The organism is Mesorhizobium sp. LjNodule214 (assembly GCF_964252735.1).
Taxonomy (GTDB): Bacteria; Pseudomonadota; Alphaproteobacteria; order Rhizobiales; family Rhizobiaceae; genus Mesorhizobium.
The window spans coordinates 57,240-114,779 of sequence record NZ_CAXUPE020000006.1 but is presented as its reverse complement, the minus strand read 5'-3'; the positions used below and the strand labels follow the sequence as shown (position 1 = coordinate 114,779).

The window sequence follows — 57,540 nt, the reverse complement described above, 5'->3', positions numbered from 1 at the left end:
GACCTTTCACACTGGGGTGTCCTGTTTCGCCGAGTCTTATGGGCGAAATTCGGTCGTGTTCTGGTCTCCGCTATGGTGCGCTCATGTGCTGCCCGTCACTGCAGAACAGCTGCCTGCATGGTCGGCGACATTGGCATTCGAGCTCTCGGCATTGCGATGCCGTGCAACCGTCCTGCTTGCGCCTGACAAGGGCCAGCATGTTCTTCTTCGAGATTCGGAGCAGACGCTCCAGCTCGCGGTCTCTGGCGCCGATATCTTGCACCCTGTCTGCCTCCGTACCGAAGCCATCTGTCCCCCGCCCCTCACGAAGCATCGCATGAGGGGGCTCGAGTGCCTCAATGCTCTAAATCTGGGTCAACACCTGCCTGCCCGCTTGTGTCCGCCAGAAAAACGCGGCCCCCGTTTGACTTTCGTTCTGCGTGCACTCGATGGGTCACTTGCTGGGGCGTCACATCGCGAGCTCGCCGAAGCTCTGATCGGTCAATGGCGCGTCCATGCCGACTGGAGGGATCCTCGCGATCATCTACGCGACCGCATTCGCCGTGCCGTCTCTCGTGGCCGCGCGCTAATGAATGGAGCATACAGAGATTTCCTTCTTTAAGAGTGATAGTCCGCCTTCGCATCAGCCGGCGAACAGTTCGGAGCTAAACCCGGTCACCGCCAGTTCGCCCGGTCGGCATGGCAGCGAATGGCCCTGCGGGTGCCCTCTGGTTCAGGTGTCGGTCGATATCGAAAGGCAAGTTCGGCATTATCCAATAGCCGACAATGTCGAGTACGCAGCGTAGAGGGAGGTGACTCTCGGGTGTTTTTGACGCTTTGGCCTTGGCACGGTTCATGCACGCTATTCGGCAAAAAACACCAGTGGTCCCACCGCCACGAGAGTCGCTGACTTACGCCACCTCCCAAGGCGTACCCGGCCCGGCAGCGAGCTCAGTCTCCTGCCGGGCATACCCTTTCAGACGTACTTGCGTTCAGAACTTCAAATCCGTCGGCGCAATGTCCCGCTGAAGAGGATCGGGCCGATGGACCATCCGAGAGACTTAGCAGGCACCGGGCGAGCGCGATCTCAGGGGCAGCCTTTTCGATCAGGCGACCGGTTTTGTCGAGCGCGGGCCTCTTCGGTATTACAAACCGCATCGCAGGCCGGATAGCGGCCTAGACTATAGCTACGACGTCAGCCGCGTCATTCTTCTGATGTTTGGCGAACGGCTTCACATGAACGGTTAGCACCACGAGGGAACTTCACGCCGCACTTCGTGATCTCGCGTCCCCATCAATGGCGCCGTCGCGCACGCCTCGACGCAACGTGCACCTCGGCAGTTCCCCCGCGCGACCGCAGAGCAGGATGTTCCCACCTCTCACCAGATATTGCGGTCTTGTGCGCAGACGGCGTGAAAACGCCGATTTCCTGCGACGATAGTGCGGTTATTGCGGAACCCGGTCCAGCTGGGACTACTATATGTCGTCGTACGGGCATTGAGCCGATCTCCATGCAAGGCATCAATGATTATACATCATGCGAAGACGGATATCGCAACAAGGATACTGGGGGCGACTGTCCCAGATAACTCAAAAGAAGAACTGCTGATGACTGCGCGGTGTGGCCGAGACAGAGCATGCTGCCTTTGGTGAACGATGTCTCAGGCGAAACAATGGACAGACGTAAACATGGATGGATCGAATGCTCGTGCGCTGCATTTGCACACCATTGACTCGTTAGTTGCCGATCTAATCGCAGGCGAGCCAGTACTCATTGAGGGCGCGCGCACCTTTTCCCTGCCTGATGCTGCAACGCGTAGCGCGTTGGGATGGTATCAAAATCGTGGCCCGGCGGCTTGGATTGCTGATGTCCGGTCTCTGCATGCGGAAGAACTCGTAGACGCGATTTCCCAACCGCCGCCCGCTGTGAAGGCCTTGCCATCGCGGCCCGCGAACGCGAACAACAGGCGACTTCGGCTGAAGAGGCTGGAGGCCCACCGGTTCGCCGGCCTGCATAAGTTTGGCACACCGGATGCGGCCCCGGAGAAATATGTCCATGAGTTTTCGTGCCCAATCACGCTCTTTGAAGGGCGGAACGGATCCGGCAAAACGTCGCTGCTCAATGCCGTCATCTGGACGCTCACAGGTCAGATGCTTCGGCCCCAGCGCGAACCTGAAAGCCCGGAGGACTTCAATTGCTGGATAGGCAATGACGAGGACGAGCTGACAACGCACAAAATGTCGTCGCTGACACCCATGCCACTCCTGGATCAGTACCGACCCGACAAAGACTGGGTTCCAGCTGATACATGGGTTGAACTGACCTTCGTTGAAGATGGCGGAATGCAGCTTCCCCCCATCCGCCGCAGCATGACGCGCTCGCCTCAGGGCAAGCTGAAGGAGTTGCCGCCCGATCTAACGCCGCTTGGGGTCGATCCCATCGCACTTCGCATCGGCACCGTCATGCCGGGCTTACTCCCACTCATTCAGTTGGGATCTGAGTCGGAACTGGGACGCGCAGTGTCCGAGCTTACAGGGCTGTCAGCGCTCGTGGACCTTGCTGCACATTCGCGTCGCGCGAAAACCAAGATCGACAAAGATCTCGTCAAGGCCAAGCGCGGCGAACGCGATAAGGCGGACGCCGACTACAACATTGCTAAAGACGACCTCGAAAAGATCTTGCGGACGCATGCTATGCTAGAGCCGCCGACGCCGGTGCCAGTCCCGTCGGACGACAAGACCATTGAGGAAAAGCTTAAGACCATCAAGGCGCACTTCGAGGACGCGAAGGCATGCGCGTTTGAGTCCGCGAAAGAGATCCTTGGCGGGCGTTTTGACCCCGCCGATGCAAAACTGCGATCGGACCTGGAAGAGAATATCGGTCGGGCGCTCGAGCGTATCAGTCAGCCTCAAACGTTGGAGTCGATCGCACGGCTCGCCGAGCTCCGCAAACTGACGCCGGACGAGCTTACCGACGCCGAAAATAGGCTAACTGTCATTCTGTCGGAAGCACGCACCCTGCAGGAGCTGGCGCAAAATCCGTCGAGCGCAGCGCGCACGCGCTTGTATGCACGGATCAAGGCCTGGATGGCCAATCATCCGGACCCTGCACGCGACCAAAACCGGTGCGTCGTCTGTGGTGGCGATCATTCCCATGCCGTTGACCCTGTTACGGGCCAACCGGTCAAACAGCACCTAGCCGGGTCTGCTTCCGATGCTGACCTCTTGTCGCAAACCCTTGCCCATTGGGCGGCAAATGCCCATGGCGATCTGTTGCGCTCGTTACCCGAGGCCATTCGCACTGAGTTGGTCGCCGACTTGCCGTCGCATCCGTGCGACCTTCTGCGAAAAGCGCTCGTTGACGAGGCTTTTTCGTTCGCACCGTTCGCAGGCATTCTTGGCGAATTGAAATCCTCAACGGCCCTAAGCATCGATGCCATATTCCAGAACCGCGCGGAGTTGGATGATCCCCTTGCCATCGCGTTGCCAGCAGGGTGTGGCGACCTTCAACTAGCCTTGGAGCGCCTTGACCGAGCGATCCGCTTTGCCCACTGGCGCCAGAATAACGATGCCTTAGCAAAGGATGTCCTTACCCGCGTGCTCGGGCGCAAGCCCAAGGAAGGGGAGCATACAGAGAAACTGACCCTCACGGGGAAGCTGTTAGAACTCCAAAACATCGTGAAAGCGGCCGAGCCGATCTCAGACGCGTTGACCCAGTGTGCGCGGCTTTCACAGCACTTGGCGACGCGCCGGGCGGCCGAAGCCCGGCTCGGCAACTACGCGACGGCAAGCACGGCGCTCGGTCGACTCGCTGATTTGGGGACGCTGGCTGACCAGCAAGTCGACCAGCTTCGCAAAATTCTTCGAACGGATGCCGCCGCTTGGCGTGATCTGATCTATCTCGGCGCATTTCCCGATACGGCTCACCGACTCATCGATACCGGTATGGGCCGCAAAGGGGAATTGGACCTCGTTGTCCAAACAGGAGGCGTGGCAGCCCCAGCCCAACATGTCACAAACGCGTCGGCCCTGCGCGCGAGTTTGGTCGCGTTCTTTTTCGCCTTCTGGCAGCACGTGCTGAAGGAGCGCGGTGGCTTGACTACCCTCGTGCTTGACGATCCCCAGGAACTACTTGACGACGAAAACCGGGAGCGGCTGGCGGCCGCGCTTGGAAAATTGGCGAGTGGGGGCGCGCAGGTGCTAGTTACGTCCTATGATCCTCGCTTCAGCGGCCGGGTTGCCAAAATCCAGCTTCCGGGTGGAGTTGAGCACCTTGCAGTGCACCCCGCGACGCGGTTGCAGCCCCGTGTCAGGACGATCGTGCCCCATTCCGTCCTGCTTGAGCGCAAGAAGCGCTTCGACGCCGACCCAAATGAAGAAGAGCCCGCACGCGATTTCGCCGATGGATGTCGGGTGTTCCTCGAGGCGCAGCTTGGTGACATGTTCGACGATCCGGCCCATTCATCCTGGGCCAAGGCAACACCGAATCCCACGCTCGCCGATTTCGTGCAGCGCATACGCCCCTTGGTGCGGGCCGGGTCGGCCGGGATGTTTGGTGCAGAAATTTTCAGGCGGTTCGCCGAACACCCTGCGCTGGGTGACAACTCCCCGGTGGTGACCTTGATGAACAAGGCCCACCACGGGCGTCGCCAAGACATCACGGCTGGTGAGGTCGCTCAATGCGCTGGCCCATTGGTTGATCTGATCAAGCTTGCGGAGGACATTCGTGAAGAATGCTATCGCTGGCGCCGGCGGGACTTACCAACAGCGAGGCAGAAGCTTGAGGCGCCGGCCGCGATCGACTTTACCTCGCTCGCTGCACCCCGGGTCATCATCTGTCCCGATTTGGCGGCCTTTACTAGGCACCGGGTGGCTGCGGAAACCCAGGACGAGCCGGAAATTCTCGACCCCCGCGTTCTTGAGAGCTGCGTTGCATACTATCTCAGGCGAGCCAACTTCGGGTTCGCCGCACCCGCTGGCAGCCTTGCGATCGTCAAGTCCATCCCCACGGCTTCCGCGGACCGGCGGCTGGTGATCGCTCGGCACGGTAAGGACGTTTACGCGCGCCGGTTAGTTCGCAACGTGAATGGTGGCGGATTGATCGGCCTCACCGCCGAAGCGCCGGACCCGCGCATCCGCAACCCCAAAAGCGTTTTTCTTGCCGAGGAAGAAACGGCAATCCACCAAGTTATCGGGATCATTTTCGACCACAGGGTGACTGTCGATCACGGCCCTGAAGAGGCCGTGGCAGTCGACGCCAATAGGGAGTTGCAGCGGATCGCAATCGCCTTCCGCGTGGTCGACGAAAGTGCCGTGCCGCTAGCGCTTGATAAGCAAGTTGTCCTCGGCGGAGACCACGTCCAACTCGATACCCTCGGGCATCACCAGGATGCACTCGTCGCTCTTGCCCTTAGTGACGGGTCCAGCATTTTTAAGCGGGTGGGGACGGCGCTTCCCGGCGACCTTTCCCATTTCAGGCTGTTCGAGAGCGTGGGCGGGATGGGATCGTCACAGGTCCTTTCCGTGGGAGGGGATGCAAATGGGATTCCGTCGGTCATTGGTGCCCGGAAAATCGTCGGCGTGCTTTACAATGTCTAGCCGCAATCGATATCTGATCACAATTAATGACGCAGTTAGCGTCCGCCGCTGAGCTTGATGGTGGCCATCAACCCTCTCACGCCGGGGCAGGTCGCGGCGCCGCGCCTCAGCTCCTCATCGAGGAGCGATCGTTACAATTTATACTTACGAAGATCGCTCGCTGGGTTACCCGTCTGTGAAGCGCGCATGCCGAAGCTTCGGATGCCGCCCATACATAGATGCCTGACTGCTTAATCCGCCCAAAGGGGCAGCTTCCGAAGAAATACGCCCCGTGTTGCTGCCAACCATGCCATATTCCAATGCCTCGACCACTCGCCAGACACACTTCAGGTAGCATAGAAATAGGCGGTGAGGCCGTAGATCCCGGAGCGAAGCCATCGCTACAAGTGCCGCACTTTCTTCACGAATTTTTCGACGAACTCTCGTGAACGCTCGATTGGACGTAAAGGCGGTTCGCTGAAACACGAGTCTGGCCGGCGTTGCGGAGATTCGCCTGAATCGCGCCGTCAACCGCAGCGTCGATTTCGGCGTCGTCGAAGACGATGAAGGCGCATTGCCGCCGAGCTCGAGGCTGACCTTTTTGATCTGGTCCGAGTTCTTGCGCATGAGCAGCCGCCCAACTTCGGTCGAGCCTGTGAAGCTGATTTTTCAGACCGTGGGATTGGAGCAGAGTTCGCGGCCAACGCCATCACCTTCGGACGCGTAGACCAGGTTCATGACGCCGTCGGGAAAGCCGGCTCGGTGCGCGAGGGCGAACATTGCGCCTGCCACGAGCGGCGTCTGTTCAGCAGGTTTGAGCCGCCCGCGGCCAGGGCCGGCGAGATCTTGCGCGCCAACCCTCGACGCTGGGCAATTCCACGGCGTAATCGTGCCGACCACACCGTTCGGCTGCTAAACACCAGCATGCGACGGTCTGTCGACGGTGAGGGGATCGTCTCGCCATTGATGCGATTGGCTTCTTCGGCGTACGCATTCGCCGTGCTGTCCGGCGCGGTCACATGCTTATGGATCGTGGTATCAGGATTTCCCAGCCTGAATTTGGTGCGACCTGGCTGACCAGGATAAAGCGCTATTTGGAAATGGCGCCGACGCGCCGCGGACATTTCGAAACGCATCCGTCGTGTAGATGTATGCTGCGCACACTCGGATAGACGAAGAACGGCGCGACGCGCTGCCAGTCGCAGCCAGCTCTGAATAATCGCTGGGTACCACCGGCCCAGTCGCCGGCCTCGAAGTCCTCCAGAGCCTTCATTACGCGGAGCGTCGGCACGACGGCTTTGCGATCCTCCCGTGACACGAAATCAAATAAATGGCGGATCAGGTGCACCATGAAAATTAGCACTGCCCCTTGGGGAAAGGTGATGCCGATCGCCTCACTCTTGAGCAGTTCCAGCTTGCCGTCTTACCAGCATCTCGCCGATCTCGTTGCGTTCTTGTTTAGGTGTTGCAACAGATCCTTCAAAGAAATTTACGCAAACTTTGCGGACACAACTCGCCGTCAGTGGTACGATCACCACAGTTTCAAGTTCAGTGGCGGCAGAAACCTGGTGTCGTTTAATGTTCCGCCGCCGGACAGCATCTGCGGAGAGCGCGAAATGACAAAGTCAGCAGGACGAGGGTTCGGTTCTTCTATTTGGCGTCGTGCCGACCAATGAAGATACTTGTCGATCGCCTGATGACAGCAGCGCATCCTGATCGCCTTCGGATCCTGGGCCTTTGCGCACATGCCGACCTCGCTGTCCGCGAACTGGCGGAGATTCTCGATCTTCGTCGGGAGCGCGTTGCGCGACACGTCCAGATGCTGGCCAGAGCTGACTTTCTTTGCCGCAATCGACAAGGTCCTTGGTGCTCATATCATCTCAATGCAGGAGGCAAGGACGGAGGGTTGGTTCAATTCCTGGTCGATCTCCTGCCCCACGACGATGGGTATCATAAGCGCGACCTGGAGCGGCTCGAGGCGGCACAAGACGCGTGGTCGAAGGGGACTGCTGCTTGATCGTGGAATAGATTAAGCCAATGGAGCGCGACTACCATGGACAACTCCGCTGACGCAGCCATCGCAGAGCCCGGCACATACGGACGGTCTTCCTTGATCCACGTCGATTGCCGCGTTCACGAACTGCTTCTAAGACAGGAGCGGCAGGAGCGGACAACGCTCAAACTCATCGCATCCGAGAACTTTGCCTCTTCGGCCGTACTGGAAGCGACCGGCTCTATATTCACGAACAAGTATGCCGAAGGGTACCCGGGTGCGCGCTACTACGCGGGAAACGAGATCGTCGATGAGCTTGAGACCCTCGCGATCGAGCGCCTAAAAGCGCTCTTTGGCAGTGAGCACGCCAACGTCCAGCCTTATTCGGGCTCGCCAGCCAACCAGGCTGTCTATCGTGCGCTTTTGAGCCCCGGTGACAAAGTCATGGGCTTGCCTTTACCTGAAGGCGGCCATCTGACTCATGGTTGGTCCGTCAACTTTTCCGGCAATGATTATCAACGCGTCCCATATGGGCTGCACGAACAGACGCAGCAAATTGACTATGACCGATTGCGCGAGACAGCCAGGCGGGAACGGCCGAAACTGATTTGGGTCGGCGGAACTGCCTATCCGCGCGCCTTTGATTACGCGGCAATGGCAGAAATCGCTCTGGAGGCGAACTCTTATCTCGTGGCCGACATCGCCCACATCAGCGGCCTGATTGTCGCTGGAGCGCATCCGAATCCCGTGATTCATTGCGACGTCGTCACCAGCACATCTCACAAGTCGATCCGCGGCCCCCGTGGAGGCTTTATTTTGTCGAAGAATGAAGATCGTTATCAGGCGCTCTATCATCCCACGAGCAAACACAATCTCGCCAAACGGATTGATCGCGCGGTGTTTCCTCAACTGCAAGGTGGGCCGCACATGAATATCATCGCCGCGCTCGCTGTTGCTTTGCAGGAAGCCGCGACCCCCTCTTTCCGCACCTACGGTCACCAGATCGTCAAGAATGCCAAGGCGCTGGCCGAGGCGCTTCTGGGTCGTGGTTATGATCTGGTCACCGGCGGGACTGACAATCACATGCTGATCCTTGATCTTCGGGACCAGCCGCTATCAGGCAAAGCCTATGCCGAGCGCCTGGCAAGGGCAGGCATCATTACGAACTTTAATATGGTGCCGGGCGACCCGCGCGACCCGACGGTCACAAGCGGAATCCGCTTGGGGTCGCCGGCAGTGACGTCCATGGGCATGCGTGAAGGGGAAATGGTGCAGATCGCCGCTTTTATTGATTTGGTCTGCCGCCAGCCCGACGACCCAGAAGTTCATGCGAGCGTACGAAGAGACGTTGCTAACTTCTGCACTGCGTTCGACGTCCCCGGCATCCCCGACCGGTGAGCCACCTCAATCCAGAAACTCCCCACCTTCCAACACTTGCAGCGAGGACGTTCCATGACCAGGCAGTTCGTGTTCTCTTCCGAATCCGTCGGCGCGGGACACCCCGATAAGATGGCAGACAACATCTCCGATGCCATCCTCGATGCGATCCTCCGCACCGACCCGAAGGCGCGCGTCGCCTGTGAAACGTTGGTGAAGACAGGGATGGTCGTTCTGGCTGGCGAGATCACCAGCCACGCGGAGATCGATTACAGCCAAGTTGCCCGCGATACGATCCTCGATATTGGCTACGACGACGATGCCATCGGCTTTGATGGTCGACGTTGCGCCGTCGTTCTCGCTCTCTCCGAGCAGTCCCCCGACATAAGCCAGGGCGTTGATGAAGGACGAGGGCAGGATCTCGAGCAGGGGGCGGGGGATCAGGGGCTAATGTTTGGATTCGCATGCAACGAGACGGATACATTGATGCCCTTGCCGATCCAACTCGCTCACCACTTGACGAAAAGACAGGCAGAGGTCCGGAAAACGGGACAGCTTGGCTGGCTGCGCCCGGACGTGAAATCTCAAGTGTCCGTACGCTACGAGGGTCTCCGCCCGGTGGCGCTGGACACTATAGTCCTATCAACGCAGCATGACGAGGCGGTCTCCCAAGATACAGTCCGCGAAGGCGTCATTGAGGAGATCATAAAACCGGTCCTGCCAACCCATCTGGATACTTCGGAGATCAGATTTCTGGTCAACCCAACAGGGCGGTTCGTCGTCGGTGGGCCTGCCGGCGACTGCGGCCTCACTGGACGCAAGATCATTGTCGATTCTTACGGTGGAACGGGGCGTCACGGCGGCGGCGCCTTTTCGGGCAAGGACCCATCCAAGGTTGACCGCTCGGCGGCCTATGCCGCCCGGTATGTCGCGAAGAATATCGTTGCCAGCGGACTTGCGGAGGTCTGCGAGGTTCAGCTTGCCTACGCGATCGGCGTGGCCAGTCCGGTTTCTGTGATGGTCAACACCTTCGGAACCGCAAGAATCGAGGAAAAAAGGATCGAGTGCCTTGTTCTTGAGCTTTTCGATCTCCGACCGAAAGGCATCATCAAGATGCTTGATCTCTTACGCCCGATATACCGCAAGACGGCGACATACGGACACTTCGGCCGTGAAGAGCCTGAGTTCACCTGGGAGAAGACGGACAGAGCCGACGACTTGCTGCGTGAAGCAGGACCGGCAGCTGCGTGAGGGCCGCTGGATCAAGCGCATGCGCCAACGCTTTTCAACTCGCTAGACCCACGCTCGGCCGGCACAGCAGCAAGCCGTTGGTTTTTGGCGGAGACATTGATGCCGGACTATGACGTGCTTTGCATCGGCAATGCCATTGTCGACATCATCGCCCAGTGCGACGAGGAATTCCTCGAGACCAACGGCATCATCAAGGGCGCGATGAACCTCATCGACACCCATCGAGCCGAACTTCTCTACAGCCGCATGGGTCCGGCGATCGAGGCGTCCGGCGGCAGCGCCGGCAACACGGCGGCCGGCGTCGCCAGCTTCGGCGGCCGTGCCGCCTTTTTCGGCAAGGTTTCGAACGATGCGCTCGGCGAGATCTACGCGCACGACATCCATGCGCAGGGCGTCGCCTTCGACACCAAGCCGCTCAAGGGCGAGCCGCCGACGGCACGCTCGATGATCTTCGTCACGCCGGATGGCGAGCGCTCGATGAACACCTATCTCGGCGCCTGCGTCGAGCTTGGCCCTGAGGATGTCGAAGCCGACAAGGCCGCCGCGGCCAAGGTCACCTATTTCGAAGGCTATCTGTGGGACCCGCCGCGCGCCAAGGAGGCGATCCGGCAAACCGCGCAGCTGGCGCATGCCGCCGGCCGCGAAGTGTCAATGACATTGTCGGATTCGTTCTGCGTCGACCGCTATCGCGACGAGTTCCTCGAGCTGATGCGATCGGGCACGGTCGACATCGTCTTTGCCAACAGCCATGAGATCAAGTCGCTCTACCAGACATCGGCCTTCGAAGATGCGCTGGAGGCTATCCGCAAGGACTGCAAGATCGCCGCCGTCACCCGCTCCGAAAAAGGCTCTGTGATCGTGCGCGGCGACGAGACCGTGGTCATCCAGGCGGCCGCCATCAAGGAACTGATCGACACGACCGGCGCCGGCGACCTCTACGCCGCCGGCTTCCTCTATGGCTACACGGCGGGACGCAGGCTCAAGGATTGCGGCGACCTCGGCTCGCTGGCGGCAGGGCTGGTCATCCAGCAGATCGGCCCAAGGCCACGGCAGAATTTGCGCCGCGAGGCCGAGCAGGCGGGGTTGATCTAGCCGGGCGATTCAACGACGAGCGTCTCTCCCCTCCTGCGGACTGTGCGGGGAAGGGCGCATAAATCGAAATGTCGGATGCGCATCCGCGTGAGGCGGCAGCCCGCGGCGTGTCACGATCGAAACGGTTGGCGGTGCCGCCCTTCAGCGCGACCCTTTTGCCGTGCGATATAGGGAACGCGTTCGGATCAGCTGCTCGACCTGCGGCATATATTGCTCACCGCCATCATCGACCTCGTGTGGCAACAGGTCGGCCGGGATCGTGATGCGATCGAGCGGGTAAGCGGCCTACTGGTGAATTGACATCAATGCATCGCCTGATTGAGATTACCTGCCGGGAGCGCAGTGCGTTGTTCAAGCCAGTCGGACGATCATGGGCAAATATAAGGACCATCGTGAGCCACGCCGGCATCGTCATGACGATGACGCGGTTTCTTTTTCCGAACGATCTTCCGAGCCAAGCTACTTTCAGCGTTCGTCGATCGTAACCGCAGACCCTGTCGACGCCGAAGTGGTGTGGTTCAACACCAGCAAGGGTTTTGGCTTTGTCAAACTGCCGGAGGGCACCCAGGCCTATCTGCACATCCGGGTGCTGGAGGCGACCGGGAGCCGCGGTGTTTCCGAGGGAACGCGTCTCAAGGTCACAACGGAAGAAAGTCCAAGAGGTCATCAGGTCACGCAAGTGCTGGAGGTCGGCGATCAGACCGCGAAACCTCAAGTCCATACGCGTTGCGCTGGAGATCCCGCCGCCGGGACGAGTGCCCAGTTGGAGTGCGAGGGCACGGTCAAGTGGTACAATCCCCAAAAGGGCTTCGGCTTCATTGCTCCTGAAAACGGTGAGAAGGACATCTTTGTTCATGCCACCGCGCTGACCCGCTCAGGACTGAGCATGCTGATGGAGGGTCAGAAGGTGTTTGTCCAATGCGGACAGGGCAAGAAAGGCCCGGAAGTTCGGAGCATTCGCCTCGCTTAGAGCCAATGCGTCGGCCCTACCGAAATCGCGCCTCAGACAAAGAAAAAGCCCGCTACCGGGAGGAGGTGGCAGCGGGCTCGATTTAGAATGAGACGCGGGAGGAGGTGCGCCCCATTCAGCGTCGGCACCACATCTGGGAGGAGTAGATGGCCGACACCATGATCATACCGATCGCCGCGGATATTGCAACGCACAAATTTTATCTCGCGACTGCGAAATGATGCCTGATCCGCTTAGCCCATCCTGAAAAACTGCGGTCAGGCTGCCGCTTTCTTGCGGGCACGCTTGGCAGGTGCCGGCGTTTCCGGTTCCTTCGGCTTGCGGCCCAGACCCATGGTCTTGGCCAATGCCGAGCGCGCCGCAGCGTAGTTCGGCGCCACCATGGGATAGTCCGCCGGCAGCTCCCATTTTGCGCGATATTCGTCGGGCGTAAGGCCATAGTGGGTAGCCAGGTGACGCTTGAGCGACTTGAACTTCTTACCGTCCTCAAGGCTGACAATATAATCGGGTGTAACCGATTTTCTGATCGGTACGGCAGGCTTGAGAGCTTCCGACTTTTCTGGTGCGGCACCACCAGCCGTGCCTTTCAATGCGATATGGATCTGGCCGATAAGCTCAGGCAGTTCACCGACGGGAACCGGATTGTTCGAAACATAGGCTGAGACGACATGGGCGGTGAGTTCGATGAGGTTGTCGGCTTTGCTCTCGGTTTCTTCGGTCATGAAAACGCTCCTGCGGGCTTAGGCTAGGCGGTGAAGAATCACTTCATAGCTTAATAGTGACGACCGCCTTTGATGGCAACCAAGCCATTGCATGATGTGTTGGCGGATCGATACACACCCGGCCGCAGGCGCGGATCTTCCTCTTGAACCGTCATCGCCCTGACAACACAATGTGTCAGGGTCACCGTGCCGATGCGGCGCCTCTTCACCGCAGATTGGCTATTTAGAAAGTTGGGAGAAACCAATGAACGCTGAGGCTTTCAGCAGCCCGCTTTTTGTGAAGCGCGCAACCCACATCATCCAGGAGATTGCCGGCCTTGCGGATGCAATCGATTTTCTCAATGAATGGCCGGAAGATCGCAGAGACCTGATTCACGAAGCCGCCCTGAGGGCATGCTACGATGCATACGATAGGCGCAAGCCGGTAAGCACGGCGCGCAATGCGTTTTTCGGCTTTGCGAAGCGCGTCGCCATATTGGAAGATCCAACCTCCGCCATGCAGTGGATCGCCGCCTGCAGATCGGGCAGTGGAAAAGTGCAGGTGTAGACTTCGACGACGAGTTTGAGACTGGCGAGGCGCGTCAAACAGTGCACTATGTCCAGGTTTCACAGCTAGACCACGCGAATGAGAAGCAGTTCCTCACCACCGACTGCAAATCCGCAGATCGCAAGCAAGCTGACCATGGCCAGACGCAGCTCATGGCGATCGCTTGCTCGCCAATGGCCAGGCTCAGTGGCGCAGATGCAGCGGTCGCGTTCGGCTGAATAAAAAAATGCGATCCGGGCTGTTTGCCGCATAGTGGCTGTGGGGGAGGGGGATGACCGGGTTGACCAGATTTGAGAGACCAGTCGTTGTTCAGCTTAGCCGCCGCGGCTCGGAGCGTATCGTGTTCGACGTCAACGACGCGGCCGCTATCTTGCTCCGGGATCTGCATCATGAGACCGATAAACGCAGAATAGCGATGGACGCCTGTCTGCAGGTTTTACGCGGTAAGACCCATCCACCAACCGCTCGACGAGCTTTCGTCGCAGCCGCACTCGAAGCACGCATTCTGCGCAGTGATTGAGATTTGGGACGCCGCTCGTGAATTTCGGCCGTCTGCACATCGCTATTGAACGCGGTCCGAACACCCCTGCCGGCATCGGCCAGGAGCGAGCCAACCCCGCAATTTCCGCGACGGCTTTCCTGGTCCGGCGCCGGATCTTGACCATCAAAACACAAGGGGTCCGCCTGCCAGCTGCGGCCGCTCGGCTTCGCCGTCGCGGTGATCGTGATTGAAGCCAGAGGCAGACAGAGCCATCGAGCGGCAATTGGCCCGGTGCAGATGGCGGAGCGTCGATGCCGCTTCAACAGTCTCCGGAAGTACCGTATCAACCTTCCCCCAGCTTGGCCCTGCATCCGATATCCCGGAACACGCTCCGCGGACCGGCGCCGCGTGATCGCTGATGCTTCTCCCGATGGTCGGGACCGGGGGGTTCGGCGACCAAGGTCGGGGAGACGATAGTGACACTGGATGATCCCAATACGGAATAATCCGAAACTGGCTGGCGGTGAGCCGTCTAGTTTCTGGCCGGCTCATTTGGGGCCCAAGCCTCCTTCGATCACCCGCCAACGGCGGCCTCTGGAACAGCTGACTTCGACGCGCCATGACAAGGGCCTCGGCCAGGCCAAGGTTGCCGAGGCGCTTTCGCGGGCAGCTCGATTGCCTTGGGTGCGCCGGATGGACTCACCCCAAGATCGCCCGGTGTGTGGCGTTGCCGCTCACCGCCGGCGAGGGGCACCGAGCCCTACGCGGTCTGCGCTTTTTCCCGAATTGCGCGTGCTGCAGCCACCATGTTCATCAGGGCAGGGCGGACCTCCTCCCATCTGCGCGTCTTGAGACCGCAGTCGGGATTCACCCACAGTTGGCCATCCAGCAATCGCTCGCGCGCAAGCATGATGAGGTTGGAAATCTCCCCCACTTCCGGGACCCGCGGCGAGTGAATGTCATAGACACCAGGACCGATCCCGTTCGGATACTTGAAGCTTCGGAGCGTATCGAGCAGTTCCATCTGCGAGCGCGAGGTTTCAATGGAGATCACATCGGCATCCATTGCGGCAATCGCGTCCACGATATCGCCGAACTCGGAGTAGCACATATGGGTGTGGATCTGGGTCGCATCGCCGACCGCCGTTGAAGCCAGCCGGAAGCATTCGACGGCCCAGTCGAGATAGGCCTGCCAGTCGGCCTCGCGCAGCGGCAAGCCCTCGCGCAGTGCGGCTTCGTCGATCTGGATCATCCTGGCGCCGGCCTTTTCGAGGTCGCTCACTTCATCGCGAATGGCGAGCGCGACCTGGCGGCAGACGGCTGAGCGCGGAAGGTCGTCTCGGACGAAGGACCAGTTGAGGATCGTCACCGGGCCGGTAAGCATGCCCTTCACCGGCTTCGGCGTCAGCGACTGAGCATATCGCCACCAGTGTACCGTCATCGGCTGTTGTCGCGACACATCGCCAATGATGATCGGCGGGCGCACAAAGCGCGAGCCATAGCTCTGCACCCAGCCGTGTTGCGTGAAGGCGAAGCCGCGGAGCTGCTCAGCGAAATACTGCACCATATCGTTGCGCTCGAATTCGCCGTGGACCAGCACGTCGAGTCCGATCTCTTCTTGCCAGCGAACGGCGGCTTCTATCTCTTTCTTCAGGAACGCCTCATAGTCGACGTAACTCAGTTCGCCTTTGGCATGGGCTGCCCGCGCCTTGCGAACCTCGGCTGTTTGCGGGAAGGAGCCGATCGTCGTGGTGGGAAAGGAAGGCAAGCCAAACGTGTCGGCCTGAAGCTTGGAGCGCACGGCGAATGCGCTCTTCCGGCGCGTCATGCCGACCTTGATGCTGGCGACCCGGACTTCGACGAGCGGATCATGCACCTTCGCGGATGTCGCGCGAACGGCGGCAGCCTCAGCCGACGCCTCCAGTTCGGCGGCGACCGCGTCCCGGCCTTCGGCCAGGGCACGGGCGAGCACGACCAGCTCGCCGGTCTTTTGCGCCGCGAAGGCGAGCCACGACTTCACATCCGCATCGAGTGCCGTCTCCGTGTCCAGGTCGATCGGCACATGCAGCATCGAGCAGGACGGGGCGATCTCCACGCGGTCCGACGGCCAGCCGGCGACGATCGGCTTGATGCGGTCAAGTATGGCAGGGAGGTTCGCGCGCCAGACGTTGCGGCCGTCGATCAGTCCGAGCGAGAGCACAAGGTCCTTGTGCGCGAGCCGGCCGACGGGCTCCAACTGCTCTGGAGCGCGCGCGAGATCGACGTGCAGTCCCGCCACGGGCAGAGAAATTGCGGTCTCGAGATTGTCTCCCAGCGATCCGAAATAGGTAGCGACCATGATCTTCAACTCCGGTGCTGCTTTTGACAGCCGGCAGTAGGCGAATTGGAGCGCATCCCGTTCGTTGGGAACCAGATCGACCACGAGCGCCGGCTCATCGATCTGCACCCAATCGGCTCCCGCGAGCTTCAGCCTCCGCAGGAGCTCCTCGTAGACGGGCAGCAGCCGTGGCAGGAGCGCGATAGGGTTGAAACCTTCCTCAGGTGACTTCGCCAACTTGAGAAAGGTAACCGGTCCAAGCAGGACCGGGCGCGTGTGGATGCCGAGCGCCTTGGCCTCGAGGAAATGATCGACCGGTTTCGCCGACGAGAGGGCAAAGCTCTGATCGTCCGTAAGTTCCGGCACAATGTAGTGATAGTTGGTGTCGAACCATTTGGTCATTTCCATCGCGGCAAGGCCATGCCCGTTGGCCGCATGCTCGTCACCTGCATGTCCACAATCAGCGGCCTGACCTTGGTTGCCGCGCGCCATGGCGAAATAGGTATCGAGTGGGACCTCGCCGTCAGTCCAGGTGTATCGTGCCGGCACGGCGCCGACCATGGCGATGGTGTCGAGCACATGGTCATAAAGCGAGAAATCGTTGGACGGGATTTTCGACACGCCGCGATCGTGCTGCTCCCTCCAGCTGGCGGCGCGTAGCGCCTTCGCCGTCGCGAGCAGGTCGGCAGCGGGAGATTTTCCGGACCAGTAGCTTTCAAGCGCGAATTTGAGTTCCCGCCGTCGACCGATACGCGGCACGCCGAGCGTTGCCACTGGAATTTGTTGAGAGACAGTCATGCCATACCCCGATGGTTGGGGCGTGGGGACAAGGAACGCACGAGTAGGCGGCACGAAGCCAGGCTACCGCGGCCACCGAGACACCCCGCCCGTGGACGTTGTTCGTCGTGGCAGGTCTCCTGGCTCGCGGGTCAAAGCCTCTGCCCGTCTTCCCGAGGCCGTTCGCCTCAGTGACACCAATGGGCTTGGCTCGCCGCTAACAGTTGCGGGGGCAGCGCCGGCATCGCACCGGCTTCCCTCTTAGCTCCGCTACGGCAGTGCCGCGCGGAGAACCACGACATGCGCACAGTTACAGCCGCTTCGCTCCTTGTCAATACATATAACGAGATGTTTATGTGATGATGCGAATAGTGCCCTTGCGCTGATCGGTCTCTTTCGCCCAAAGCCGCATACGATGCCGCCTCTCATCAGTGCAGGCTCGGAGAGGTCCTTGTCCCCATCGGCGACGCCGGATCAGATCGAGGTCGCCGGGCTCAAAAGCGTAAAGTGGGGCGAGGCCGTCACGGTCCGCCGGGAATCCCGGTATTTGTTCCCCGCTCGGCTTCGCTCAGCGTGTTTGCGCATTCCAGCGCGCTGATGACCATGGCCGCAAGCGGAAAGAAGAGGTGGCGCCGCAGGTGGGCGGGCTGGGGCCGGGCCGCCAGCGTCCCGAACAACTGCGCGGCGATCGCCTCGACCTGCTGCGCGAGCAGCTTCACCCTGCGGTCGCTGAAGGCCGGCGCCACGATCGTGCGTAACCGGGCATGCTCGCCCCCCTCGTGCGAGACCAGCCTCCCGGCGAACCGAGAATCACCAAATCTGGGGTGCATGCCGCACTCGCTAAGCGACGGAAGGGCGGAAGGTGACCGGCAGGCGCTGCGGGCAGCGAATGACGTAAGACGGCATGTAGACGACGTTCTCCGGGGCGATGGCCAGCGCCAGATCCTCCAGCCGCCCGAACAGCGCGGGGAAGGCGCAGCACAATTCCAGGCGCGCCAGCGGAGCGCCCAGGCAGGAATGCGGCCCCTCGCCGAACGATACGTGCGCGTTGTGCCGCCGGGTGACATCGAATCTGTCGGCGCCGGGACCGAAGGCCTTTTCGTCCCGGTTCGCCGCATAGAACGCCATCAGGACGGCGTCGCCGCGGCGGACCATGCATCCGTCGATCTCCACGTCCTGGGTGGCATAGCGGAACGGCAGATTGGCCGCTGAGCTGCCCCAGCGCAGGATCTCCTCGATCGCCTGTGACCACGGAACTTGGCCGCTGCGCACCAGGTGAAGTTGCTGCGGATGCGTCAGCAATGCCAGTACGCCATTGCCGATGACGCCGGCGGTGGTCACGAAGCCCGCAGAGAGCACCATGAACAGCATGTCGATCAGCTCGGTGTCGGAAACGAGCTCGCCATTGTCACGCGCGACGATCAGGGCCGAAGCCAGATCATCGCCGAGCTGGCCCCGCTTGAGCGCGATCAGGCGACGGAAGAACTCCGGGATGCGCTGCCGCGTCTGTCGCACCTCATCGGCTGTGGCGGAGGTGTTGGCCAGGCTGTAGGTGAGCGCGACGATCTCTTCGCGCTGTTCGTCCGGCAAACCGAACAGTTCGGCGATCACGTTGGTGGGCAGCGGAGCGGCGAACTCGCACATCAGATCTGCACTGCCGCCGCGCTGCGCCATCTCGGCCAGGAGTCGATCGACGCATTGTTCGACCCGTGGCGCCAGCAAGGCGATACGACTGGGCGCGAAGCTGCTGGACAGCAGGCCGCGCAAGCGCCGGTGATCGGCGCCGTGCGCCGTGGTCATGTTGTCCACTTTGCATATCCCGATCAGCGGATGATCCTCGGGAATCTCGCCGTCCTGCAGCGCCCGCCACTGTCGCCAGTCCTTGTTGAAACGCTGGTCGGAAAGCATACGCCTGAGCGTCTGGTGACGGCCTGCCGCCCAGGTCACAAAATCGCCTGGCAGCGACACTCGCGCCATCCCTTCCTGCTGCAGAATCGCAGAAGACAGATCATCAAGTTGCGTGGGAGCGGCCGGCACACCGATCACGTCGCAATGATCGTTTTCTGCGCGCATGCCAACAACTCCTTCAAGACCATCGCGGGTCCACTTCTCGGCACGGATGATCCGCGCGCGGACTTCGAAAAGTGCCCCCCAGTGTGCTTCGTCCTCAGAAGCGGTAGGTGAGACCTGCGCCTATCAACCAGGGATCGAGCTTGGCCTTGCCTGTGAGCTTGGCGCCGGCGACAGTGACGTCGAAGTCGGGCTTGAGGAAAAGCTTCTTCACGTCGAAGTTGACGCCCCAGTGCTCGTCCACCATGTAGTCGAATCCGACCTGCAGCGCGGCGCCGAATGTGTTCTTGACCTTGAGATCATCGGCGCTGCCGGCTTGCTGATGATAGAAGATCGTATAGTTCACGCCGGCGCCGAGATAGGGTTTAAAGGCGTCGAAATCGGTAAAATGATACTGCAATGTCACCGTTGGCGGCAGCAGCCAAACCTTGCCGACCTTGCCAAGCCCGCCGATCGCACCTTGGCCATCGATGTTGGCATAGGTGGTGCCGAGTATGAGTTCGGCGGCGATGTTGTCCGTGAAGAAGTACGAAATATCGAGTTCCGGCGTCACGGTGTTCGAATAGGAAAGACCAGAGCCGGGTACCGCATTGACGTAGCCCGAATCCTCGGTAATCACCCCCAACGCCCTCAGGCGGATCTGCCAGGGGCTTGGCGCTTCCGCGACCCGGGCTTCAGCCTGCGGGACGCTCGCGGCTTGATGAACATCTGCCGCGCTGGCCTGTCCCGCAACGATGAGGACGACAGCCGCTGTCATTGCCCGCGCCACGCCAATTCGCGCTCTCGCCATACTTTTCTCTCCTTGATCTTCAGAAGCGACGCACTGCGCCTTGATTGAATCCTGCTCGCATCAATCGAGATTGACGGAGCGCTCATGCGGGATAGCCCCCGCATATGTCGTGCCAAATGAGAAAATCATTGCAGAACAACGCGATCATTCTGATAGCGCTGTGTCTCATGTCCGACTTCGTCGAAGATCCGACAATAACTGCGGCCGTAGCCGCCGCCGGGTAGCAGTTCGTCAACATCGGCCGCCAGTTCGTTGGCATGCTCGTACTCGGCTTCGAGTTTGGCGTATTCTGCGTTCAGCGCCTTGATCGTCGCCTGCTGCTTCGCCGTCAGGCCGGGGAACGTTCCAGCCAGCTGGCGCAGTCCGTGGGCGTGTCCGTAAGGTCGTCTCGACCGCGACCGATAGGGGCGGGAAATCCGTTGACAGCATGCGCCAGCCGCCATCCGATCGGGCCATGTAGCGGATCGCGTTCAAGACCTCTCGCAGGTCCGTCACCACGCGCCGCCCGGTCTTGGCCGCGCCCGGCAGGAACGGTTGTATCCGCGACCATTCCTCATCCGTCAGATCGGAGGGGATAGCGCTTGGTCTCCTTCTCGATATCGGCCATCCGGCCACGCGTCGCTCGGGTCCACATCCCAAGCTTGAAACACGATTAATCCCGCCAGTCCGCTGGCCGCACTGCAGCAGGCCCCTCTTCGGGCGGCAATTAATCCTGCTTCGGTTTGAAATTCGCTACGAGAGCACGATATCGTTGTGATGACCGACCTGGATTGATCACTGAGTGGCCGATACCGCCATCGAATACGGCGAAAAGGCGCGTGGCCGTTCTGAACCTCCGGGCCGGCCGCCGCGCAATCGTGCGGTGATGAAGCACTCCGATGTCCTTGGTGGGCTCGATTACCTGGCGGCGGACTATCACCGGCAGGATTTCTCCAAGCATATCCACAACGAGTATCTGATCGGGCTGATCGAGCGAGGTGTCCATGATGTCTGGTGCCGAGGTGAGATTTGGCACGCCGGTAGCGGCACCGTCGCGACCTTCGCGCCCGGCGAACCGCATTTCGGGGGTGCCGGTGACGATCTTGGCTGGAGCCAGAAGATCTTTTACATGCCCGAAGGCCTTGTCCGGCAAGTCCTTGAGGACAGCGGCCAAAACGAACCCGGAACGATCGACTTCAAAAGCCCGTTCCAGGAGAATGCCCCAGTTGCACACGGCCTCAGCGCGTTTTGGCGCCTGCTTGAACATGGGCATAGCTCGGCACTGGAGATCGAGGAGTATCTGATCCGTTTCCTGCCCCACGTCTTCGCAGAGGCCGGCGGGTCACGCGTTGCTGAGCGAAAATTCGTGCCACCGAGGTTCCGCGACGTATGTGACTTCATCCATGCCCACTTTGACGAAGTTCTGCAGCTCGCCGCCCTGGCCGCCCTCGCCGGATGCTCCAAGGCGACGTTGATCGATGGCTTCAAGGCGCATTTCGGGTTGCCCCCCACGCGCTACCTGATCCAGGTCCGCATCGACGAGGCGCGACGGCTGCTGAGGCGAGGTCATCACGTCGCCGAGGTCGCCGTCGCTGTCGGGTTCGCGGACCAGAGCCACCTGACCCGACACTTCAAGGCCGTGTTGGGGGTGACGCCGGCGCGTTACCTCTCGGTTTGAATATCGTTCAATAAAGCGCGCGGCGAACCGTCTAGCTTGGACGCTCAATGGATGAAACGAGCGTCAGGACCATGAGCCACAGCAAGCAGACCCGCCCCCGCGGCTTCACCAGCGACAACATCGCCGGCGTCTCCCCCGAGGTGATCGCAGCCATCACCGCGTGCGCGTCGGGTCAGGCGCTTCCCTACGGCAACGATGAGCTGACGCATACCGTCGAGCGCCAACTCGCCGAGGTGTTCGAGCATGCGGTCGACGTGTTCCTCGTTTCGACGGGGTCGGCGGCGAACGCGCTGGCGCTCGCGGCGATTACGCCGCCATGGGGCAGCATCCTCTCGCACGCCGACGCGCACATCAACCGCGACGAGTGCGCCGCGCCGGAATTCTACACAGCCGGTGCGAAGTTGGTGCAGCTTCCAGGCGAGGCTGGCAAAATCGACATCGACGCCTTGGCGGCCAATGCAACGCGCATGGTGGGCGATATCCACTCGGTCCAGCCCTCCAGCGTCAGCATCACGCAGGCGTCCGAGATGGGATCGGTCTACACGCTCGACGAGATCAAGGCGATCAGCCATATCTGCCGGTCAGCGAACCTTCCGCTCCACATGGACGGTGCTCGCTTCGCCAACGCCCTCGTCACTCTGCGCTGCTCGCCGGCCGAGATGACGTGGAAGGCCGGCGTCGACATTGTGTCATTTGGCGCCACGAAGAACGGAACGTTTGGGGTCGATGCGGTCGTCTCGTTCCGCGGAGATCTCGCGAGCACGATAGCCTTTCGCCGCAAGCGGGCCGGCCAGTTGAGTTCCAAGATGCGCTTCATGGCGGCGCAAATGGACGGTTATCTGAGGGACGGTGTCTGGCTTCGCAACGCGGCCCATGCCAATGCGATGGCATCGGCGCTCGCGCGGGGGTTGGCCCTGGTGCCGGGCGTGAAGATCCAGCAGCGTCCCGACGCCAACATCCTGTTCTGCCGACTTCCCACGCCCCTGATCCGGGGGCTGCTCGATATGGGATTCCGCTTCTACCATGATCGCTGGCAGACCGGGATCGTGAGGTTCGTCACCTCTTTCGCGACGACCGAGGCCGACGTGTCCGACTTGATCGGCGCGGCAACCAGCCTCTGCGCACCGGTCGGCTCGGCTCGTGTTCCGGCTGGCGCCGAATGAATGTGGCGACCGTCGAGCGCTCTCGCCGCCCGTCACGGATGTCCTCTTTACTCGACTGCATTGTCCGAGCGTTCTGGCCGCACGGGTATCTCAGGCTGTATCGTTTGCCCCAGGCTCAGACCTGCAAATTCATCTTACCTCGGCAAGGGGCTTCACCGTGCAGTTGCGATGTGACCAGGTTGATTTTCTGTAAGAAGCTCCTCTATCTGCTGCAATTGACCTCAAGTCATCCGGAACACTGCATGCTTGTAATATATATTTTGCATTCTTTTATCATATTTTTGATGAAAAATGCTATTTACTCGTCCGGGTTACTTAAAAAGTGTGAGTCGGATCTGCGCGGATAGCGGCATGAATCGGGATTTTGACCACTAGCAGGAGAAAATATGCCTTCCATATCTACTCGCCGCGCCAACGCAACGGACGCAGGGACGGTCGTCCGTTTTATTCACGCGCTACTCGATGAACTCACTGGCGGGAAAGCGCCCGCGCCCGACGACGTGAGACAAAGCGCGGAGATAATGCTTGCCGACGCTGGCGTGGTAGCAGTGATCGCAAGTGCAGATGACGAGCCGGTCGGCATCATGGTGCTGAATGAATGCACGGCGATCTATGCAGGAGGTAAGTTCGGTTATATTTCGGAGCTGTATGTTCGACCCGAAAAGCGCTCCAAAGGGATTGCCCCTCATCTGCTTGAGGTCGCCTCGCGGGAAGGCCGTGCGCGTGGTTGGAAGCGACTTGAGCTTGCAGCGCCCAGGCAACCAAAATGGAAGCGCACGCTCGATTTCTATCTGCGCAACGGCTTCGAGGAACTCGGCCCCCGGCTCTGTCGGATTATCTAGACTCAGAGTTTGCTATGGGCTGCTCAAAGCAACCTGCACGATCTCAGCGGGTTGAGGTCCGGCGTGGTCGCTGCCTGACGCTGCAATCGTACCAGCATCGTCATCGCAAATGTGTGCCTCGGATAATGCAGGGTTCCCGTCACGCCGGCTGCCCGGACGCATCGGCAAAAACCGCCGTCAATCGGGTCACGCCAACGACGTTTCCTTGAGGGTTGAGGAACAGAGCCGAGGGCGGCAATTTTGCCAACCTACAGGGGCGCTGCATAGACGACCGCACCTGACTTGCACCCGGTTACGCTGCGTATAGCCGAATGGCGGATCATTCCTATGAGGGTAGTCCTATGAAATTGTACGCGAAAGTCTTTGGTGGAGCGGCAGCGTTGCTCGCTGCCTGGCCGGCGATGGCCAGCAACGCGGTGGCGAGCGAACCGGCGCCCTACAATCCCAATTTCTCTTTCGTTGGCGGCGTCGGCGTCATCGACATCGAGGCCAACGAGCTGGTCTATCAGGCTCCCGGCAGCGGCTCGAAGCTGAGCCACCTTATCTGGGAAAGCACCTCTCCGGTCATTTCAGCCGAGATGACGGCGCGCAGCGAGGCCGGCTGGACCGCCAAGCTTTCCGGCCAGATCGCCTTCAGCGGCGACAGCTACATGGAAGACTATGACTGGAACCCGTCATTCTCGACCAATGATGGCTGGAACGACTGGAGCAACCGTTCGCGCCATTCCGACACCGATCTTGATTACTTCTATTCGGCAACCGTCGCGCTCGGCCACGATTTCCAGTTCAGCGACCAGCTGCTGATCAACGTCAACGGTGGTTTCAAGTACACCTCGGTCAAGTGGACTGCCTATGGCGGCTCCTATGTCTACAGCGTTGCCGGCTTCCGGGATTCGGTTGGCGACTTCCCAGACGCAAAGGCCATCAGCTACCAGCAGAAATTGCCGGTCGCCTTCGCCGGCATCGATGCGACCTATGTCCAGGATCGCTGGAACTTCGGCTTTGCGCTGAAGGGCGGCACGACCTTCTCGGCCGGCGCTACCGATCATCACTGGATGCGTGACCTGCGCTTCGAGGATGATTTCGAATCGGCGCCGGTTCTGATGGTCGGCGGCAGCGTCGGCTACCAGTACAACGAGCGGACCAGCTTCTTCGTCTCCGGTTCCTACGAAAAGGTGTTCACCGCACGCGGCGACTACAACACCTATGACATTGCGACCGGCGCAGAGACTGGCGCCGAAGACGACTGGATCGGCGGCGATTTTGCCGCGGCGACGGTGATGGTCGGCATCAAGACCTCGTTCTGATTGAACGAGTGCGACCGGAACGCCAAACCGATGTCCGCACGGCGCAGAAATCTGACGCGCCCGCGCGCCTGACGGCGCGTGCCGGATGCTCGTGAACCGAGCCCGCTTTTTCTTCGCCAGGCTCAGGCGGTCTCGGCCATCCGGCTTCGCCCCCTGGCGCGGGCAGCCTTCGGCTGCTGACGGTCGCCGCCCTGTCGGCCGGCGCGGTTTGTTCGTTGGCCGTTCCCGGCGGCGCGCGGTGGGCGGCACTCCCTTCTAGGCCCGCCGCGGCATCCCGCAACCCTTCGCTTCGCTTCGGGTCCTCCTCTTCGTTCCGGTCCTTCGGATGCGGTCCGCCTCCGACGGCGGGCCTTTCCGGTCGCGTCTCGCCGCCCACCCCGCTTCCGGGGAAAGGCGCGGGATTGAAGAGCGGAGGACCAGACGATGCGTGCAAAACACCAGCGTTCCGGCAGCCGAGAGGCTGGCGCGGGCAGGGGCGGGCGCCCGGCGGCAGAGGCCCTTGGCAACGCCCATTCCAAGCTTCCGCCCGACACAGCGGAACAGACGCTTGCAAGCTCGGCAAGGCGGACGCTGCCGAGTTCGGGGAAGCCGAAGCCGAGGTCGCAAAGGCCGAAAAGGGTGTCGCCGTCGGCGTCGAGTTCAGTGAGAAGCCTGTCGCAGCAGCCGCTCGGCTTCGGTGATGTGGTGCAACTTGCCCACATTCCGCTTGATAAGCTCAACATTTCCGCGCTCAACATGCGCCATTCCAAACGCGCGCCCGACGTGTCGGACATCCTGCATCGGTTCGCGCGCGCGGCGTCCTGGTGCCGCTTCTGGTGCGGCCCAACGGCACGCCGGAAAGCTTCGAGATCGTCGCCGGCCGGCGCCGCTATTTCGCCGCCAAGTCGCTCGCCGACGAGCGAGGCGAGGGCAATGCCTTGCCCTGCGCCATCATGGAAGACGGCGACGACGCTCACGCGCTCGAAGCCTCGCTGATCGAAAACTTCGCCCGTCTCGATCCCGACGAGGTGTCGCAGTGGGAGACGTTTTCGCGGCTGATCATGGAGGGCCGCAGCGTTGATGACATCGCCGCCACTTTCGGCATCACCGAGCTTCTGGTCAAACGCATTCTGGCGCTCGGCGATCTCCTGCCCAAGATCCGCGAGGCCTATCGGCGCGCCGACATCGACGCCGAGACGGCGCGCCATCTGACCATGGCCTCCAAGGCGCAGTAGAAGGATTGGCTGGCGCTTGATGCCGACCCCGAGCAATACGCGCCGCGCGGCCACCAGTTGAAGCAATGGCTGTTCGGCGGCCAGTCGATTTCCACCAAGATGGCGCTGTTTGCCATCGAGGATTATCCGGGCCTGATCGTCTGCGACCTGTTCGGTGAGGACAGCTATTTCGCCGATGCCGACCTGTTCTGGCAAAAGCAGAACGAGGCCATTGCCGCCAAACGCGACGCCTATCTGGAAGCCGGCTGGCCCGAGGTGGCCGTGCTCGAACCGGGGCAGCATTTCCAGTCATGGGACTGCGAAAAGACGCCGAGGAAGAAGGGCGGCAAGGTCTTCATATCGGTCTCGCATCGCGGCGCGGTCGAATGCCACGAGGGCTGGCTGTCGCGCAAGGAGGCCCGCCGCGCCCGCGCGCAAGGCGAGGGCGGCGAGCACGAAGAATCCGCCGCCAAGCCGTCGCGGCCGGAACTCACCGGGCCGATGCAGAACTATCTCGATCTGCACCGCCACGGTGCCGTGCGCACCGCCATGCTCGACCATCCTTGTGTCGCGCTGCGCCTGATGGTGGCGCATGCCATCACAGGCTCGGGCCTGTGGCAGGTTCGCCGCGAGCCGCAGCGCACCGCCAATGAAGCGGTGGCGGCAAGCCTCGCAGCCTGCAGGCCGAAGCCGCGTTCGCCGAAAAACGGCGCGCGGTGCTGGCGCTGCTTGGGCAGGCCGACGAGGAGGGTGCGATAGCCGGCGGCAATGGCGACGCCTTTGCGCTTGCCGCCGTCTTCGCCCGTTTGCTGGCACTTTGCGACGACGACGTCATGCGCGTTCTCAGCCTTGTCATGGCCGAGACGCTCGAAGCCGGCAGCGCCGTCGTCGAGGCGCTCGGCAACCATCTGGGGATCGACATCGGCGCGTGGTGGCAACCGGACGACGCCTTCTTCGATCTGCTGCGCGACAAGGAGATCGCCAATGCAAAGTTGGCCGACCTCGCCGGCAAGCCTGTCGCCGACGGCAATGTCGCCGAGAAGGTCAAGACGCAAAAGAAGATCATCCGCGATTGCCTCGCGGGCGAGAACGGCCGCGAGAAAATCGACAACTGGCTGCCCAACTGGATGAAATTCCCGGTCGAAAGCTACACGAAACGCGGCGGCTTCCGCACCGCCGATCAATGGGCGAGCGTCCAGCCGCTGTTCGTCCGCCAATAGCTGCCAAGCCGGGCGGCGGCTCTTGTCAAGTGCCGCCGCCTCGTTTGCCTGCCGCTGGAATATTGGCTGATGCGCACGGCGATCCGAACAGCATTTGTCACGCGCTAGGCTATTGTGCGTTGCACAAAAACCGACGCCCGCCTACACCTCCTTCCGTTGCGGGAATCGGGCTTGGACCAGCGGCGAGGCAGTGAAAAGAGATGCTTCGTCGATATCATATTGCATTCATAGCTGAGGACCCTTCATGACCCTTTCGAGCCCTGACAAATCCGGCGCCGCCAGTCTCGAGGCCATCGCGCGAAACGGCGGCGTGCTGCGCCGCATCGCCGTGCGCATTCCGACCTATCTGTCGGACATTCGCGAGAACCCGGCCTGGCTGCCGATGTTCGTGCTCGCCCGCACCATGCCGGCTCGCCGGATGCACTGGCGTGGGGCAAAGCCGGTTCGCGTGTCGCAAAAAGCCCACGACACCATCTTTGCCGGCGTCAATCGCCAGGACGTTGTCGAGGCGCTGCGGTCGGACGGGCTGTTTTGCGGGCTCGTCCTGCCGACTTCCATCCATGAGGAGATCGCCGCCTTCGCCCGCTACACGCCTTGTTTCGGCAATTTCGATCGCCGTCTCGAATTCATGGCTGAGGACCATGCCGAGGCCGAGAAGCGTTTCGGCCGCTCCTTGCTCAGCGGCCACTTTTTCGAACACATCCTCGGCTGCAAGGCAGCGGTCGCCATCCAGAACGACCCGCTGCTGCTCGACATCGCCGCGCATTATCTGGGCGCTCAGGCGAAATTGATCACCACACGCGTGTGGTGGAGCTTCCCGACCAGCGAGGCTTCCGACGCCGACAAGAACCGTGCCTCGCTCGGCAAGTATCATTTCGATCTCGATGACTGGAGGATGCTGAAATTCTTCTTCTATCTGACGCCCGTCGACGAAGGCACCGGCCCGCATGTTTATGTGCGGGGCAGCCACAAGCGGCGCATCCTCAAGCATCAGCTGACGCTGCTTGTCGGCCATCCGGCGCAGGAGGTTCTCAAGGTCTATGGCGATGACAGCCCCGTCACGCTGACCGGCGAAGCCGGTCTCGGCTTTGTCGAGGATCCGTTCGGCTTCCATATGGGCACCGTGCCTTCGCGCACGCCACGGCTGATGATGGAAGTCGGCTTCGGCGTGTCGCCGCCCTCGCGCCGGCGCTTCCATGGCGAGCCGGTTATTCGCTGATCTCGCAAAAGTCCTTAAAACAGCCTTCCCCAGATCAGACGCCTGGTTCTCCCTTGGGCTGGCTGGTGCCATGGCGTCGTCATGGGATCAGCTGGCGCATGACTGGATTGGGCAGATACTTAAGGAAAATCACATATTTACGGGCCATTGTGTGCAAAAATCGCACACGAAAGTTCTGCTTCTCTCGCTTTTTCGTTCCCACGATGAAGCAACCGACAGCCCTTTTCGGACGCTCTTCTGCACACGATATTGACCGCTTCAATGCTGCCGGCGGCGCTCGCCAGTCGGACGACGACGTTTGAATGCTCTTTCGCTAGGGTGAGCGCCCTGAGCCAATCATCATGCTGCCGGCGAACCACGTACCGGCGGCTCAAAACGACGTATTTTGGACTTTCCGCGGCGCCCTCCTGGCGTTCTCATTGACAGGAGAGACATCGAATGATGGAATGTCCTTGGTCCTAGGACAGAGGACAAGCTGCAATGATTGGAATGAAAAGTCAGGATATCGTGGTGCTTCTGAAGCTCGTGAGCTTGCAGGAGCAAGGAGAGTTCGCGGGCCATGGGGAACAGCGTAGGGGCCTTGCGGGCGAGGACCCCTTCTCTGTTCGCGGGCTGGAATCCCTAACAGGTATCAGCAAGACGGAGATCAACGCCTCCTTAAAGCGCAGTCTCTCATCGGGGTTGGCCATTAAAGACCGGGATACGGGACGGGCCAATCCTCACCGCCGCAATCTCTATGAATTTATCGTCCACGGCCTGAAGTTCGTGTTTCCCGCGGAGGCAGGCGCGATGACGCGCGGTATTCCGACGGCGTTCGCCGCGCCGATGCTGAAGGGGCTATTGGTCAGCGGAGGCGAGTACATACACATATGGCCCCATGCCCAAGGGCGGGACATGGGGCAGTCGGTTGAACCTTTGTTCAAGAGTGTGCCTGAAGCAGTCCAGAAAGATGAACGGCTCTACGAATATCTTGCTCTCGTTGATGCCATCCGGCTCGGCAATCAGCGCGAAGCGGGCCTGGCTGGACAGCGGCTTTCGGGGAGGTTCCTGAAAAAATGACGGTCCGAGGCCAATTGCTCCTGATGCTGCAGACGGTGGCGGAAGCTTTGGGGGAAGACTTCCGGGAACGGCTGGTCTTTGTCGGCGGGTGCACAACCGCTCTTTTTATAACAGACGAAGTGACCCTTGAGGATGTGAGGGCGACTGACGACGTCGACCTCATCGTCGATCTTGCCGGTTATGGAGAGTGGGCGCAGTTGCGGGAAGAATTGAGGCAGCGAGGTTTCGCTGAGTCCCCCGAGGACAACGTCATCTGCCGGATGCGGCTGCGGGACCTCAAGGTCGACTTTATGCCGGACGATGCCGGCATACTCGGCTTCACTAACCACTGGTACGCAGCTGGGATCGAAACGGCAGTAACCCATGAATTGACCGATACGCTCAGGATTAAAAATCTTTCCCCGGAGCTATTTGTCGCGACAAAGCTGGAAGCTTATCTCGGGCGCGGCGCAGGTGATCTGTTCATGAGCCGTGACATGGAAGATATCCTCCTCATCGTCGACGGGCGGCCGGAGATCGTGGACGAGATTCTTGCTGCAGAGGCCGAAGTCCACCGGTTCATCGCCGAACAGTTCACAGTCCTGCTTCAGAACGGCGACTTCGAATATTTCCTTGAGGGAAATGTCCGCGGCCCGGCAGGGCGGACCGATATAGTGCGAGACCGGTTTGTCGCCATTAGTCGTGGCGCCGGGTGAAGAGGATGGTGGCAGCCAGTGCAGGAGCACGTGTGATGATTTCGTTTGAGGTCGGCAGCAAGGGCGTCACGCTCGAATACGAACCGCACTTCGGTGGCAATATGCCTGGGTGACGCGGGAGCTCAAGGCGGCGGGCAAGGTGACGCTGAGCCGGGTCTTCTTCTTCCGCAGTTCCGACCTCGTGGCGGAGACGGCGCACGGTGCCGCGCACGACAACGAGGCGGACGAGGACGATCGACCGCTCTATCGGTTTCGGTTCGCGACCACAAAAGACGGATATCACCGCATTCCCGGGCGGATCCTGGGGATCGACAACGATGTGCTGATCGTCGCGGAGGGGATCGCGCCGGACCGGAAGGTCTTTGTCGCCGAGCGCAATATCAGCATCTTTCGGCGCATTGCAAAGCTGAAGCCCGGCAGCGAAAACGTCGTTGGCGGCGACCGGGTCGACAGCATCGCCGTCGACGCCTTCGGCGAGCTGCTCGAGATACGTCGACCTGTGCGTGGTCGACGCCAACGGCAACATCGACGTCATCGAGATCAAGAAGCCTTTTGACGACATTCTGCTGAGCAGAGGAATTTATCGTGGCAACAGCGTTCCGACCAAGGAGCTGTCAGGCACCATCATGCAGGCCGAGAAATACCTGTTCCACCTCTCCAAATGGGGCATTGAGGGGGAGCGCGAACTGTCGAAGCGATACGGGTCAGCACTTCCCGCCGGCCTCCAGATCCGGGTGACCAATCCCAAGGCGCTGCTTCTGCTCGGCCGCGATCGCCGAACGGACGGCACGGGCGGGCTCACCGAGAACCAATCGTTCGACCTGGAGGTGATCAAGCGGAAATATGTGAATATGATGGACATCGTCACCTACGACGATCTGCTCCGCCGCCTCGACAGAATCATCGTCTCGCTGACGGAGCGCGCGGGCTCGGCCGGATTGGGGCAACGCGCGGACAAGCGTGGCACAGACCGGCGGGATTCAACCGACAGGTGCGCGGGCGGCGGGGATGCGTCGGGAGCTGATGCGTGCTGAAGGGCGTTTCGACCTCTTTTGCTCGGCGGAGTTGAGGCATGTTCGCGGGCACGAAAGGAGACCTCGTCCATGAATGCCCAGGAACTTCTCGACAAGATTAAGGAACTGCCCAACAAGCCGGTCGATGTGCCCACGCCGCCGGCGATCGAGCTCGTCGCCATGGTGGTGCGCTGGGGTCGCCATCTCAAGCAGTGGAAAGCCACCACGCTCGCCGACTTCGCGCGTGTCTCGCTGTCGACGGTCGAGCGCGTCGAACGCGCGAAGAAGGTGAGCGACGAGGCGCTCGACCGCATCGCCCAAGCGCTAGGCCACGCGCCGGGCGCGTTCACCACGCCGAGCCTGCCGATCGGTCCGGACAAGGCGGCCGAACAACACCTCGTCGAGGCGTTTGGCCATCTCGAACCGGTGGCGGTGTCGCCGATGAAGACGCACAAGGCCATCCGCGATGCCGCGAAGTGCGACGCCTATCTCATCCACCGTCCCGGCGTGCCCGACACCCATGACGACCACATCGCTAATCTCGGCGAATGGCTCGATCTCGCCTCGTTCATCCTCTCCGACATCGTCGAGGAGCCATTGTCGTCGGGGCGAGGGCGGCGCCAGCTCTACAATGACATTCTTGCCGCGGTGTGCGAGCTGGAGCGCCGCGGGCTGACGGTCCTGTCCGGTGTCATGGCCGCGCCCCAGCCGGGCATGCCTGACTGGAAGGTCGCCATTGTCTCGGTGACGCCGCGCCTCACCGATCCCGGCGCGCCGAGGCGTCGTCGCGTCCTGGTCGACCGCCGGACGGTCGCCGTGACGCCGGGCTGGCTCACCGACGATTAGGGGATGAGGGCGAGGCGCTCGGTGATGAACTGGGCGATCTCGGCGGGATTGAAGCGTCGCGCGTCGACGTAGCCGTCGGTGCGGAACACGCCATCGACGGCGCCGTCGTCGACGCGCACGTACATGACGCGCTGCTCGTCCCGAGCCATGATGATTTCGCGGATCGCGCGGAACTCGACGCCGCACCCCTTGCGCTGATAGTCGGCGCCGATGAAGACTACGATGAGCTTGGAGCGGTTGCGATAGATGTCCTGCAGCAGGGTGTCGAGCGATGGCCGGGCAAGCTGGGAGACGTAGTTGTTGTCGTAGAAATAGGCGTTGGGGCCGAGACTCGCCTCGAGCTCGCGGGCCACCTGCTCGACCAGCCCGCGGGCTTCGCCGGGAAACGAGAGACCAACATCGAAATGGTGCTGGGTGATGTCGACGGCGCGGCTGGCCTGCCGCGTCCACGAGAGCAAGGCAATGCCCCGCGCAGCGTGCAGTTCTTTCGGCAGGTTGACGTCCTTGATCGCCCAGTGCGTGCGATTCATCTCCCATTTGCCGATGTCGAGCTCGAAAGCGAGGGCGTCGAAGTCGGCCGCGCTGAAGGACGATAAACGAGCGATCTTCGCCGCCGCCGCGCACGCGCAACGCGCCGTAGACTATCTGTTGCGCTTCAGCGCCTCCGAAGCAGCCGCCGCGTGAGCGGCGGCCTTCTGGCCGAAGCGTCTACAGCATGCGACGGTTGGCCGTCGCTGCCACGCCGAGTGTCACGTTACGCGTCGGCGTGGGTATCGGCGCGCAAGAGAACATCGTCAAAAATAACGCCGGCCTCATCGCTTATGGCTGACAGGGCGACTTGATAGCGTACATACTCGCCGGGCGCGAATTCCACTCCGAACCGGTCGACGACATCCTTTTGGGAAAGCCTGAAGCCGTAGGTGCGTAGCGATCGGCGCCCATTGGTATCGCGCGTCGAGACCGCAACCACTTTCCAAAAGACAAGAGGATACTGCACCGGGCCGGTCCCGAAATCTTCGGATGGATCGTTCGGGTTCAAGATCGGACCCGCTATGATGCAGGCGCGCGTGTCACCTGATTGCAAGTCGCGTTGAATGTGGTTTTCGAAACCGCCCCACAAGCCTTGAACTCCCGGCCATTGCTTTCCCGGTTGGGAGCGGTTGAAGGCCGCGTGCTGCGGCGTGCAATTTGAGAAGTGAAACGTGTCGGAATTGGCAAACTCGATTTCCGTCGGCGTATCACCCCAGGCATTGTCTTCCCTACGCACGATATGACCCCGGTCGATCTGTTTGGCGGGCGCGTAGATGTCGGGATCGCCCAACTGGTATTTCTGGGGAATTCGCGGGTCAAACACCCAACGATCTTGACCGAAGAAGGCGCGGCCGCTGGAGGTCCTTTTCGATGCATCGTAATCGACATTCACCGCCGACCACATCTGCATGCGCCGGGAAGCGTTCATCGCCAGGCTGAAGTGATGGTACTTGAGCACGACGATCTGGCCATTCTCCTTATACATCTCCTGGTCCCGCTCCTGCGAAATGCTTTGGCGCGCTAACCCTCGCGGGCTTTATTGCGCTCGCGATGCACTGGCGTGCTGTGGCGATGGGTCAACGGCATGAGGCCTCACCGATCACGACCCACGGCAAGCAAGAGTCAGCGGATTGAAACTGTCAGTCAATTGCGGGCGACGAAAGAGGCTTGCGGCTCAGCAATTCCAGCAACCTGGCCGGTAACGGCAGATCCGGCAACCCACGCCAGCATCACCCACTCGGAAACGGACATGCCGCCGGCGCGCGCGTAGAGCATTGCGCCTACCACGGCTGAGAACAGGCCTAACCCCACCGCCAACATCACGGCCATCTTAAACAGCGCGTGTGGCGGTTTCTGTCCGACAAACTGTCCGCAGGCGTACATGGCGGCAATGGGGATGCTCACGGCGATGACAAGAAGTCCGATTGTTGCAAAGAACACCATCTCTCTCATCCCCGCCGCCTTTACGGCGTTTGCACTGTAGCCGCATCTTGCCCAGCGCCATCAACAGAGTGTCTCGCAAGCAATTCCGTCGCCATCGCGATCCAGCTTGCCGCCCCATGGACAGTTGTTGAGATACCATTGGGCTTCGTCGCAAGAGCTGATTTGCGAGCATGTCCGCCGCGGTTGGCATGAAAAGCTTTGCGCTACCTGTGGGCGGCTGCTGATGCCGAGTGGCTGGCTCGACGGCCTCGCATCACCGGCGTGCACAGCCCGCCATTCCCAGGGCGCCTGAAACGCTCCGACCCAAAGACCGAGTTTCGCGGCCTCCGCCTTCGCCTGCTGCGCTGAATAGGCCCCGTGGCTGAAGCGGGGCCAATCCAGAGCCTGGCCGTGCTCGACCATCCAGGAGGCGACGCTGACGCCATCCGCGCGCTGGCAATCACCGACAAACCGGTGATATCGGTCCCAAGTCACGAAGGTGCAGTGCACCGGCCTGGAGGCCGCTAGAAAGACGTCCAGTGCTTCGGCTGAACGGCGTCCGCAGGGATAGTCGAATCCCTTGGCGTCGCTGCAGTACTGCTTGCTCTCCGGCGCGTCGATGCCGTTGAAACGGATACGCTGACCATGGATTTCGATGGTGTCGCCATCGATGACGGACGCGACGCCAGCGATTGGCTCCGGCTTCGACCCGAAAAAGTTCGAAACCCCAACGTCTGATATTCGGTCGGTGTGCTGCATGGCTGATTGCGTGGCTAAGGCGGCAGCGGCAGCCACTGTCACAAAGACCAGGCCCAACGGCAGGCTTGCGCGACGCCAGGCGGGTGATCGACCCACGCCATTGCCCTTGCGCCCCCAACCCGAGCGATTTTTGTATCGAGATTTGTCCAAGCCATTCTCCCCATCCCTAGAATGCTATCAAATTTGGCGCTGGTCTAGGTTTGGCGGGTGACAAGGGTTGAGAATCTTTCTGTATGGCCGGGAGCTGATCGATCGCCTCAACAAAGTGTGTCAATAACTCTTGCGAACTGGAGCAATAGGTAGCGCTGGTTGTAAGGAATTCGCTCGGGGGGGCGGGCCGCTCCTTTAGTTTGCACGCAGCGCGTCGATGTACTATCGAGCACATTCAGAATGGGTTTTTTGCATTCTGCTGGGTGGGGGAAGCCGGATATGACAGACGCCGATTGCGGGATTGCTGCGCGCTGAAGCGCGCGGCGTGCCACACGCATGTGTTTTCCGGGGTTCGATCGTAGGGGTAAAGACGTTGGCTGCGAGGTTTGAAGCGCTCGAGAAGCTGCGCAATCGGATAATGGAAGCGAACCACGACTATAGGGTGGGGGCAGACATTTTCCCGAGTCTCAACGTCGACAAGATTGCCCGGGACATGGATCTCGACAATCAGGGAACGGCGCATGGCGAAAAAGACCAGCCATCGTCCTCGTCCAAGGCCCTCGACGAGGTCGAACACTCCATCGTCGAAAAGGTGCAGGACGAGAAAAAGGCGGCCCACCAGATCCTGGAGGATCAGCTTCACCTCTTCTCCGGCCGCGTTGCAAATCTGGGCCTTGAGGAGCAGTTCGGCCTCCTTCAACAGGCCAATACTTCAAGCCTGTCCGACTTCAAGGGAGAAATAGCGGTCGGTTTGGATACCCTTCACGCTAAGCGAACCGACCTTCACGAGGCCACCCGAGAGCTTTCCAGCTTCCGCAAGAACCACCGTCTGGAACGTGTTGCCCGACTGCAGCAAGGGACAGCCCATCTCTTCAGAGTAGCGCTCCTTATTTTCCTCCTGCTGGTCGAGACGTATCTCAACGGATCCTTTCTGGCCAAGGGCAACGACCAAGGCTTCCTCGGTGGTGCCACGGAAGCATTCGCCTTTTCCTTCGTGAATATCGTGTCCGCGTTGATTTTCGCCATCTTCTGCGTGCGCTGGGTGACCCATCGGTCTTGGGGAGGGAAGCTTGTCGGAACCGTTTTCATCCTGCTCTATGCCGCTATTGCACTCGGGATCAACTTGCTGCTTGCGCACTATCGTGAGGTCAGCGGAACGCTCGCCGACGGAGCTGGCAACATTGCGGTCCAGAGAATGCTCCATAACCCGCTCGGGCTTGAGGAGGTGAGATCGTGGATGCTCTTCCTGGTCGGTCTGCTCTTTTCTATCATCGCCTTCATCGACGGCTGGTTCGTTCTCGATCCATATCCAGGTTATGCCGGCGTGGAAAAAAGGCGCCGGGAGAGGCGGCAGGATTACACCGATACCAAAGCCGACCTCATAGACCGCCTCATCGAATTGCGCGACGACCACAATACCAAGGTCGAAGACATCTTGAAGGGGCTAAGCAGCCGTAGGAGAGAACACGCTGCAATCCTATCCAGCCGTGCGCGGCTTTTGGCTCTGTTCAATGAACATCAAGAGCAGCTCGAGAGGAGTTGCAACCAGCTGCTTTCAAAATACCGCGAAGCAAACATTCGGGCGCGCAAAACTCCCGCTCCAAAACACTTCTCCCAGCCCTTTAAACTCCAAAAGACCAAGCCCATTGTCCAAAACGATGGTGAGATCAAGGATAGCGATCTTGCTTCATCAATTGCCGCGGCCCAGCAGGCGCTGAACGAGCAGATGCTGCAGGTGGGCAAGGAATGCGAGTCCGGGATCGAAAAGTATCGCGACCTCGACAAGCTGTATCCGGAGACGCTCGATGGCCAGGCCTAGAAGCCGTCGCAGGGCAGGGAGCTCGCGCGGGAAAGGCGTTGGAGCGATTGTCGGAGCAATCCTGCTTGGACTTGCCTCGCTCGCAATGTTTTCCGGCTACGTCTGGCTCAACGTAAAGGCCCGGGACGTGGTGGAAACAGACGCAAAGACGGGCTGCCCGACAAAGGCGGGACCGAACAGCGTCACCGCTGTTCTTTTTGACACCTCTGATCCCGTCCCGCAGGCGACCATGGAGGATCTTGCCAACAAATTCAGGCAGATTGCCGGCTCAATCAAGCAAGGCGGCTACCTCTGGGTTGGCACCTTGACAGCGGTACCTGGCGACCTGAAAGAGCTGTACGCGCGATGCAATCCGGGAGACGGCTCAACGGTTGACGTCTGGACCAGCAATCCCGGAAAGCATCAGAGAATCTGGGAAGAGGCCTTCGACAAGCCCCTCAAGGAACTGCCGGAGCACTTGCCGGCGGATAGCCAGGCTGATCAGTCGCCGATCTTGGCTGGCATCCAGAAACTGAAGCTCAGCCTGTTCGACAACGGCATGTTCGACAATGTTCCAAAACGGTTGGTCCTCGTGTCGGACATGATGGAGAACACGCCCGCCTATTCCCAATACAAAGCGGGCGCCGACTACAACGCCTTCAAGAAAAGCCCAGCGAATTCGCGCTTCAGGACCGATCTTCTCGGCGCCGACGTAACCATTCTCTATTTCAACAGGCCGGAAAGGAAGTTCCCGTCCGTCGACCACGCCAATTTTTGGACGCAGTGGTTTTCGGAGAACGGGGGCAATCTCAGCGACTTTACAAAGCTGGAAGGGATGTAACCCATGGCCGCGCGTAGACAATCCTTCCTCGATACGTGGATCTTCCCGCAGGCTTTCTATATCGCGCTGACGGTAGGCGGGTGCGTTTTCATCGCCGTCACAAAGACCGCCGGCATAAGTCCCGTTATCTCGTCAACGGTGCCGATCGGCATCATGATCGGCTACTTCGCGTTTTCCTGGTACGTCGGGAAGTTGCGCGTTCACGACGAGCAGACAGGTGACAACCTCTATTACATGGGCTTCCTGTTCACGCTCTCCAGCCTGGGCACCTCGCTTTACCAGTTCGGCACAGACGCATCGACCGACGAAATCGTCAGGAATTTCGGCATTGCCGTGACGTCGACCATCACAGGCATCGCGCTGCGCATCTTCCACAATCAGGTCCGACGCGACCCCGCCGACGTGGAACGGGCTGCCCGTCACGAGCTCGCGGACATGACACGTCGCGTGCGCACCGAGATGGAAAGCGTAGCGCGTGAGTTCGCCGACTTCCGCCGGGTTTGCAATCAGATGTTGGAAGAAGGCTTCGACGAAATAGCCCGACAGGCGGAGAAGAACGGCGATCAGGTCCGACAGGCCTTCGAGGGTATGGCCGCCAAAGCGATAAAGCCCGTCCAGGAGACTTCGGAGAAGATAGCCAAAAGCCTCGATGACACGTTCGGCCGTATCGAAAGCAGGTTTTCAGGTGTCGCTGAAAAGGTCGACACAGTCGCAGCGTCGCTCGACACGGCGAATGCCTCCATGGCTGGCACGATCTCGAAGTTCGAGGCGCAGGCCGACATAGTTGCCGGGAAGCTCGCCAACGTGGTTATTCCGGACGAGGTCCTCAAGACGGATGTCGTCACAGTTCTCAAGGTGCTTGCAGCGTCTGTCGGAAGGTTCACCGAGCGGGCTGAGGCGCTTTCCAAAGAGCAGGGGGAAAGGACCGACAAGCTTTCGGATACCGTCTTGAGGATGGCGGCGCATCAGAAGCTCCTCCTGGAGAGGCTTGAGAAGCAGGCTGAGCAAAACGCCAGTACGACGAACCTGCTATCCCGCATCCTCGATCGCGATCGTGTGTCCGTCCCGCACGAAATTCCTCCGGTTGCACCTGTGCACGCCAATGAACCGTCTGTTGAACCTCCCATCTTCATCCCCATTTCGGCGGCAACTGCGCAGGGTGAGAAGCCAGGCGCAACGGCAACAGCCAACGGCGCTGATGCCGGGCAGCAGGCCTCCCAGCCGATCGTGGAGAAAGTCCAGCCGAGGCCGAGATGGTGGCGCTGAACGAACCCGGCGGAGCTTCGGTCGGCTACGAAAAGAAAGGCTATGCCCGCGGCTTGATCCTCGGGCTCACCATGGCCGAAACGATGCTCCTGCTCGTCTTCTGCCTGCTGTTAGTTGCAGGCGCCATTGTCGCAAAGAAGAAGGCCGAATTGGAAACTGCCCTTGAAAGGGTATCCCGCAGCGAAGCAGTGGTTCAGCAACTCAAGCAGGAGAACAAGAACCTGCTGGCCCAGGTTGCCGAGCTCATGGAGCGGTTCACTGGGCACAAAGTGCCTGATGAGGAATGGCGAAAGCTCGTCCTCGCCAAAAAAGCGATCGAGCGGATCGAGCAAAAGGGACTGTCGGCCGACGAAGCAGTTCAGCTGGCGGAAGCCACAGTCGCGGTCCGAGACAACAATCTCTCAGCCGACGACGTACGCAAGCTAGTCTCAGCAGATCAGCGTGCGACCGAAGCCGAACGGAAGCTGGCTGAAGCCGAAAAGGAACTCGCTGAAACGACACGGCAGCCTAAGGATCTGCCACCGATCATCAATCTGAGCGAAGCCAAGGGCTATTCCTTCGAAGTCAGCAGTGCCGAACTCAAACCGGCCTTTAAGGCCAAGCTTGAGGGCGCTATTGCCGAGCAGATTGCCGATATCGTCGCAAAATACGATGTCGATGTCGTCGAGGTCATTGGCCACACTGACGAGCAGCGACTGTCGAGGCAGTCGAACATGGACTTCGTTCTGGGGCGCGTACTCTCTGGGGATGAGAGCGTCAGCGAAATGGAGCCGGGTGATAATGCCGGGCTAGGCCTCGCGCGAGCGATATCCGTCGCGTCCGTTCTGAAAAAGATACCGGCGTTTGATCATTTGAACATCCTACCCCTGTCAGGCGGCCAACTGATCCTGCCGGATGATCGCCTCACGGATGGAGCTCAGTCAGGCGACGCTCCAGAAAGGCGTCGTATCGAGATCCGAGTACGCAAGAGCAAGCAGAAGCTGGCCGCCGAGGGGCATCACGAAGGCAATTAATAGGCAAACCATGTTGAGCCAAAGCGTGGGTTGCCATCCACCGGAACACGAGTAGAAGCCCGCAAACTGCCGCGGTCCAGTGCCAGCGCGTCGCGCTTTAATTAGTCGGGCGCTCGCTGACGCGTTTTTTCCGCGCCGGAAGTCGAATGGAAAGCGCTTCAGGAAACCAGGAAATGCATTCCAGTCGTGCGATCACCGCTGCCACAATGCATGGTGTCCCCTATTTCTGATGCTACACAATAATAGGTCAGGGCGAGGCAATTATTGATGCATCGGTGACTAATATTAACCAATAATCAGAGTTTTATTGGCAACCTCTTCTGCTGGGTCCGATGACTGTGTCGGAGGGGATGTGTAATGAGTCTGGGTGCCGCAGGGCTCACGCCCATAACGCCTGCTGCTTTCATCAAGAAGTGGAGGAAGTCGGAACTTGGCGAGCGGCAGGCAGCTCAAGAACACTTCCTCGATATCTGCTCGCTGGTCGGCCATCCGTCTCCGAGCGATGAGGACCCGACCGGCGCGTTCTTCGCGTTCGAGAAAGGTGCGAACAAGCTCGGAGGGGGTAAAGGTTTTGCTGACGTCTGGAAGAAGGGTCACTTCGCATGGGAGTACAAGCGTAAGAAGGGAAACCTCGACGAGGCCCTCCTCCAGTTGATGCGATACGCGCCGGCGCTTTTGAGCCCGCCGCTACACATCGTTTGCGACATCGAACGCCTTCGCATCCATACCGCTTGGACGAACACCGTTCCGTCCACATACGTGATCACCCTAGATGATCTCGCGGAACCTTCAGCGCGTGAGATGTTGCACAACGTCTTCTTCAGCCCGGAAAAGCTGAGGCCGACCCGAACACGCGCGGCGGTCACCAAGGAGGCAGCAGACAAGTTTTCCACGATCGCACTCCGCGTTCAGGGGCGAGGCACACCAGATGAGATTGCTCATTTCGTAAATCAGCTGGTCTTCTGCTTTTTCGCCCAGAGTGTGATTTTTCGTGGAATGAGGACCCTGTTTAAGGGGTGATTTTCGTCCAAACGGGACCCCTTAACGTGGGGTCATCAAGATGCCTCCGGTTTGGTCGGAGGCATTTGTGTTTTGGATGTTGGTTGTGGAGACGATTGCAAAGATACGCCGGCTGTCGCTGGTGCAGGGGAAGTCGATCAAAGCGATCTGCCGGGAGCTGAAGATCTCCCGGAAGGTGGTGCGCAAGGTTTTGCGTTCCGAGGAGACAGAGTTCCGCTACGAGCGCAAGCATCAGCCTTATCCCCGGATGGGCGCCTGGCGTGACGAGCTGGATCGGCTGCTGTCGGCGAATGCGGCCAAGTCTCAGCGGGAGCGGCTGACACTGATCCGCATCTTTGAGGAGCTTCGCGGCCTCGGCTATGACGGCAGCTACAGTTCGGTGTGGCGACATGCTCAGAGCTGGGAGGCGGATCGCGGCAGCGCCGCGGCCGAAGCCTACATTCCGTTGAGCTTTGCGCCGGGCGAGGCCTACCAGTTCGACTGGAGCCACGAGATCGTTCTACTCGACGGCGTGACGGTAACGGTGAAGGTGGCGCACATGCGGCTTTGCCACAGCCGTATGTTCTTCGTGCGGGCCTATCCGCGCGAAACGCAGGAGATGGTGTTCGACGCCCATGACCGGGCGTTCAGCTTCTTCCGCGGCGCCTGCACGCGCGGCATCTACGACAACATGAAGACGGCGGTGGACGCGATCTTCATCGGCAGGGATCGCCGCTACAACCGCCGCTTTGCGCAGATGTGCGGGCATTACCTTGTCGAGCCGGAGGCCTGCACGCCGGCGGCCGGCTGGGAGAAGGGGCAAGTCGAGAACCAGGTCGGGCTGGTGCGCGAGCGCTTCTTCACACCGAGGCTGCGCTTCAAGACGCTGGAGGATCTCAACGGCTGGCTGGCCGACAAATGCGTTGCCTATGCCAAGGCGCATCGGCATCCCGAACAGGGCGAGCGCACGGTCTGGGACGTATTCGAAGAAGAGCGCGCCAGCTTCATTCCCTATGCCGGTCGCTTCGACGGCTTCCATTGCATTCCCGCGTCGGTGTCGAAGACCTGCACGGTGCGCTTCGACAACAACAAATACTCGGTGCTGTCGAGTGCCGTCGGCCGGCCGGTCGAGATCCATGCTTATGCCGACCGGATCATTATCCGCCAGGACGGCGTGGTCGTGGGCGAGCATGCCCGCTGCTTCGGCCGCAACGAGGTCATCTACGATCCCTGGCACTACGTGCCGGTGCTGGCCCGTAAGCCGGGCGGATTGCGCAACGGCGCGCCGTTCCTTGGCTGGGTCCTGCCGTCGGCAATGGAGAAGGTGCGCCGCAAGCTCAAGGCGGTTGATGACGGCGACCGGCAGATGGTGTCGATCCTCACCTGCGTGCTGACCGACGGATTGAGCGCGGTCGAGGCCGCCTGCCAGGAAGCCATTGAGCACGGCGTCTCGTCGGCGGCGGTGATCCTCAACATCCTGGCCCGCAGCCGCGATCCGGCGCCGGGCACGATCCTTTCCATTCCACAGGCGCTGAAGCTGGCTCACGAGCCGATCGCCGACTGCGCCCGTTATGACAGCCTCAGGAGGACGAACAGCCATGGAACGCACCGAAGTACTGGAACTGATGGGGGCGTTGAAACTCTTCGGGATGCGCTCGGCCTATGACGAGATCATGGGCGTCGCCATTAAGCGGCAGCACGAACCGCCGAAGATCGTCGGCGATCTGTTGCAGGCCGAGATATCGGAGAAGCAGGCCCGCTCCATCAAGTACCAGCTCACCGTCGCCAAGCTTCCGCTGGCCAAGGATATCGAGGACTTCGATTTTGCCGGCACGCCGGTCAACGAGAGCCTGATCCGCGACCTCGCCGCCGGCGCCTTCGTCGCCGATCAGCGCAATGTCGTCCTGGTCGGCGGGACAGGCACCGGCAAGTCGCATCTGGCGATCGCCATTGCCCGTTCTCTCATCCGCAACGGCGCACGCGGGCGCTTCTTCAACGTTGTCGACCTCGTCAACAGGCTCGAGACCGAGACCCGTGCCGGCCGGCAGGGCCGCATTGCCGATCATCTTACCCGGCTCGACTTCGTCGTCTTCGATGAACTCGGCTATCTTCCGTTCGCCCAGGCCGGCGGGCAGTTGCTCTTCCATCTGGTCTCAAAGCTTTACGAACGCACCAGTGTCATCATCACCACCAATCTCGCCTTCGGGGAATGGCCAAGCGTCTTCGGCGACGCCAAGATGACAACCGCGCTGCTCGACCGCCTCACTCATCACTGCGAGATCGCCGAGACTGGCAACGAATCCTGGCGCTTCAAAAGCCGATCTCAAAGCTGAAGTCGAAAAGCCAATCAGCCGCACCCGATCAGGCTGTGCAACTCCGACCAGCTTCGCCTGATCGGGCGCTAACCGGCGTGCCCTTCACCACCCCAAACCAGGGTCCCTTTTACATGAAAAACCAGGGTCCCGATTCCATGGTGATTGACAGCCCAGAGTGTCAGCCTGCTGCCAGATGGCCTGTTCACGAAGCTCCTGAAGCGATCGGCCCGTGCTCCTGAACGAGCCATGAGCTACCTCGACAAGCTGTTTGAAGCAATGGAGCGCGGCGGCGAGTTCGACCTGACCGACATCACATGGTTCAACGGCGGCCTGTTTGATGGTCGCCGAGCGCTACGGCTCGATGACGGTGACATTGGTTTGCTTGTCGCCGCAGACAGCCTCGATTGGGGCCTCATCGATCCGACGATTTTCGGAACTCTGTTCGAGCGGTTTCTGGACCCGGAAAAACGCGCCCAGATCGGCGCGCACTACACCGATCCAGAAAAAATTATGCGTCTTGTCGATCCGGTCATCCTGAGGCCTCTGAGACAGGAATGGGAACAAGCAAGGCGGGAGATTGTCGAACTCCTGAATGGCAATCGCAAGCCGCCAATGCGCAGGCAGCAATCCCGCCGGATGACGCGGGAGGAAGCGGCCGCCGAAGTACGGTCCCGGTTCACGGAACGGCTGCGAAAGCTCCGCATCCTGGATCCGGCATGCGGGTCTGGAAACTTCCTATACCTCGCTCTCCAGGGTGTGAAGGATATCGAACACCGCGCCAACCTCGACTGCGAGATGCTCGGCATGCCCGCTCAGCTTCCGCTCGTAGGGCCTGAAATCCTGCGCGGCATCGAAATCAACATGATGGCGGCCGAGCTTGCACGCACGACCATTTGGATCGGAGACATTCAGTGGCAGATCAAGAATGGGATACGCTCGAAATCGATACCAATCCTACGCAAGCTAGATGCAATCGAAAGGCGAGACGCCTTGGTCAGGCAGGCCCAAGACGTTGATACAGCTCGTGACGCACAAGGAGACCTTCTTGCTGCACTGCAACCAGTCTCGGAAGATGCTGAAGCAGAATGGCCAGAAGCAGAATTCATCGTAGGAAATCCGCCGTTTGTCGGCGTGCGTTTGATGCGGCAAGCCTTGGGCGATCCAACGGTTGATCGCCTTTTCGATGTGTACGATGGGCGCGTCTCTCGCGAGGCTGATCTCGTCTGCTATTGGGTGGAGAAATCCCGCGCCGCTGTCGCAGCAGATCGAACGCGTCGAGTGGGTCTGGTCACGACGAATTCCATACGCGGTGGAGCGAACAGAAGGGTGTTGGATCGGATCATCGCCGAAAGCCGGCTATTCGAAGCCTGGAGTGACGAGCCGTGGGTCGTCGATGGCGCAGCCGTACGAGTATCCCTAATCTGCTTCGGCCACGGCGAGGACCCGTTGTGCCTCGATGGGAAAACGGTTGCACAGATAAACGCAGATCTTACCGCCGGCGTAACCGACTTGACCAAGGCGCGCAGGCTGTCTGAAAACCAGAACGTAGCGTTCATGGGCGACACGAAGGGCGGTGCCTTCGACGTCCCGGGTAGCTTGGCGCGGGCCTGGCTCTCGATGCCGATGAATCCCAACGGTAGGCCAAACTCAGATGTGCTCCGTCCATGGCGCAATGGAATGGACGTCACTCGCCGCGGCCGCGACATGTGGATTGTGGATTTCGGCTGGGAGATGTCCGAGCAGGAGGCTGCCCTCTACGAGGCGCCGTTCCAGCACATTAGAGAGCATGTGTTTCCGGAGCGCTCAAAGAACAGGCGTGATGCCTACCGCGAGCGTTGGTGGCGACACGTGGAGCCGAGACCGGCTTTTCACGCTTCCTTGCAGGGCCACTCGCGTTACATGGCAACACCTCGCGTCGCAAAGCATCGGACATTCGTGTGGCTTGATCAAGCGATAGTGCCCGACTCCCGCATCTTCGCGTTTTCTCGGTCAGACGATGTCTTTTTCGGGATTCTTCACTCCCGATTTCATGAGGCTTGGAGCTTCGGAACTTGCTCGTGGCACGGCATCGGCAATGATCCAACCTACAATAGTGCGGGGGTATTCGAGACCTTCCCGTTCCCCGAGGGCCTCACGCCGGATATCCCAGCAGTCCGATATGAAAAGGATGCACGAGCCATCGCCATATCACAGGTGGCCAAGAGGCTTGATGACTTACGAAACGCGTGGCTCAACCCGAGCGACCTTGTCCAGATCAAGCCCGAGGTCGTGCCCGGCTATCCGGATCAAATCCTTCCGAAGGACATCGTGTCGCACGCGATCCTCCGCGAGCGTGCCCTGACCAACCTCTACAACCGGCGTCCGCAGTGGTTGGTCGACGCTCACTCGGACCTGGATGCCGCCGTTGCCGGAGCCTACGGGTGGCCTACAGATATCTCTGAAGATCAAGCTCTGGCGAATCTCCTAGAACTCAATCTGGCGCGTGAGGCATTCAACGAGCACGCCAAATCCGGTCTGAAGACAAGAAAGCCACGTCGTCGTCCGACGCCGGAAGAGATTCGACGTGCCCCGCAGATGAAGTTGCCCATTGCAGGTGGCCGCAAGTCCGTTGTCGGTCCGCAGCAATTGACCACCAAGGATCGCGAAAACCAGCCGACGTCAGCAGAGCGTCCGCGAAACACCAAACGCCGAACAAGCTGACCCAGGTCAGCCAAATTGTGCGAGACGCCCTTGCTCCAAGACCGATGATAGACCCATTCCAGTCATTTCCGTTACACCTCATCAAAAGCAGATCGAAGCCGGCCGCGCCTATGACCGCCTTCTCAAGCGCGGCACCCGGCCGAAGGGGCTCAAGGCCATCGTCGCATGGTTCAAGCGCCTGTGGATCAAGTTCATCGGCTAATCAGCGTGCGGCCGACGGCATCGCCTTTGCAGGCACAGATCAGGTTGCCGACGCCTTCGGGAAAGCCGGCCTCCGCGCCGAGTGCAACCATTGCGCCTGCAACAAGCGGCGTCTGTTCGGCAGGTTTGAGGATGACCGCGCAGCGGGCCGCCAGCGCCGGCGAGCTCTTGCGCGCAACCCTCGAGGCCGAGAAAATTCCACGGCCTGATGGTGCCAACAACGCCGATCGGCTGCTTGACCGCCAGCATGCGCTGGCCCGTCGAGGGCAGGGAGATCGTCTCGCTATAGATGGCTTTGGCCTCTTCGGGCGTCCCATTGCAGATCGCAAGCAGCGTGAGAGACTTCCGAGCCGGCTTCGGCAAGCGGCTTGCCCATCTCAGCGGTGAGAATGGCAGCAAGGTCGTCCGCATGGTCGATGATCAGCTGATGCCAGTGCCAAGCCATGTCGCTGCGCTCTCGGGCGGTCATGGCTGCCCATCCAGTCTCTTGCGATACAGGCCTTGCTGCCCGCGTCTCCGTGACCCCATGTTGGGAAATTTCCGCCAACACGTCGCCAGTGGAATCAAGACCTCGAAAATTCGCTCGCCCAGGCGGCGTGCCGAGTGGCGGCATGCGGTCGAAGGCGCCGAACAGCTATGCAGATTTCAGGTGCAAGCGGTTGGCACAGAGGCACGCCTCGCGGGGGCACCGGCGTTAAGTCCTGCGAGCTGATAAAACCGCAGCGCAAGGCATGGCGTCCAGGCATCCGGCAAGCGGCAGTCTGCCGGCACTTGATGACGCCCGCGCGCCTGACGGCGCGTGCCGGGTGCTCGTGAACCGAGCCCGCTTTTTCTTCGGCAGGCTCAGGCGGCCTCGGCCATCCGGCTTCGCCGCCTCCGATAGCGCCAAGGGCGGACGGCCGCCCTTTGATACGGTGATGATGTTGAAGATCATGGTGCTGCAGGCGCTCTACTGTCTCTCGGACGATCAAGCCGAGTTTCAGATCCAGGACCAGCTGTCGCCGGTGGGCATGGCCCGCATATCCATCCCATGGATGCATTATATCCAAACAATCAAGTTTACTCCTCCGTCATGATGCTGCATAGCGCAGTACAGGAAAGCCAATGTCCCGTGCTTTCCAGCTCACGTTCACGAGCGTGGACTTTGTAGGAAGACCAAGTCGAAACCGGCGCATTCATAAGGGGCAGAGTATCCATGAACGGAATGGCGGCGGGGCAGGCCGGATCTGAACGTTTTATTGCTTTAGAGGGGTTGAGGGGGCTGGCTGCAGTTGGCGTCCTCTTGTCTCACGCCCTCTTCGCTGTCGAGCCAGGGATATTCAAAACCATGTACCCGTTGGCGCAAGCAGCGTGGCCAGAAATCGGATGGCCTGCTCAGCTTCTAACTCTCCCCCCATTCAGCATGCTTATCAACGGAAGCTTTGCGGTTTGTGTATTCTTCGTTCTAAGCGGCTTCGTCCTTACCAAGTCTTTTGCTGACACTGGAAATGCGTCGGTGCTTGTATCCAGAGCAATCCGACGGATACCCCGCCTCGGCATTCCAATCGCGGCTTCAATCGTTTTTGCCGGTACCATTTTTGCCATGGGGCTGATGAGAAATCTTGAAGTTGCTCCACTCACGGGCTCGATCTGGCTGACCTGGTATTACCCTAGCTCAATTACGGTCGCGACCATCGCCAAGGAGGCCCTATATGAGTCCTTATTTCTCGGTAAGAATCAACTCAATTCACCACTCTGGACGATGTCCATCGAGCTCGTCGGTTCATACTTAGCCTTCATGTTCGCCCTCGCTGCGAGGTGGTTCACCTTCGCCCTCGTCACAGTTTTTGCCGCGGCTCTCTCTTTTGCGGTCCATATAGCTTACCTGCCCTTCGCCTTGTCGTTCGGGGTCGGCGTCCTCCTGACTCGCGTTTCTCCAGCGAAATGGCCTCACAAAGCTAAGATCGCAATCTTTCTTGCTGCCATCTATCTTGGCGGCTTCTCAAACGACATCTTGTATGAGCCGATCATCAAACTCTCCCCAATCGACTTTAATCACCTGAAGGACGCAATGCACTGCGTCGGTGCAACCTTCCTTGTCGCTAGCGTTCTCGCGCTTCCATCGCTTCAGCGAGCCTTCTCGTCATACTTTTTCCCACTCCTAGGTCGATTGTCGTTCTCGGTCTACCTTCTTCATTTCCCTCTCCTTTGTTCCCTCGGGTGCTTTGTCTATCTCTGGACTATCCAATGGGGGCATGCCATTGCGGCTAGTAGCACTGTCGTCATTGTACTTGTAACCACCATCATTGCTGCGGTGCCTTTTCAGCGCCTTGTAGACGTGAAGTCCATGGAAGTAGCCAAGGGGGTGGACCAATACCTGAGAGGTTTTTGCGTAAGTCTGCGGAGGCGTAGACTGGCGCTGCGCTCAACCATTTGAGCGGGACAAACATAGCTAATCATTCTGACCTCAAAACGAAAGGTGCCCTGCCTTGGAAGAATTCGTATCGCGCATCGCCACCAATGTCGGCGTCGACCCGGCTCTCGCAGACAAGGCCGTTGGCATGATGCTGGGTTTCCTGCAACGCGAGGCAGCCGACGGTCCCGCTGCGCGCATGATCGAGGCCATTCCCGGAGCTTCGGAATTAGTGGCGAAGCATGATGGTGAGGACGCAGAGGGCGGCAGCGTCCTCGCCGGAGGCGGCGTGGTGGGTTTCGGCCAGCAATTGATGAATGAGGGTCTCAGCCTAGGAAATATCGCCGGCCTTGCTAACGAGACGATCGCCTTCGCCAAGGAACATGCCGGCGACGAACTCGTGGACGAGGTCCTCAATTCCGTTCCCGGCCTTCCCCAGTTCGCCTGATCAGCAGCAGCCGGGTGGCGTACGATGTTGTGCGCCCGTCTCGGCCCGTTTGCGCAGCCAGAGCAGATTCGACGTATTCCGGGTCAGAGCTGTCTGCCTCGAAATAGTGCCTGCATTCCTCGGCTGTGAAAGCTGCGAGGCAGTTGGCCACGACCGACCAGAACTCGTCGATGGTTCGGGTTGCAGCCTTTCTCAGGAGAGCCTTGAGCTTCGAGAAAGCCATCTCGATCGGGTTGAAGTCGGGCGAGTATGGCGGCAGGAACAGGAGCGCGCCAACTTCTCGATCACCTCGCGCCCGCCGCTGATCTTGTGGGCGGGCAGGTTTGTTCATGACCACGATGTCGCCTGGGCGAAGCTCGGGTGCGCGGACCTGCTGCGCATAGGCGAGCAAGCATAGGGCCATCGAGCAATATTGGCGCCGCCAAGCCGCCCAGCCGCAGGCCGGCCGTGAATGTGGTGGTCTTCCAATGGCCGTGAGGAACGGCCGCCCGACAATCGTTCGCCGCGCAGGCTGCGGCCACGCAACCGCGCCATCTTTGTGGATGCTGCGGTCTCATCGATGAAAATCAGCCTCTCGGGGTCGAGATCGAGCTGGCCATCGAACCAGGTTCTGCGGCGGCGCAGGACATTGGGGCGCTGCTGTTCGGCGGCGTGCGCCGTCTTCTTTTGAAACGTGATGCCGCGCCGGTCGAGGCACAGCCGGACCGTGGACGGCGCTACCAGCACGCCACGCTCGGCGGCAAGGCGCTCCCCGATCTCGGCAAGCGTGATGCCCGGCGCGTGCTCGATAAGGCCAAGAGTGAAGGCCTCATGCGCATCGAGCTTCGAACGCACCGGCTGGCCCTGCTTGCGCGCTTCCAACTGGCCGGTCTCGCGATAGCGGCGATACCAACTCCCGGCCGTCGAAATGCCGATCCGGAAGCGACGCGCCGCCTCCCGCGTCGAAACCCCGTCTTCAATGGCCGCAATCACGCGCCCACGAAGGTCCGCGCTCAGGCTCCTCGTCATCATCACATCCTCGTAAATCACCGGGACAGTGAATCAGACAGGATCTATCGCGTGATTCCCAAACCGTCTCTGTGTTCATCAAAGATGCTCGAGGCATTCTCCGCCAAGTGTTGCGTACGGACCCTGCCAGACCACCAACCGCCGGGCGCGCGAAGCGAATGAACTTTGGAGTTCATTCGTCTACCCCAAAATCGACCTCGGGCGTACCGATGTGCATAACTTTAGGCGGCAAAGGCTTATCCTGAACGCTTTCGATGAAGCCCGCGAGATAAGCAAATATATTGTACTTCTCAAGTACCAACCGCTTCGCCTCTCGTATTGCATCGCGACGGTCCTTCCAGAGGTCCGAGTTGGTTATTTCGCGGATCTTTTGAATTACGTTCTTGTCCTCTGGATCAATCAGAACCATTGAATCCGGCGGAAAGAACCTCGTGATTGCCGGGCTGCCGTAATAGATCGGCATTGTTTCAGCAACGAAGCAGTCCATAAGCTTCTCTGTAAAATAGTAATCAGCTCTAGTATTCTCGAAAGCTATACTGTAGCGGTAAGGTGCAAGTGCGTCCCATTTATCTCCAATCAGGTGAAAACCTCGGCCGAACAGGTCGAACTCGAGCTCCTCTCTCAGCCGCTCCAAAAACGCCAGCCGATATCGATGTCCTTTAAGCAGGGCGATGTTGCTGGTAATCCATGAGAGCCGACGCGGCTTGTCAACGACTTCGCTGACCAGAAGTTGGTCATACGTCTTTCTTACAGACCAAGACCGAGTGATAGGTGGAGACAAGACGAATCGACGCCCTGCATTCTGCCGAGCTACCAGCTCTGCGTCAGACGTCAGAACGATGGTATTTTCCCCTTGCCCTAGATGGAGCGCGCGATGAGCTTGCGTCGGCGGTTCGCCGATTGCAAAAATTGTCCTGTTCGGGCTCGCCTCGATATCAACTGGAAGTCCAAAAACAGAAGGAGAGTTAAAGATTATATGCCAATCCGGCGTGAAGGATGTCTTGCGTACAAAAGCGACATTGTTCCAGATTCCACTGCCCTTTGGAGTGAGATGGTGGATGGCGTCATCCAGACCGCCCCAAGAATCGAGGCATGCAGCAACAATGGGCGCCGGACGTTCCGTCGGCAATTTCGCGCTAGACAAAGCAGTTCGACTCCTTCACTTCGGTGGTGCCGGGAGTAATTTCTGCACCAGGGCCAGACCTCTCTGCGCCTATTCCCGTCGTGAGATGAAGCTAAAACGATCGGAATCGATGGCCAAACGGTCCGCAGGTAAGCCCTTCGATATCGAAAAGTTTGGGGGAACTATACAAAGGCTTGTAACCCCTCCTCCTCCATCTCGATCGGCTTCCATAATTTAGCTCTGACTATTTTTGATGCAGTTTGGGAGCTCTGTCCAGAGTCTTCTGCAAATTTGCGATCACGGTCGCCGGTGTTGGCGGGTCAGGCGCGGCGTCTTCAAGTAACCGCGGCCTTGGGCTCCTCCAGCTTGCGCAGCATCTCCTTCTTGTGCTCGGCCAGGTGCTCCATGTTGAGATTCGCATGGACTCCAGCCAGTTTTCGTGTGTTTCGACGGCGAGCGCGCGGACGAGCCGCAGGCAGCTCTCGGCGCTGGGAAAGATGCGCACCACATGGGGTGCGCCGCTTGATCTCCTGATTGAGCCGCTCCAGGATGTTGATGCTCTTCAGGCGCTTGTGATGCTGGCGTGGCAGCCGGTTGAAGGTGAGCGTCTCCTCGATGTTGTCCTCTACCCACTGGCACAGCTTGGGGCAGCGCGTCTCCCACTTGGCCAGCCATTGGGCGCGGTCGCGCCGCACTTCGGAAAGGTCGCGCCGGTCATACATCCAGCGCAGTTCCTGCAGGCAGTCATCATCGATCCATTGGGCCGGCAAGATGTCTCGCGAGCAGATCGAAGCCGGCCGTGCCTATGCCGCCTTCTCAAGCGCGGCACCCAGCCGAAGGGGCTCAAGGCCATCGTCGCATGGTTCAAGCGCCTGTGGATCAAGTTCATCGGTTGATCAGTATCAGGTTGACGACGCCTTTCGGGAAAGCCGGCCGCGCGCATTGCGCCTGCAACAAGCGGCGTCTGTTCGGCAGGTTTCAATATCACGGCGCAGCCGTCGCCAGTGCCGGTGAGATCTTGCGCGCCACCATTGAAGCCGGGAGATTCCATAGCGTGATCGTGCCAACAACGCCGATTGGCTGCTTGATCACCAGCATGCCCCGGTCAGTCGAGGGCGGGGAGATCGTCTCGCCATAGATGCGGTTGGCCTCTTCGGCATACCATTGCAGATATGCCGCCGCATGCGAGACTTCCGACTTGGCTTCGGCAAGCGGCTTGCCCATCTCAGCTGTGAGGATGGCAGCGACGTCGTCGGCGTGGTCGATGATCAATTGATGCCAGCGCCAGAGCATGTCCCTGCGATCCCGGGCGGTCAACGCCGCCCATCCAGCCTGCGCCGTAGAGGCCTTGTCGATCGCCGTGCGCGTCTCAGCGCCCATGTCGGGTAGCGCTGCGGATTAAAGACCCTCGAACTTTCGCTCACCCAACACCGTGCCAAGCGTCGGCATGCGGTCGATAGCGCCGAACAGGTCGGGGAGTTTCAGATTCGCATCAGCGGCTGGCACAGAGGCATCCCGGCTTTCTCTTCAAAACGGCGGATGTTTTCTATTGGCTGCGTCAGGATGTGTAACCGCACTTCGCATAGGACCTCGAGCGACGGGGCCCTGGCGACCTGCCGACCGCGTTATGGAACAGGAACGACCGTTCCTGGAACGAGAATTCCTGTTCAGCGCCTTTCTCGCCCGCACGCCTGGCGGGGGCACCGAGCGCTGAGCCCTGCAACCTGATAACCGCAGCGCAAGGCATGGCATCCACGCATCCGCGGGAGGCCTAAGCTTTGACGGCGCCCGCGCGCCTGACGGCGCGTGCCGGGTGCTCGTGAACCGAGCCCGCTTTTTCTTCGGCAGGCTCAGGCGGTCTCGGCCATCCGGCTTCGCCCCCTGGCGCGGGCAGCCTGTCGGTTGCTGACGGTCGCCGCCCTGTCGGCCGGCGCGGTTTGTTCGTTGGCCGTTCCCGGCGGCGCGGGATTGAAGAGCGGAGGACCAGACGATGCGTGCAAAACACCAGCGTTGCGGCAGCCGAGAGGCTGGCGCGGGCAGGGGCGGGCGCCCGGGCGCCAGCCTTTATCAGGAAATCACGGACCGCATCATTGCCGAACTGGAGCGCGGCACCGTGCCATGGGTCAAGCCATGGGGCAGCGCAAAGGCCGACCTCGGCCTGCCCAGCAACGCGGCCACCGGGCGCCGCTATTCCGGCATCAACATCCTCATCCTGTGGGGCGCCGTCATCGAGCGCAGCTATCCCGGCCAGACCTGGCTGACCTTCCGGCAGGCGCTTGTCCTTGGCGGCAATGTCAGGAAGGGCGAGCGCGGCACAACCATCGTGCATGCCGACCGCTTTGTCCCAAAGGGCGAGCAGGAGCGCGCCAGGACAGACGGCGACGAGCCGCAGGCCGTGCCGTATTTGAAGCGCTTCACCGTCTTCAACGTCGCGCAGTGCGACGGCCTGCCCGACCATCTCTATGCCGCCGCCGAGCCGCTGCCGGAGCGTGAGATTGTTCCCCATGCGGAAGCGCTCATTCGTGTCAGCGGCGCGGATTTCCGCATCGGCGGCGATCGTGCTTTCTACATGCCGGGCAGTGACACCATTCAGGTGCCGCCACAGCCCGCATTCTTTCAGCAGATCGACTATTACCGCACCTGCTTCCACGAGCTTGGCCACTGGACGGGCCACCCGGCGCGGCTGGCGCGCGACCTCTCCGGCACCTTCGGTTCCAAGACCTGGCGCGCGAGGAATTGGTTGCCGAAATCACCGCAGCCTTTGTCTGCTCGACCCTCGGCATCGAGCCGAGCGTGCGCCATGCCGACTATATCGGCTCGTGGCTGATGGTGCTGCGCGAGGACAATCGCGCCATCTTCCGCGCCGCCAGCCTTGCCTCCAAAGCCGCCGATTTTCTTCTGGGCTTCAACGCCGAGGCCCAAGGCGCGCAACAAGACGAGATCGCGGCATGAGCGCGCGCGATCGCCACACCCTGCAGACCGAACCAACGCCGCAAGGCGAGCAGACGCTCATTCCCGATGTCCAGCCACCACGCGCGACCGCCCCGCCCTTTTGGCCGACCCAATGGCGTCGTCTTGGAATCAGCTGGCGCATGACTGGATTGGATCGATGTCATCTGAGCCGGTTCCGCCTCGACTGACCCAGATCAAGGCCACGCCCTTGTCGGCGTGGTTTGATCGCCAGTCCTTCACGGGAAAACGCATGGGCTGACCGACAGCCTGGTCGTCGCTCCCATCATCTTGACAATCCAGATCATACGGCAGGCAAATGACGCTTCACCAGCCAGGAACCGACGTGAGAAACGCGCTTGAGGCGATGCGGGCGATAGATCACAGCGCAATCGATGCACGACATGCGGCTCGACTCCCCCATCATCTCACGAAGAGAACCGACGCGCTGGCGGCACGCTGATGGCCAGCTGTGACGACAGCTTCGACATTATTGTCGTGGGCGCCGGGCCGGTCGGACTTTCCTTCGCCGCATCGCTTGCCCATAGCCAGCTCAAACTGGCGGTTGTCGAAGGGCAGTCCCTGGAAAGACTGGCAAGTCCGGCTTTCGACGGTCGCGAGATAGCGCTCACCCACGCCTCGATTGGAATCTTTCGCGAGCTCGGCGCCTGGGATGTTATCTCCGCTTCGGACAAGTCACCGCTTCAAGGCGCACGCGTCCTCAACGGATCGAGCCCGTTTGCGTTGTGTTTCGATGCCCCCGCCGGATCCGCGGAACCACTGGGCGTTCTGGTCCCGAATTGCCAGATCCGCGATGCCCTGTTCAAGATCATCCGCTTGCGGGGCCATGCCCGGCTGCTGTGCGGCCAGTCGGTCGTGCGTGCAACAAACAGCCGTCAAGGAGCAGTGATAACGCTCTCCAATGGCAGGCAGCTGAGCGCTCGGCTTCTCGTTGCAGCCGATTCGCGTTTTTCCGCCACCCGCAATCTGCTCGGCATCGGCGCCGATATCAATCGGCTTGGCAACTCGATGCTGATTTGCCGGGTGAGGCACGAGCGCCCCCACCACCAGATCGCGATCGAATGGTTCGATCACCATCAGACGGTGGCGATGTTGCCTCTCGCGCAAGGCGTGTCGTCGCTGCTTTTGACTTTGCCCTCAAACGTGGCCGACGGACTGCTTGCCCTCGACGACGAGTTGTTCCTGAGCGAGTTGACAAAGCGCTGTCGAGGCCGCCTCGGCAATATGAACCTGGCAAGCCAACGCTATATCTATCCGTTGGCCACGACCTGGGCGCACAGGTTCCGGGCGCCGAGCGCCGCATTGATCGGCGACGCTGCCATTGGCATGCACCCGGTGACCGCGCATGGCTTCAACATCGGCCTCGGCGGCCAGAAGCAACTCGCCCGCGGTATAGAGACCGCATGGCGTGACCGTCGCGACATTGCCGACCCCGACATGCTCCACAGATATGAAAGCCGACTGCACCTGTCGGCGGCGCCGCTCTACCATGCTACGAATATCCTCGTCGGACTCTACTCAAGCGAGCATCCGGCGGCACGGCTTGCAAGGCATGTGGGGCTGCGCCTCGGCCAACATCTTCCCTTTGTCCGTCATGGCATTGCGGCCATGCTGAGGCGGTAAACCCCAGTCACCATAGTGTCAGCATCAGCGTACGGCGTCGTAGCAGGCGGGCGCGTGTGGTTCGACGTGAACGGTCGCGGCTGCGCGGGATCAGCTTGATGAAGACGGGGCTGCTCTAATACCGCGAGCTCTTCCATCTCGGATCGTCAACGTGTCAATCGCCGTGTGTGTGCGGAATTCCCCACCGCCGCAAAGCGTTTGTCGGCCCGGCGTCACACAGAAGTGGACCCAGCCACGCCCAATTCCGCCTTCGATGTGTTCAGCGCGTGGATGGTTGTCATCCAAACAATCAATTTTGCCAATCCTGCCGACCCTATTAGGAGCGTGACCGAAATCAACTGCCTCGGCCCGCAGTACGGTCCCGACCCTACCGACATCTGACGGCATTTGCAGCGCCGGTGATTGCTGCCTTAGCTAGGTGCGAATTTGACCCATAAAATCGATCATGAACTGCTGAATCGAGAAATGGCCGCAGACGATCCATGGCGGCTCGATGGCAACCCGTTCGAGCGGGAGCGCCACACCCAAATTCTCCGGTTGTCACTTGCGCAAGGTCGAGTCGCGAATGCGCTCGAAGTCGGGTGCGCTGCCGGCGCTTTTACGGAGCGGCTAGCCCCCATTTGCCAGCGGCTCACTGTGATCGATGTCGTGGAGCCAGCGATTACGCGAGCACGTTCACGCATGAAGGAGACGCCGCACATCAGCTGGATAATTTCCGATGTTCAACAGTTTTCGAGTGATGAGCTGTTCGACCTGATCGTCGTTGCGGAGGTTCTTTACTACGTCGGAGACCTCGTTCAGATCCGCGCGGCAGTCCGCAACCTGGTAGGTCTGCTTGCGCCAGGCGGGCAGCTGGTTTTCGGGTCGGCACGTGACGCCAATTGCCAACGCTGGGGGCACGCTGCTGGTGCAGAGACCACTATCGCCATGCTCAACGAATCGTTGACCGAGATCGAGTGCATCGAGTGCCGGGGCGCGTCGATCAATGAAGACTGCCTGCTGGCCCTCTTCCGAAAGCCGATTTCCGCTTCCTGATAAAACACTTGGAAACTGTGTGCGCTTCTGTGGTGTCAAGCTGACCCAATATGGGGACGTATAAGAGCGCCCGATTGCAACAAGTTAGCTGGATCCGGTTGATGGTAACAACTGCTGACTACATCCGGCTTCTTCATGCGGCTCGATGTTCTGCGCCGCGAGCCTCGAGGGGTTTTCGCCCGCTTCCACCTCAACGGCCCCAGACTTATTAACCGATCTCGTCGTTGCAGTCAGCCCGCGTCCCGGCCCTTCGGCGGGCGCAAGTGCTGACGCTCCCTAGGCTGCCATTTCTGTTTGCGGCGATCTTTGATCCCTCGTACGGAATGAAAAACTTAGGGCCCAGCCCCTTCGCGCACTTCAGGCCTCAGGTGCTCAAGCTAGGGGTTCCAGCCTGCCAAACTTCAAGCAATTCGTTCGAAGTAGCGCCATCCGGGCGCGCCCTCCTTCCCGCTCTCCAGATGCTTTCACCGACAGTCCGGTTGACTGGCAACACTCGAAAGCATTGACCAGACGATTCCTGTTGGCGAGCGCGACCATCGCGCCATTGGCATGCCGCCTTGCCGCAACTTGTCGAGCCAGAGCTTCGCGGAACCTGTTTGCCGCCGGCGATCCAGAGCTGCGCGATCGCCATGCATCATCAGCGTGCGCCAACGGTCGCCGCCTTTGCTGACGCCTAACAGTCGGGCCATCCTCCACTTGATCGCTGCTTCGGCACGGGCGCAGCCACGCGCTGGCGGCCGCTCTTGAATCAGGTTGTGTCACCGACAGCTGCCATCGGTGCCGCCGCTT

The 57,540-nt window shown here is 60.4% G+C and carries 47 protein-coding genes, 11 pseudogenes and 1 riboswitch (1 of these 59 cut by a window edge); of the genes and pseudogenes, 38 read left to right on the top strand and 20 right to left on the bottom strand.

Translation table 11 applies throughout. The features are described from left to right. The 3 genes from ACSQ3Z_RS35565 to ACSQ3Z_RS35555 all read left to right on the top strand — a co-directional run. On the top strand, positions 1–186 hold the 3' portion of the coding sequence (locus tag ACSQ3Z_RS35565) for a transcriptional regulator domain-containing protein (protein ID WP_436175734.1). The gene continues 207 nt to the left of window position 1, outside the view; only the last 186 of its 393 coding nucleotides appear in the window; the start codon falls outside the window, past its left edge; its stop codon occupies positions 184–186. Positions 187–316: 130 nt separating this feature from the next. Then, positions 317–601, top strand: a complete 285-nt coding sequence (locus ACSQ3Z_RS35560) for a DUF2285 domain-containing protein (RefSeq protein ID WP_434725449.1) — start codon at positions 317–319, stop codon at positions 599–601. 1,067 nt (positions 602–1,668) lie between these two features. Continuing rightward, entirely contained in the window at positions 1,669–5,577 is a 3,909-nt protein-coding gene (locus ACSQ3Z_RS35555; protein ID WP_436175733.1) for an ATP-binding protein, read from the top strand. A gap of 400 nt (positions 5,578–5,977) precedes the next feature. Here the strand turns inward: ACSQ3Z_RS35555 and ACSQ3Z_RS35550 are convergent. From ACSQ3Z_RS35550 to ACSQ3Z_RS35540, 3 genes and pseudogenes are all read right to left on the bottom strand, one after another. Beyond that, positions 5,978–6,456: pseudogene (locus tag ACSQ3Z_RS35550) on the bottom strand (aldehyde dehydrogenase family protein). Positions 6,457–6,646: 190 nt separating this feature from the next. After that, the gene (locus ACSQ3Z_RS35545) at positions 6,647–6,940 is read right to left on the bottom strand and encodes a hypothetical protein (protein ID WP_436175786.1); all 294 of its coding nucleotides are present in this window, start codon (positions 6,938–6,940) and stop codon (positions 6,647–6,649) included. Positions 6,941–7,087: 147 nt separating this feature from the next. After that, complete coding sequence (locus ACSQ3Z_RS35540) at positions 7,088–7,414, bottom strand: hypothetical protein (RefSeq protein ID WP_436175732.1); 327 nt, start codon at positions 7,412–7,414, stop codon at positions 7,088–7,090. Between the two features lie 195 nt (positions 7,415–7,609). Between ACSQ3Z_RS35540 and glyA the strand changes: the two genes are divergently transcribed. From glyA to ACSQ3Z_RS35520, 4 genes are all read left to right on the top strand, one after another. Next, complete coding sequence (gene glyA, locus ACSQ3Z_RS35535) at positions 7,610–8,947, top strand: serine hydroxymethyltransferase (RefSeq protein WP_436175731.1); 1,338 nt, start codon at positions 7,610–7,612, stop codon at positions 8,945–8,947. Positions 8,948–9,001: 54 nt separating this feature from the next. Then, on the top strand, positions 9,002–10,177 hold the full coding sequence (metK, locus tag ACSQ3Z_RS35530; protein ID WP_436175730.1) for a methionine adenosyltransferase: 1,176 nt from the start codon (positions 9,002–9,004) through the stop codon (positions 10,175–10,177). Positions 10,178–10,276: 99 nt separating this feature from the next. Beyond that, positions 10,277–11,269 carry an adenosine kinase gene (locus ACSQ3Z_RS35525; protein WP_436175729.1) on the top strand — a complete coding sequence of 331 codons (993 nt, stop codon included), beginning with the start codon at positions 10,277–10,279 and terminating at the stop codon, positions 11,267–11,269. 370 nt (positions 11,270–11,639) lie between these two features. Continuing rightward, positions 11,640–12,239, top strand: coding sequence for a cold-shock protein (locus ACSQ3Z_RS35520; RefSeq protein ID WP_436175728.1), 600 nt, complete (start codon positions 11,640–11,642; stop codon positions 12,237–12,239). 257 nt (positions 12,240–12,496) lie between these two features. On the opposite strand, the gene ACSQ3Z_RS35515 is transcribed toward ACSQ3Z_RS35520, so the two are convergent. Continuing rightward, positions 12,497–12,961, bottom strand: a complete 465-nt coding sequence (locus ACSQ3Z_RS35515; RefSeq protein WP_436175727.1) for a MucR family transcriptional regulator — start codon at positions 12,959–12,961, stop codon at positions 12,497–12,499. A gap of 244 nt (positions 12,962–13,205) precedes the next feature. Between ACSQ3Z_RS35515 and ACSQ3Z_RS35510 the strand changes: the two genes are divergently transcribed. After that, complete coding sequence (locus ACSQ3Z_RS35510) at positions 13,206–13,508, top strand: DUF982 domain-containing protein (protein WP_436175726.1); 303 nt, start codon at positions 13,206–13,208, stop codon at positions 13,506–13,508. A 271-nt stretch (positions 13,509–13,779) separates the two neighbouring features. Further along, positions 13,780–14,028, top strand: a complete 249-nt coding sequence (locus ACSQ3Z_RS35505; protein ID WP_436175725.1) for a DUF982 domain-containing protein — start codon at positions 13,780–13,782, stop codon at positions 14,026–14,028. Between the two features lie 721 nt (positions 14,029–14,749). On the opposite strand, the gene metE is transcribed toward ACSQ3Z_RS35505, so the two are convergent. The 6 genes and pseudogenes from metE to ACSQ3Z_RS35475 all read right to left on the bottom strand — a co-directional run. Further along, positions 14,750–17,080, bottom strand: a complete 2,331-nt coding sequence (gene metE, locus ACSQ3Z_RS35500; RefSeq protein WP_436175785.1) for a 5-methyltetrahydropteroyltriglutamate--homocysteine S-methyltransferase — start codon at positions 17,078–17,080, stop codon at positions 14,750–14,752. Between the two features lie 116 nt (positions 17,081–17,196). Further along, positions 17,197–17,396, bottom strand: a riboswitch (cobalamin riboswitch). Between the two features lie 274 nt (positions 17,397–17,670). Next, a pseudogene (locus tag ACSQ3Z_RS35495) lies at positions 17,671–17,957 on the bottom strand (cytochrome P450); the annotation flags it as partial. Continuing rightward, positions 17,924–19,156 carry a cytochrome P450 family protein gene (locus ACSQ3Z_RS35490; protein ID WP_436175724.1) on the bottom strand — a complete coding sequence of 411 codons (1,233 nt, stop codon included), beginning with the start codon at positions 19,154–19,156 and terminating at the stop codon, positions 17,924–17,926. The gene ACSQ3Z_RS35490 and the pseudogene ACSQ3Z_RS35495, both read right to left, overlap by 34 nt. Positions 19,157–19,250: 94 nt before the next feature. Beyond that, positions 19,251–19,910: an OmpW/AlkL family protein gene (locus ACSQ3Z_RS35485; RefSeq protein WP_436175784.1), complete on the bottom strand. Its 660-nt coding sequence runs from the start codon at positions 19,908–19,910 to the stop codon at positions 19,251–19,253. Between the two features lie 158 nt (positions 19,911–20,068). Beyond that, a complete protein-coding gene (locus ACSQ3Z_RS35480) occupies positions 20,069–20,386 on the bottom strand; it encodes a hypothetical protein (RefSeq protein ID WP_436175792.1) in 318 nt (105 codons plus the stop codon). Positions 20,387–20,396: 10 nt separating this feature from the next. Next, a pseudogene (locus ACSQ3Z_RS35475) lies at positions 20,397–20,558 on the bottom strand (transposase); the annotation flags it as partial. Between the two features lie 166 nt (positions 20,559–20,724). Between ACSQ3Z_RS35475 and ACSQ3Z_RS35470 the strand changes: the two are divergent. The 4 genes from ACSQ3Z_RS35470 to ACSQ3Z_RS35455 all read left to right on the top strand — a co-directional run bounded on the left by ACSQ3Z_RS35470 (position 20,725) and on the right by ACSQ3Z_RS35455 (position 24,912). Then, on the top strand, positions 20,725–21,600 hold the full coding sequence (locus ACSQ3Z_RS35470) for an AraC family ligand binding domain-containing protein (protein WP_436175723.1): 876 nt from the start codon (positions 20,725–20,727) through the stop codon (positions 21,598–21,600). 71 nt (positions 21,601–21,671) lie between these two features. Beyond that, positions 21,672–22,763 carry a threonine aldolase family protein gene (locus ACSQ3Z_RS35465; RefSeq protein ID WP_436175722.1) on the top strand — a complete coding sequence of 364 codons (1,092 nt, stop codon included), beginning with the start codon at positions 21,672–21,674 and terminating at the stop codon, positions 22,761–22,763. A 386-nt stretch (positions 22,764–23,149) separates the two neighbouring features. After that, on the top strand, positions 23,150–23,605 hold the full coding sequence (locus ACSQ3Z_RS35460) for a GNAT family N-acetyltransferase (protein ID WP_107652995.1): 456 nt from the start codon (positions 23,150–23,152) through the stop codon (positions 23,603–23,605). 341 nt (positions 23,606–23,946) lie between these two features. After that, positions 23,947–24,912, top strand: a complete 966-nt coding sequence (locus tag ACSQ3Z_RS35455) for an omptin family outer membrane protease (RefSeq protein ID WP_436175721.1) — start codon at positions 23,947–23,949, stop codon at positions 24,910–24,912. Between the two features lie 542 nt (positions 24,913–25,454). On the opposite strand, the pseudogene ACSQ3Z_RS35450 reads toward ACSQ3Z_RS35455, so the two are convergent. Then, positions 25,455–25,568, bottom strand: a pseudogene (locus ACSQ3Z_RS35450) (DUF2958 domain-containing protein); the annotation flags it as partial. Positions 25,569–25,715: 147 nt separating this feature from the next. Between ACSQ3Z_RS35450 and ACSQ3Z_RS35445 the strand changes: the two are divergent. The 9 genes from ACSQ3Z_RS35445 (at position 25,716) to ACSQ3Z_RS35405 (ending at position 32,157) form a co-directional block, all read left to right on the top strand. Continuing rightward, positions 25,716–26,126: a ParB/RepB/Spo0J family partition protein gene (locus ACSQ3Z_RS35445; protein ID WP_436175720.1), complete on the top strand. Its 411-nt coding sequence runs from the start codon at positions 25,716–25,718 to the stop codon at positions 26,124–26,126. 57 nt (positions 26,127–26,183) lie between these two features. Then, complete coding sequence (locus ACSQ3Z_RS35440; protein ID WP_436175719.1) at positions 26,184–26,864, top strand: hypothetical protein; 681 nt, start codon at positions 26,184–26,186, stop codon at positions 26,862–26,864. Then, positions 26,822–27,325, top strand: a complete 504-nt coding sequence (locus tag ACSQ3Z_RS35435; RefSeq protein ID WP_436175718.1) for a hypothetical protein — start codon at positions 26,822–26,824, stop codon at positions 27,323–27,325. The genes ACSQ3Z_RS35440 and ACSQ3Z_RS35435 overlap by 43 nt, the downstream gene beginning before the upstream one ends. 244 nt (positions 27,326–27,569) lie before the next feature. Beyond that, positions 27,570–28,544, top strand: coding sequence for a hypothetical protein (locus tag ACSQ3Z_RS35430; protein WP_436175717.1), 975 nt, complete (start codon positions 27,570–27,572; stop codon positions 28,542–28,544). A gap of 489 nt (positions 28,545–29,033) precedes the next feature. Further along, positions 29,034–29,603, top strand: a complete 570-nt coding sequence (locus ACSQ3Z_RS35425) for a hypothetical protein (RefSeq protein ID WP_436175783.1) — start codon at positions 29,034–29,036, stop codon at positions 29,601–29,603. Positions 29,604–29,626: 23 nt separating this feature from the next. Further along, on the top strand, positions 29,627–30,298 hold the full coding sequence (locus tag ACSQ3Z_RS35420; protein ID WP_436175716.1) for a hypothetical protein: 672 nt from the start codon (positions 29,627–29,629) through the stop codon (positions 30,296–30,298). A 109-nt stretch (positions 30,299–30,407) separates the two neighbouring features. Beyond that, the gene (locus ACSQ3Z_RS35415) at positions 30,408–30,854 is read left to right on the top strand and encodes a hypothetical protein (RefSeq protein WP_436175715.1); all 447 of its coding nucleotides are present in this window, start codon (positions 30,408–30,410) and stop codon (positions 30,852–30,854) included. Then, positions 30,802–31,332, top strand: coding sequence for a Shedu immune nuclease family protein (locus ACSQ3Z_RS35410; protein ID WP_436175714.1), 531 nt, complete (start codon positions 30,802–30,804; stop codon positions 31,330–31,332). Before ACSQ3Z_RS35415 ends, ACSQ3Z_RS35410 begins: the two co-directional genes overlap by 53 nt. Positions 31,333–31,401: 69 nt before the next feature. Next, the gene (locus ACSQ3Z_RS35405) at positions 31,402–32,157 is read left to right on the top strand and encodes a helix-turn-helix domain-containing protein (protein WP_436175713.1); all 756 of its coding nucleotides are present in this window, start codon (positions 31,402–31,404) and stop codon (positions 32,155–32,157) included. Here ACSQ3Z_RS35405 and ACSQ3Z_RS35400 read toward each other — a convergent pair. Further along, a pseudogene (locus tag ACSQ3Z_RS35400) lies at positions 32,154–32,741 on the bottom strand (hypothetical protein); the annotation flags it as partial. The gene ACSQ3Z_RS35405 and the pseudogene ACSQ3Z_RS35400 overlap by 4 nt on opposite strands. Between ACSQ3Z_RS35400 and ACSQ3Z_RS35395 the strand changes: the two are divergent. Beyond that, positions 32,701–32,841 (top strand): hypothetical protein, encoded by a 141-nt coding sequence (locus ACSQ3Z_RS35395; protein WP_246738877.1) that lies wholly within the window; start codon positions 32,701–32,703, stop codon positions 32,839–32,841. The pseudogene ACSQ3Z_RS35400 and the gene ACSQ3Z_RS35395 sit on opposite strands and share 41 nt — an antisense overlap. A 70-nt stretch (positions 32,842–32,911) precedes the next feature. On the opposite strand, the gene ACSQ3Z_RS35390 is transcribed toward ACSQ3Z_RS35395, so the two are convergent. From ACSQ3Z_RS35390 to ACSQ3Z_RS35380, 3 genes are all read right to left on the bottom strand, one after another. Then, the gene (locus ACSQ3Z_RS35390; protein ID WP_436175782.1) at positions 32,912–33,697 is read right to left on the bottom strand and encodes a DNA/RNA non-specific endonuclease; all 786 of its coding nucleotides are present in this window, start codon (positions 33,695–33,697) and stop codon (positions 32,912–32,914) included. A 134-nt stretch (positions 33,698–33,831) separates the two neighbouring features. Then, positions 33,832–34,140 carry a hypothetical protein gene (locus tag ACSQ3Z_RS35385; protein WP_436175712.1) on the bottom strand — a complete coding sequence of 103 codons (309 nt, stop codon included), beginning with the start codon at positions 34,138–34,140 and terminating at the stop codon, positions 33,832–33,834. Between the two features lie 51 nt (positions 34,141–34,191). Next, the gene (locus ACSQ3Z_RS35380; protein ID WP_436175711.1) at positions 34,192–35,019 is read right to left on the bottom strand and encodes an excalibur calcium-binding domain-containing protein; all 828 of its coding nucleotides are present in this window, start codon (positions 35,017–35,019) and stop codon (positions 34,192–34,194) included. Positions 35,020–35,392: 373 nt separating this feature from the next. Here ACSQ3Z_RS35380 and ACSQ3Z_RS35375 point away from each other — a divergent pair, with 373 nt between their 5' ends. The 8 genes from ACSQ3Z_RS35375 to ACSQ3Z_RS35340 all read left to right on the top strand — a co-directional run bounded on the left by ACSQ3Z_RS35375 (position 35,393) and on the right by ACSQ3Z_RS35340 (position 45,951). Then, complete coding sequence (locus ACSQ3Z_RS35375) at positions 35,393–36,838, top strand: hypothetical protein (protein ID WP_436175710.1); 1,446 nt, start codon at positions 35,393–35,395, stop codon at positions 36,836–36,838. Beyond that, positions 36,825–37,658 carry a hypothetical protein gene (locus ACSQ3Z_RS35370; protein WP_436175709.1) on the top strand — a complete coding sequence of 278 codons (834 nt, stop codon included), beginning with the start codon at positions 36,825–36,827 and terminating at the stop codon, positions 37,656–37,658. Before ACSQ3Z_RS35375 ends, ACSQ3Z_RS35370 begins: the two co-directional genes overlap by 14 nt. A 3-nt stretch (positions 37,659–37,661) precedes the next feature. Beyond that, entirely contained in the window at positions 37,662–38,924 is a 1,263-nt protein-coding gene (locus ACSQ3Z_RS35365) for a hypothetical protein (protein ID WP_097574693.1), read from the top strand. Further along, the gene (locus ACSQ3Z_RS35360; RefSeq protein WP_436175708.1) at positions 38,912–39,937 is read left to right on the top strand and encodes a hypothetical protein; all 1,026 of its coding nucleotides are present in this window, start codon (positions 38,912–38,914) and stop codon (positions 39,935–39,937) included. Before ACSQ3Z_RS35365 ends, ACSQ3Z_RS35360 begins: the two co-directional genes overlap by 13 nt. 357 nt (positions 39,938–40,294) lie before the next feature. Then, positions 40,295–40,957, top strand: coding sequence for a type IIL restriction-modification enzyme MmeI (locus ACSQ3Z_RS35355; RefSeq protein WP_436175707.1), 663 nt, complete (start codon positions 40,295–40,297; stop codon positions 40,955–40,957). Positions 40,958–41,033: 76 nt separating this feature from the next. Further along, positions 41,034–42,602, top strand: a complete 1,569-nt coding sequence (gene istA / locus ACSQ3Z_RS35350; protein WP_436173950.1) for an IS21 family transposase — start codon at positions 41,034–41,036, stop codon at positions 42,600–42,602. Further along, positions 42,535–43,269, top strand: coding sequence for an IS21-like element helper ATPase IstB (gene istB / locus ACSQ3Z_RS35345; RefSeq protein WP_436173087.1), 735 nt, complete (start codon positions 42,535–42,537; stop codon positions 43,267–43,269). The genes istA and istB overlap by 68 nt, the downstream gene beginning before the upstream one ends. Positions 43,270–43,497: 228 nt before the next feature. Next, entirely contained in the window at positions 43,498–45,951 is a 2,454-nt protein-coding gene (locus tag ACSQ3Z_RS35340; protein ID WP_436175706.1) for a class I SAM-dependent DNA methyltransferase, read from the top strand. Between the two features lie 197 nt (positions 45,952–46,148). On the opposite strand, the pseudogene ACSQ3Z_RS35335 reads toward ACSQ3Z_RS35340, so the two are convergent. After that, positions 46,149–46,765: pseudogene (locus tag ACSQ3Z_RS35335) on the bottom strand (aldehyde dehydrogenase family protein); the annotation flags it as partial. Between the two features lie 271 nt (positions 46,766–47,036). On the opposite strand from ACSQ3Z_RS35335, the pseudogene ACSQ3Z_RS35330 reads away from it, so the two are divergent. From ACSQ3Z_RS35330 to ACSQ3Z_RS35320, 3 genes and pseudogenes are all read left to right on the top strand, one after another. Beyond that, positions 47,037–47,153: pseudogene (locus tag ACSQ3Z_RS35330) on the top strand (transposase); the annotation flags it as partial. A 194-nt stretch (positions 47,154–47,347) separates the two neighbouring features. Further along, entirely contained in the window at positions 47,348–48,568 is a 1,221-nt protein-coding gene (locus tag ACSQ3Z_RS35325) for an acyltransferase family protein (RefSeq protein WP_436175705.1), read from the top strand. Between the two features lie 52 nt (positions 48,569–48,620). Continuing rightward, complete coding sequence (locus tag ACSQ3Z_RS35320; RefSeq protein ID WP_436175704.1) at positions 48,621–48,992, top strand: hypothetical protein; 372 nt, start codon at positions 48,621–48,623, stop codon at positions 48,990–48,992. A gap of 76 nt (positions 48,993–49,068) precedes the next feature. On the opposite strand, the pseudogene ACSQ3Z_RS35315 reads toward ACSQ3Z_RS35320, so the two are convergent. The 4 genes and pseudogenes from ACSQ3Z_RS35315 to ACSQ3Z_RS35300 all read right to left on the bottom strand — a co-directional run. Continuing rightward, positions 49,069–50,000: pseudogene (locus tag ACSQ3Z_RS35315) on the bottom strand (IS630 family transposase); the annotation flags it as partial. 172 nt (positions 50,001–50,172) lie between these two features. Further along, complete coding sequence (locus ACSQ3Z_RS35310; protein WP_436175703.1) at positions 50,173–51,144, bottom strand: glycosyltransferase family 10 domain-containing protein; 972 nt, start codon at positions 51,142–51,144, stop codon at positions 50,173–50,175. Between the two features lie 314 nt (positions 51,145–51,458). Then, positions 51,459–51,872 (bottom strand): annotated as a pseudogene (locus tag ACSQ3Z_RS35305) (transposase); the annotation flags it as partial. A gap of 151 nt (positions 51,873–52,023) precedes the next feature. Next, positions 52,024–52,637 (bottom strand): annotated as a pseudogene (locus ACSQ3Z_RS35300) (aldehyde dehydrogenase family protein); the annotation flags it as partial. A 476-nt stretch (positions 52,638–53,113) separates the two neighbouring features. Here ACSQ3Z_RS35300 and ACSQ3Z_RS35295 point away from each other — a divergent pair. The 4 genes and pseudogenes from ACSQ3Z_RS35295 to nodS all read left to right on the top strand — a co-directional run bounded on the left by ACSQ3Z_RS35295 (position 53,114) and on the right by nodS (position 56,751). Further along, positions 53,114–54,075: pseudogene (locus ACSQ3Z_RS35295) on the top strand (ArdC family protein). Next, positions 54,072–54,263, top strand: coding sequence for a hypothetical protein (locus ACSQ3Z_RS35290; protein WP_436175702.1), 192 nt, complete (start codon positions 54,072–54,074; stop codon positions 54,261–54,263). The pseudogene ACSQ3Z_RS35295 and the gene ACSQ3Z_RS35290 overlap by 4 nt, the downstream one beginning before the upstream one ends. Positions 54,264–54,534: 271 nt before the next feature. Next, the gene (gene ubiM, locus ACSQ3Z_RS35285) at positions 54,535–55,716 is read left to right on the top strand and encodes a 5-demethoxyubiquinol-8 5-hydroxylase UbiM (protein ID WP_436175701.1); all 1,182 of its coding nucleotides are present in this window, start codon (positions 54,535–54,537) and stop codon (positions 55,714–55,716) included. 426 nt (positions 55,717–56,142) lie between these two features. After that, a complete protein-coding gene (nodS, locus tag ACSQ3Z_RS35280; RefSeq protein WP_036240893.1) occupies positions 56,143–56,751 on the top strand; it encodes a nodulation methyltransferase NodS in 609 nt (202 codons plus the stop codon). Positions 56,752–57,540 lie beyond the last annotated feature (789 nt).

Excerpts from the sequence above, each read along its gene's own strand:
- ACSQ3Z_RS35560 (WP_434725449.1), top strand. The coding sequence starts at position 317 with ATGAGGGGGCTCGAGTGCCTCAATGCTCTAAATCTGGGTCAACACCTG.
- ACSQ3Z_RS35555 (WP_436175733.1), top strand. The coding sequence starts at position 1,669 with ATGGATGGATCGAATGCTCGTGCGCTGCATTTGCACACCATTGACTCG.
- glyA (WP_436175731.1), top strand. The coding sequence starts at position 7,610 with ATGGACAACTCCGCTGACGCAGCCATCGCAGAGCCCGGCACATACGGA.
- metK (WP_436175730.1), top strand. The coding sequence starts at position 9,002 with ATGACCAGGCAGTTCGTGTTCTCTTCCGAATCCGTCGGCGCGGGACAC.
- ACSQ3Z_RS35525 (WP_436175729.1), top strand. The coding sequence starts at position 10,277 with ATGCCGGACTATGACGTGCTTTGCATCGGCAATGCCATTGTCGACATC.
- ACSQ3Z_RS35520 (WP_436175728.1), top strand. The coding sequence starts at position 11,640 with ATGGGCAAATATAAGGACCATCGTGAGCCACGCCGGCATCGTCATGAC.
- ACSQ3Z_RS35515 (WP_436175727.1), bottom strand. The coding sequence starts at position 12,961 with ATGACCGAAGAAACCGAGAGCAAAGCCGACAACCTCATCGAACTCACC.
- ACSQ3Z_RS35510 (WP_436175726.1), top strand. The coding sequence starts at position 13,206 with ATGAACGCTGAGGCTTTCAGCAGCCCGCTTTTTGTGAAGCGCGCAACC.
- ACSQ3Z_RS35505 (WP_436175725.1), top strand. The coding sequence starts at position 13,780 with ATGACCGGGTTGACCAGATTTGAGAGACCAGTCGTTGTTCAGCTTAGC.
- ACSQ3Z_RS35490 (WP_436175724.1), bottom strand. The coding sequence starts at position 19,156 with ATGCGCGCAGAAAACGATCATTGCGACGTGATCGGTGTGCCGGCCGCT.
- ACSQ3Z_RS35485 (WP_436175784.1), bottom strand. The coding sequence starts at position 19,910 with ATGACAGCGGCTGTCGTCCTCATCGTTGCGGGACAGGCCAGCGCGGCA.
- ACSQ3Z_RS35480 (WP_436175792.1), bottom strand. The coding sequence starts at position 20,386 with ATGGCGGCTGGCGCATGCTGTCAACGGATTTCCCGCCCCTATCGGTCG.
- ACSQ3Z_RS35465 (WP_436175722.1), top strand. The coding sequence starts at position 21,672 with ATGAGCCACAGCAAGCAGACCCGCCCCCGCGGCTTCACCAGCGACAAC.
- ACSQ3Z_RS35460 (WP_107652995.1), top strand. The coding sequence starts at position 23,150 with ATGCCTTCCATATCTACTCGCCGCGCCAACGCAACGGACGCAGGGACG.
- ACSQ3Z_RS35455 (WP_436175721.1), top strand. The coding sequence starts at position 23,947 with ATGAAATTGTACGCGAAAGTCTTTGGTGGAGCGGCAGCGTTGCTCGCT.
- ACSQ3Z_RS35430 (WP_436175717.1), top strand. The coding sequence starts at position 27,570 with ATGACCCTTTCGAGCCCTGACAAATCCGGCGCCGCCAGTCTCGAGGCC.
- ACSQ3Z_RS35425 (WP_436175783.1), top strand. The coding sequence starts at position 29,034 with ATGAAAAGTCAGGATATCGTGGTGCTTCTGAAGCTCGTGAGCTTGCAG.
- ACSQ3Z_RS35420 (WP_436175716.1), top strand. The coding sequence starts at position 29,627 with ATGCTGCAGACGGTGGCGGAAGCTTTGGGGGAAGACTTCCGGGAACGG.
- ACSQ3Z_RS35405 (WP_436175713.1), top strand. The coding sequence starts at position 31,402 with ATGAATGCCCAGGAACTTCTCGACAAGATTAAGGAACTGCCCAACAAG.
- ACSQ3Z_RS35395 (WP_246738877.1), top strand. The coding sequence starts at position 32,701 with ATGTCGAGCTCGAAAGCGAGGGCGTCGAAGTCGGCCGCGCTGAAGGAC.
- ACSQ3Z_RS35385 (WP_436175712.1), bottom strand. The coding sequence starts at position 34,140 with ATGAGAGAGATGGTGTTCTTTGCAACAATCGGACTTCTTGTCATCGCC.
- ACSQ3Z_RS35370 (WP_436175709.1), top strand. The coding sequence starts at position 36,825 with ATGGCCAGGCCTAGAAGCCGTCGCAGGGCAGGGAGCTCGCGCGGGAAA.
- ACSQ3Z_RS35365 (WP_097574693.1), top strand. The coding sequence starts at position 37,662 with ATGGCCGCGCGTAGACAATCCTTCCTCGATACGTGGATCTTCCCGCAG.
- ACSQ3Z_RS35360 (WP_436175708.1), top strand. The coding sequence starts at position 38,912 with ATGGTGGCGCTGAACGAACCCGGCGGAGCTTCGGTCGGCTACGAAAAG.
- ACSQ3Z_RS35355 (WP_436175707.1), top strand. The coding sequence starts at position 40,295 with ATGAGTCTGGGTGCCGCAGGGCTCACGCCCATAACGCCTGCTGCTTTC.
- istA (WP_436173950.1), top strand. The coding sequence starts at position 41,034 with ATGTTGGTTGTGGAGACGATTGCAAAGATACGCCGGCTGTCGCTGGTG.
- istB (WP_436173087.1), top strand. The coding sequence starts at position 42,535 with ATGGAACGCACCGAAGTACTGGAACTGATGGGGGCGTTGAAACTCTTC.
- ACSQ3Z_RS35340 (WP_436175706.1), top strand. The coding sequence starts at position 43,498 with ATGAGCTACCTCGACAAGCTGTTTGAAGCAATGGAGCGCGGCGGCGAG.
- ACSQ3Z_RS35325 (WP_436175705.1), top strand. The coding sequence starts at position 47,348 with ATGAACGGAATGGCGGCGGGGCAGGCCGGATCTGAACGTTTTATTGCT.
- ACSQ3Z_RS35290 (WP_436175702.1), top strand. The coding sequence starts at position 54,072 with ATGAGCGCGCGCGATCGCCACACCCTGCAGACCGAACCAACGCCGCAA.
- ubiM (WP_436175701.1), top strand. The coding sequence starts at position 54,535 with ATGGCCAGCTGTGACGACAGCTTCGACATTATTGTCGTGGGCGCCGGG.